The sequence below is a fragment of the Nitrospiraceae bacterium genome (genome assembly GCA_020632595.1).
Taxonomy (GTDB): Bacteria; Nitrospirota; Nitrospiria; order Nitrospirales; family UBA8639; genus Nitrospira_E.
In genome coordinates, this window is sequence record JACKFF010000016.1 from 1 (window position 1) to 57671 (window position 57671).

The window sequence follows — 57671 nt, forward strand, 5'->3', positions numbered from 1 at the left end:
AGCCGCCGAGCAGAATGCCGGTCGTTAGGCACATCCAGGCAAACATGCTCCATCGCTGCGTGACCTTGATCCATTCCTCTCCCAATCGCCCGGAAAATAATGCCGCCATGGCAAAGGAAAATGGAATGGAAAAGCCCACATAACCCATATAGAGCATGGGGGGGTGCATGACCATTGCCGGGTCTTGCAGCAATGGATTCAAATCCTTGCCATCGAGAGGGACGGGGAGGAGACGTTCAAACGGACTGGAGAGAAAGATAATTAAACATAAAAAACCGAAGATGATGGCGGATTCCACGCCAATCAAATACGGCATGATGGCGGGCTGGGTGCGCCAATGCAGCCAGACGGCCAGAGTGCTGAAGACGGAAAGAATAAAGACCCAGAGCAGGAGCGAGCCCTCATGCCCACCCCAGACCGCCGCGACAGTGTAAAAAAACGGGAGTTTCGAATTGGAATTGTTGGCGACATAGAGAACCGAGAAGTCCCGTATGATAAAGGCATAGACCAGGGAGAGCATGCCCACTCCCAGCAGAACAAAGATGAGGGTGATGGCCATGCGCCCGGAGCGGGCCCAATCGGGGTTGCGGGTTTGGAGGGCCAATACGGCGCTGGCCATGCCAAAGACTGACAGCACGAGGGCCACAATGACCGAAAAATGTCCAATTTCAATAATCATGGAGAATGGCAGACAGTCTTACGGTGAGAGGGTTTTCATAAAATCTTTTTTGGGAAGCTCCACACCCGCGCGTTTGAGTTCCATGGGCATGTAGTCCTCGGAATGCTTGGCCATGATCATCGTGGAATGAAACGTCCGGCCGTCCCGCCATTGGCCTTCCACCACTGCCCCTTGTCCCTCCTTGAACAGGTCTGGAGGAATTCCCTGAAACGCGACAGGAATAGTAGTGGCACCATCTGTGAGCTCAAACGTCAGACCCACCGGCTCGGGTTGGGTTTTGAGGCTACCTTTAACCACCATTCCACCCACACGAACTTTTTTGTTATAGGCTTCGGCCGTAAAGGCTTTCACCTCGGAGGGCGTGACGAAGTACACGATATTTTCACCGAAATTTCCAAACGCAAGATAGCCGAGTGATCCGGCAACCAGGAGGATGCTGACGATGATGGCGATCTTTTTATTCTTTGTGCCCAAGGGAGTCTGCCTCTGGTTCGTAAAGTTTAGATTCCTTGATCTCTTTAAATAAAACCATGACTCTTTGGCTCATGGCAAATACCATCCACCCCAATGCCAGGACGGAAATCAGGTAGGCGGCGGCCACAAATCCAAAATTATTAATCAATGCGGTGTCCTGCGCGCGAAAAACCTGTGCCTGGCCGTCCCAGCGCCCGATGAGAACCAGGGTTTTCAATTCGCGAATGTTTTCCAGTGGAGGACCGTGGTATTCCACAGCAAGGCTGGCATCCCCATCCACAAATTCAAATGTGGCCTGACCATGTTCCACGTCACCCTGCAAGGTACCACTTTTGACCATCCCTTGTATCCTGACCGGTTGGGTAACCGGAGGACTGCTCAGGAGCATTCCCATGGACAAGGTGGATAAGTGTTGCTGGTAGTGCTGATAGGTCAGGATGGCGAGAAGGAGGGTTGCCCCCAGAATCAACGCCCAGCGTGTATATAACCCGGTCATGAAGTCGTCTGAGAAAAATGGGTTTGACTGAGAAAGCGTCCTTTTTTGGCATGCAATAAATCAGTCAAGTACAAAATTTGAGTGCGGACCATTACCATATAGGCAAACAATAACCAACAGCCGATGCTCATTAACGTCAGGGGGACCAGAATGTCTTCTGAAATGCTGACTCCTCTGGTGGAGAACGACATGGGTTGGTGGAGTGTTCTCCACCATTCCACCGAAAATTTGATGATGGGCAGATCGATGCCTCCGACAATAGCCAGAATTGCTGCATAGCGGCCACCCTGCACCCGGTCATCCACGAGGCGCCGGAGCATGATGTACCCCCCTAAAATCAGGAGGAGCACCGTAAACGAGACGAGACGTGGGTCCCAGGTCCACCAGGTGTTCCATGTGGGCTTGGCCCAGATCGAACCGGTGACGAGGGCAAGGGAGGTAAAGAGGGCACAAATGCTTGCCGAGGCCTGGCACATGTTATCCACAAGCGGATCCCGCTTCCACAAATACCAGATACTCCCGAAAAATAATACGGAATAGGCCAACGTGCTTGTGTGAGCCAGTGGCACATGCACATACATGATCCGGACCAGTTCCCCTTGATAATAATCAGGCGGTGAGGCGAGCAAGCCGATATACAAGCCTACAAAGATGCAAAGAGCGGCTCCTCCGCCGAACCATCCTTTATAGCGTTGAATCTGACGAATAATGCGATTGATCATGTTGGGCATTGTAAAACGGATAACCCGACGGAGGGAAGGGTGAAAGGGCTAATTCTGAAAGAAGGGTAATTAGATCGTTAAAAACAAAAAGGAGCAGACCTATTGAAGCCAATTCATAGGTTAGAGGATTGGGCTCTCAAGTTTTTGGTGTAGCTCCAGTAGAATCCGTTGCACATTACGAATTGTCGTCCAAAGGTTAATGCCAGGGATTAAAGCGGCAAAAAAGAGTTAATAGGAAAGAGCTGGCGGGGTACATGGCTGTTTCTTCCAAAAGAAAGAGCCAACTGACCAGCCAATTACCCAAGTCACCCAAAACTCCACAGATCAAATTGGAATACGACCTATGACAGCCGGATTGTCCCTGGGATTCATGTTGCATTTCATTCAAAATGGAGAATCAAGGCAGAATATGCCCTTGTGAAAAAGATACCTTTTGAGTATTGACCACCTTTGCTTTTTGGGAACTTGTCTCAACTACTCTTGCAACTGAAAGAGCTTTGAGAGGACCTGGGATGGTTTGCTGGAATACCACCAACCCCAAGCCATAGCTCTACTTGGCGAATGCAGAATTTGGTATCGAGTCGTTTAGTAAAGAAGAGTGCCTTTAACATGCAAATGCTGTAGAAGAAATGAATGTCTCGTACATGTGTTCTCGCTGCCTAACAGGTCAACGCAGTTTTCGTCCAGAGAATTTCGTCCAAAGAAATCAGGATGTTTAAAAATTAATGTATTGAAATAAAAAAGGAATCCAGAATTTAAAACATCAGGCACAGATAAAATTGGCCTGGTTTTCTTGATTCTCATTAAGACGAGTAGAGCATGAAATGGGGTGCAACTATACAAGGGCTTAAGGTTTTTCGATTACATTCGACGGCCCGTTTCGCATTTTGAAAATAAAACCCGCCAATTGCCTGGCCCGCATGACCAGAAAAATGGCGATGCCCATTTCCCCATATGAGGTGAGCTAATACTGCAGGCGGAGATATCCCCTGAGGGGAAAGGGCCGAGGGGCAGGATTTTCTCAGTTGCTACCAAAATTTATGAGTCGAGAATAAATTCAAATAACCAGAATGAGACGACGGTGAAAATTATGTCAAAGATGATCAAGAGTTGGAGCCATTGCGAGTAAAAAGAAAATGGGTCTCCACTTAAGGCGCCGCGTGTGGCTTCTACGGCCGCGATCATCACCGGAACGGCCAGGGGCAGAAGGAGGACGGGGAGCATAACTTCCCGGGCTCGAATCTGCACGGTTAAGGCTGAAAAGAGCGTGCCGACGGCCGATAACCCCAAGGTGGCCAGAAAAAATATGATCAAAAGGGTTCCAACGGCTTCAATGACATCCAGATTAAAGAATAAGACGAACAGGGGAAATAAGAGGATTTCGACTGAGAGCATGAAGAGGAAATTGGCCGCGACTTTTCCGAGATAAATGGCACCCTTGGGAGCGGGGCACATTTGCAGGGACTCCAGACAATCGTTTTGCAATTCGGAGGTAAAGGATTTTCCTAAGCCGATAATGCCCGTAAAAGTAAAGGCGACCCAGATGATTCCCGCGATCAATTGGCGTGCCGCATCCTGGTCCATGGAAAAGCTGAAGCTAAATACCAGAATAACAATGAGGGCAAAGAACAGCATGGACGACATGGTTTCCCGTGTCCGCCATTCACTGATCAGGTCCTTCCAGACGACCCAGCGAATTGTTTTAAAAAATGGCATCGGTGGTGAGTTGCTCAGGGGAGAGAAGTTGAAGGTGTCCGCCTTTGAGAATTCCGCCCCGACTAGCGATTTGGGTGGCCTTGTCACGGTCATGCGTGGTCATGAACACGGTGCCGTCGCGGTCCAGCGTTTCCTGAATAAGCTGGTTGGTGATAGCCACCCCGTCATGATCCAAGGCGTTGTAAGGCTCATCGAGCAGAAGGAGTTGGGGCTGAGCCAAAATGGTTTTTGCGAAATCCAGTCGCTTTTTCATCCCGGCAGAAAATTGACGTATTTTGAGGTCGGCAAAAGCCCCGATGCCTGTTCGATCCAATGCCCGTTTGATTTGAGGTGGAGATGGGGTTTGCCCCCGCAGGCCCAGGGCAAATTGGAGGTTTTCGGTCGCACTCAGTTCATCATATAAATGGGAGCCGTGGGCGATCAGCATGATGATTTCTCGAACGGTATCCTTCTGTGCCACGCCATCCTGGCCAAAAATGGTAAACTGACCATGAGAGGGCGCTTGGAGGGTGGCTAAAATCCGGAGTAACGTCGTTTTTCCCGCCCCGTTGGGGCCAAATAAGGCAAAGCACTCTCCTGGATAAATGTCAAAAGACAGATCCTCAAAAATACGATAGAAACCGTAGGCTTTGGAAAGATTGCTGACCTGAATAGCGATCATGTCATGGTAAGAGACTTGGAAAAGTTAGCCTTGCAGTCTACGAAATGTATTGGAGGTTGTCTAGGAATGCAACAAGATGCTGGGAACAGTCGCTAGGCTCATGTCGATCATAGTAGCCCGAGCCCCGCAGGATGGGGGATTTCGTACACAGCGGGGTAAGGGCTTGTCGGAAAAATTAAAGTTAGCTTTGGCATTCCCGTTTTCGTCTAGACCTTGTAATATTTACGAACCTGTTCAAAAATATGAAATGGTTATGCCTCTGTTCACATAAGATCCAAATGAACCTGGTGGGTTGACTGGTATGAAATGAATTGCGTTGACGATGAAATTTACCGGGTCTTATGATGAGGATTGAAGGAGTTTGCCGGTTTAGGGCATTGGGTTATGATTGAATTCTTTTGTGTGGAGGCAGTGAGTTGAAAATCATACTTGGATTGAGGGCCGCATGGCATTACCTCTCGAAATCTGGACTCTTTTTGGGAGTGATGGGGATTTTTTGTCTTCTTCTAGGCTGCGATTCCGGCTATTCTGAAAGCTCTACTAGGGAAGCACCATCGTCCCATTCTGTCGCTTCCCGTCCTTCAAAGGGATCCCCCGCTCCGGATTTTCGCCTGATGGATATGAAAGGAAAGCCTGTTTCGCTTTCCGATTTTAAGGGAAAAGTGGTGTTGCTGAATTTTTGGGCGACCTGGTGTGGGCCGTGCCGGATTGAAATGCCCGCAATGGAGGCTTTGTATCGCAGTATGCGATCGAAAGGGTTGGAAATTGTGGCGGTCTCCGTTGACCAACAGGGCACTGCCGTGACAAGGCCTTTTCAGGAGGCGATGGGCTTAAGTTTTCCTATCTTGCATGATCAGGATTATGAGGTAGGGTTGACCTATGGCGCACGTACGCTCCCTATGACCTTTGCAATCGATCGTCAAGGCATCATCCGGCAGGTGGTCTTCGGTTCCCGTGATTGGAACAGCCCCGAAGCTCGCAGGGGAATTGCCGAGGTCCTTCAAGAGTCGATTCCCGAGTCTTCCCAACGGATGTAACCATATGATTGATTCGATCAGCCAGGTGTCTTTGCTTGCGGCGTTTAGTGCCGGACTATTGTCTTTTGTTTCCCCCTGCGTCCTCCCCCTCGTCCCTTCCTATCTGTCCTATATCACCGGGCTCTCGGTGGAAAATCTCGCGAAAGCTGAAGAGCGGGAGCGATTTAAGTCGGCGATTATCCTCAATGCGCTGTTGTTTGTTGCAGGGTTTTCCACGGTCTTCATCGCGTTTGGGGCATCCGCCAGCCTGATGGGACAATTGTTGTATGACTATCAAGACGTGATAAGGAAAGTCGGGGGTGTCTTGATCATTGTTTTCGGGCTATATTTGCTTGGGATTTTGAAATTAAGTTTCTTTATGACCGAACGACGCCTGATGCATTTTGAGACGCGTCCCGTCGGCTATCTGGGTTCCTTTCTGATCGGGACCGCATTTGCCGCTGGCTGGACGCCTTGCGTAGGACCGGTGTTAGGGGCCATTCTGGCCTATGCCAGTACGACGGAATCGATGTCCAGCGGGGTGATGCTCCTATCGGCCTATTCGGTAGGGTTGGGGCTTCCGTTTTTTCTCACTGCATTTGGGATGGATACGTTTTTGAGCTACTTCAAAAACCTTCGGTCCTATTTGGGCGGGGTGTCCTTTATTAGCGGCGGGCTGTTAGTGATGGTCGGCATCATGATTTATGCGGATTCTCTGACACTCATCACCAGTTTTCTTGAACGAAACGGTATTGGTTGGTACATCGGCCAATAACAAGGCCTGACCGACCTGACCTATTCCACTCTTTGTTCTTTCCTCGTCTTCCACTCGATTGTATAGTTTCCGGAATGATGGTGAGCTCAAGCAGGTTTAGGGGGATATTGGAGCAAACAATATTCACGGAGGGGCGACGGTCTTTCCTTGGTCATTGAGGGGGACACGGGAAAGAATTAATCAGAGGATTTAGGAAAGGTTCTTGTTTTTCCTGGAGACGCCGGTCTCAGGTAGATGTATGGATGGTCCTCAATTCACCGCTATTCCTTACCGATCTATTTCTTGACGCATCTTTCTTCTCAGTGTAGGGTCCCACCACATTTTTTGAGATTCTGTAGCGCGGAATCGTTGGCTTGCCATCATTGATGAATTACAGCCTCCGTTACGTGATGTGTGAAGGATGAACACGAAAAGAAACGGCAGCGGGCTATCTCAATTTCAACGGGAGCGTTCTTAATGATTTTGGTAACCGGCGGTGCCGGCTATATCGGGTCTCATACGTGCGTTGAGCTCCTTCATGCTGGCTGTGATGTGACGGTCTTTGACAACTTCTCTAATAGCCATCCTGAGTCGTTGGCGCGGGTACAGCGTATCACAGGGAAATCTCTTCGTCGGATACGCGGGGACTGCCGTGATCGCGCCGCACTGGTGGGGGCTATTCGCGAAAGCGGGGCGACCGCAGTCATCCATTTTGCCGGGCTCAAGGCGGTGGGAGAATCGGTTCAGCAACCGTTGGCCTATTATGACAACAATGTGGTCGGGTCCCTGCGCCTGTTGGAGGCCATGGGCGAGTGCGGCCTGAAACAACTAGTGTTTAGCTCTTCTGCCACGGTATATGGCGATCCGCAACGCCTTCCGCTCACTGAGGAACATCCGCTATCTGCGACCAATCCCTATGGTCGAACGAAACTGATGGTGGAGGAGATCTTGCGTGACCTACACCGCAGCGATCCCTCCTGGCGGATCGGCATCTTGCGGTACTTTAATCCTGTTGGGGCGCATAATAGTGGTCTGATTGGTGAAGATCCTCAGGGTATACCGAACAATTTGTTACCCTTTGTGGCGCAGGTTGCAGTGGGACGGCTGGAGCGCCTGAACGTATGGGGTTCAGATTATCCTACTCCCGATGGGACCGGCGTGCGGGATTATATCCATGTCGTAGATTTGGCACTGGGGCATCTTAAAGCATTAGAGGCATTGGCTCGATTGGATGTTCAGAAAGAATGCTTAACGGTAAACCTTGGCACGGGCAAAGGATACAGTGTCTTGGAGATCGTGCGGGAATTTGAAACCGCAAGCGGCAAGCCGATTCCCTACAAGATCGCACCACGCCGCCCCGGTGACATTGCCTCTTGCTATGCTGATCCGAAGCAGGCGCTCACACTTTTGGGTTGGCGAGCTGAACGCGGACTCAGTGAGATGTGCGCGGATGCCTGGCGATGGCAACGGGAGAACCCTCAGGGCTATGCTGGCTGATTTATCCCCTTAGTGATCTGCAGGCCTCTGGTAGGCGGGCCGCTGAGAGTCTAGTGGCCGGGAATTCTGGTAAAATGCCGCATTGCCCGGCAAAACCCTCGTGGTACCGTCGCGTGATCGGAATTCTCCCATGGTCACAGAGGATCTCCATGGAGGCCGCAGTAACACGCTGGCCTCCCCCACTCAATCGCATTGCATGATCAAGCTATAGAAGAGTCGGGTCTGGGAAGCCCGTAGAATTTTGCGTGGGAATGTCTTTTTGGGAACACATTCCGCAAGCGGTCAGCAGTCTACCCGATGAATATTTTGGAACGGGATGTCCTTCGTTGACATCGCAGAGGAATTGAATCTCGTGGGACAGGTACTTGCGGCGGATAACGGGAAATTGGGCCAATGAGGCTAATTGGCCTCTACGACTACTCGAGAACACGGTTCAGCTAAGTATGGAAGTCGCGGGTTAACACCATTCGCCCGTTTTACAGGATTTCGCGCTACTCGAGACCTGCATGGGTGGTGTTGTGGCTGAGGAGGATGGTGAGTCACACCACGTGCCAATTGTACAAGCTGTCTTGGAGAGCTGCGGCTCCGAAGTTGTGGGGACGCTTAGCATGGCCGGCGTTACTTTCGGGGCGGTGGCTGCGGATAACAATGGGGATTCCGGGGTATGGGATATTGTTCTTACAAGGAGTTGATTGTTAGGGCGTTGTCCTATTACCGAGGGATTGGGGGTGTTGTCCTCATTCAGCGAGGGATCGGGAGGAAGGGAAGCGAGAAGGGTAGGATTCTTTTTTTCTAGCATGGCCAAGAGTTTTTGGCCATCTGAGTGATAGGGGTTGTTGGGATGTTCGTTGACCAGGGTAAGTAACCATTCGTGGGACCATTCTTCGATGCCCAGATTTTGGTAAGTTTTTGCCAGATGGAACATGGCATCCCCAGCAGTTTCTAATTCAGGAAACTCCTTGATGATCTTTTCGAATCGATGGGCAGCAGCGAGATAAGAACCACGTTTGAGATAGAAATGCCCAACCATCAAGTGCCGTTGTGCTAATTGTTCGTGGCAAATCAGAATGGTTTGCTTCGCTTCCGTTTCATAGCGGCTTGCCGGAAAATCTTGAAGAAGTTTCTCGAAACTCTGAATCGATTGCTCCAAGGGCTCTGGGTCACGATCGACGGTCCGGTATTGTTTGAAATGGCTGATCCCAATTTTGTATTGGGCATAAGGGGCTAATATGTGGTTTCGGTGGAGGTCAAGAAAATGTTTGTATTCCACGATGGATTCCGCATAGGATTCCTTGTCAAAAAAAGATTCGGCACGTTTCATGATTACGTTCGGATCGTAACTCATTTCTACCGAATCACCTACGAAGATTTGTTCGTCTGTTGAGGACACTTCTTTTTTCGATGGGGTCTCGGTGTGCTCCGTCGGTTTGGGTGTTGAGGAGCATCCGGTGATCATGATGAGAACAGTGAGGAAGGGGAGCAAAAGAGATCGAAAATTGGCCGGAAATTTCACAGGTTAGTCACTCCAGGCAGTGTTGTGATCATATGATTGTGGTGAAAGCCGGTATAGAGGTATGAAACAGCCCATATCTATACAAGATTCGGACCAATGAAAGAAAGTCTTTAATGTTGCGACTGTGTTAATTTTTTTATTACAAAATTGTCTCCCTTTTACCACAATATTGGCTAAAGATGAATAATTTGCCACAGTCAATGTATTGTCAATTCAACGGATAGGCTATGAGTATATGAATGCCAACCTTTCTTCTCGAATCATCGGAACCGGCTCTTTTCTTCCTGGTCGTCAGGTAGATAATCAAGAGGTGGCCGATCTTTTAGGCATTGAGCCGTCGTATATTTTTCGCGTTTCTGGTATCCGGTTCAGGTTCTGGGCGGATTCGCAGGAGGAATGCTCGTTTTTGGCGGAACAGGCAACGCGAAGGGCATTGGATCAGGCTGATTTGGTCCCGGAAGATCTTGACGCTATTCTGGTTTCTTCCACCTCTCCAGAGATGATTTTTCCTTCCACGGCCTGTTTGCTTCAAGCCCGGCTGGGTATCAGGGGCATCCCGGCATTTGATCTCTCAGCCTCTTGCTCAGGGTTTCTTTATGGCCTTTCCATGGCGGATTGTTTCATTCGGGCCGGACAGTTTCGGCGATGTCTCGTCGTGGCTTCGGAAATCAAATCTCGGTCCCTGGATGTCAAAGATCTGAGTACGACTATTTTATTTGGTGATGGGGCCGGTGCGGCAATTGTCGAGAGATCGTCAAATTCCGACATGGGCATTGTCAGCATTCGACTTCACGCCGACGGGGCATATCATGATCTGGTCAAAATTGCCGGAGGTGGTTCCCGTCAGCCTTTGTCTCAAAGTGTCCTTGAATCCAATGCGCACACCTTGCGAATACGGGGTTCGCGGGTGTTTCGCATCGCAATTAAGCGTTTAGGTCAAGCGGTCAGTGACCATTTGGCGCACGAGAAATGGGATGCGTCGCAGCTCGACCAGGTCATTTTCCATCAAGCGAATGGACGCATGCTGACTAAGTTTTGTGAAAATATCGGAGTCCCTCCTGAGCGATGCCTCTCGATAATTGAGCAAGTCGGAAATACTTCTTCGGCCTCATTGTCAATGGCGTTGGATCATGCGAACCGAAGCCAGAAACTGAAGACGGGGGATCGGGTTATGTTGGGAGCCTTTGGGGGAGGGCTTACCTGGGGGACAGCTTTGGTTCGGTGGGGGTAACACCGCCTTCTTAGTGTTGTCGTTGTGTTAGGGAGAAGCCGGGTTGGGTATTGTGTTGACGATCTCTGGCAATTTGGCCTATCGTGCGCAAAAGACAGGAATGGAATAGGTTACTTAAGCTAAAAAAATATTTAGTAAGGAGGGTGTGTTGAAAATCTTCCTGGCCAATCCAAGAGGGTTCTGTGCGGGAGTGGATCGAGCGATTGAAATCGTTGATTTGTCCTTAAAGACTTACGGGGCACCAATTTATGTTCGGCATGAAATCGTCCATAGTCGTCATGTAGTCGAGTCCCTTCGTGGGAAAGGCGCTATTTTTGTGGAAGAATTGAATGAGGTTCCTGATGGCGCCATCGTCATTTTCAGTGCACATGGTGTGGCTAAAGAGGTGTGGGAAGAATCCAGGCGACGAAATTTGAAAGTGATTGATGCCACATGCCCCCTGGTCATCAAGGTCCATAACGAAGTGAACAGGGATTATTCCAACGAGTATGAGCTGATCCTGATTGGTCACGCGGGGCACCCTGAGGTCGTCGGAACTCTCGGGCAAGTGCCTGATAAATTCCATTTAGTTTCCTCTGTTGAGGACGTGCACTCGTTAGAAGTAGAAAATCCTCTTCACCTGTCGTATGTCACCCAAACTACGTTGAGCGTGGATGAGTGTCGGGATATTGTTGCTGCCTTGCATGGACGGTTCCCGGGTATTAAGGGGCCACATCAGGAAGACATCTGTTATGCCACACAAAATCGGCAAAATGCTGTCAAAGAGTTGTCCCGTTTTGTTGATGTCATTCTGGTAATCGGGTCTCCCAATAGCTCCAATTCCAACCGATTAAGAGAATTGGGCGAACGTTGTGGAATCCCTTCATACCTCATTGATTCTTATCAGGATATTCAGGCTCAATGGCTGGAAGGTGTGAACGCAATCGGCATTGCGGCAGGGGCCTCGGCTCCGGAAGTGTTGGTGGCTCAGGTCATTAAGTTTTTGAAAGAGCATGGTGCGACATCAGTAGAGGAGTTGACCGTGGTGGAAGAGAATGTTGAATTTCTTCTTCCAAAAGAATTACTGATGGCCAAAGTCCCGCGATAAATTACCATGGGTTTCCGCTTTCCCGAAGGAGCGCGACCGTATCTTTTCCGAATTTATCCTTCCTTATTATCTTTTCCAATATATTGAAGCCATCCGACCCGTTTGTTTGGGGAATTCTCCTGGGTGGAGAATGTCCCGTGAGAGGCTCCTTGGTTAGGTCCGGTTGACAGGAACCGTAGTTTTGGCAATATGTCAAGATATTGAATAGGCCGATAGTCGGACCCACAGTATTTTGTGGGAAGTTTTGATTTTTCTTTCTTCTTATGGTACTGAATTGAGCCAAATTACTGCCCTGTCATCCATTCCATACTGAGAGGGAATATGTACCTTCGTACTCTAGTCGTCAGTGGGTTTAAATCCTTTGCTGAGGCAAAAATAGATTTCCCTAACGGGATAACGGCTGTTGTCGGTCCTAACGGGACAGGGAAAAGTAATATCGTGGATGCCATATTGTGGGCAATGGGTGAGCAAAGCGTGAAGAGTTTGCGAAGCGAGCGCATGGAAGACGTAATTTTTAATGGAACGGAGCAACGCAAACCCATGGGAATGGTCGAGGCTTCGCTTATTTTTTCCGAGGTGACGCCTCGTGAGTTGGAGCCTGTCTCTGCCATCCTGGAAGGGCTCGATCAGCCAACGGATGTGATGATCACCCGTCGGCTCTACCGCGAGGGAGACAGTGAATACTATTTTAATAAGATTCCCTGCCGCCTTAAGGATATTCGAGGATTTCTCTGGAATGCCCGGGCGGGAACCAGAGGGCAGTCCGTTATTGAACAGGGCAATATTGAACAGTTACTGAGTGCCTCCCCACAGGAACGACGTGAATTTATTGAGGGCACGGCAGGTATTATTCGATATAAAAAACAAAAGGCGGAAGCGTTACGAAAATTACAAAGTACGGAAAATAATCTTTTGCGGGTTCGGGATATTCTTGGAGAAGTCCGTGGCCAGCTTCGAACGCTCAATCGTCAGGCGAAACAGGCAGAGGAGTATCAGGCCTTTCTCCGTGAAGCTCGAGAGCTTGAAGTGCAGTTGTTGACTCATGATTTTCGCCGGTTTTTTCAAGACCAGTGTCAGTTTGAAAATGAGTTACACGAATCTGAAAGCCAAGAACTCTCCTGTCTGGCTGAAGAGGCTCGACTTGTGGCCGAACACCAAACCGTGCAGTTAGAGCTGACGTCGGCTAGCGAAACTCTCAAGGAAGCGCAGGACCGCTTTCGAGAGATTGAGCAACAACTGTCCCAGGCGTTTACGGCGATTCAGATTGAACGCAACCGGCTTGATCAATATGAACAGCAACATGCACAGGTCATGGAGGAGCGAGCACGGTTGAATGGGGAGGGCCAGGAGGCCACGGGTTCGTTGGAAGCCTTGAGAGAGCGGCTGGCCCAAATCCGGTGCGAGATGGAGATTCTGTCTGTCACGTTGGAAGAAGGAGAGGGGGGTATAGCTGATCTGGCCGTTCGCCGTCGAGAAACTGCGGAGAAGGTCGACAAGGGCCGGGAAACCATTCTGGCCTTAGCTGTCGAAAACACGAATCAGGAAAACCGCTTGCGAAGTATTGCTGAAGGACAGAGTTCGATGGCCAGACGGATCGAACGTCTGACAGTGGAATATTCTCAATCGCAGAACGATCAAACCACCCTTCAAGCTGAAAGCGAAGCCCTTCGACAGGAATGCTCATCGCTCGAAAGTCAGCTTGAGGCGCTTCGGAACAATCAGGACCGCTTAGAGGTTAACCTGCAAAGTCAGCGAGAAACCAGGGAAGAGCTTGATGAAAAAATTCTCGACCTTCAAACCCAAGCCGCTGGCACTGAATCTGAATTACGTGCCATTCAAAGTGTATTTCGGGAAGAAATAGGGTATGGCCACCATGGTGAGGGTGATAAAGCCTCCATTCGCGTCGCCTGTTCATCCATTCAAGAGGCGTTGGCCGAACGGATGGAAGTGCCTGAGGATGTTGAGAAAGCCATCGAAGCCGTTCTCGGCGAGCGGTTGCAGGCGTGGATTGTCCAATCGTCCCAAGAAGCAGAAATGTCCATTGCCCAATTTAAACAACATGAATGGGGAAAAGGCAGCTTTATCCCCTTAAATATTCCGCGACAGGGTCCAAAGCGTCCAGCTGATTGGTGGGAAGTCATTCAGCACAACACGGAAGTGCGGGGATTGGCTGTAGATTTTGTTCAGGTTCCGGGCGAGTTGAAGCCTGTGATTGAGGCGTTGCTGGGGAATACGGTCATTGTTAAGTCATTGTCTGGAGCGTTAAAACTCATGACCGAACATTCCTGGTTCCAGGGGAGCGGTCCGCTTTTAGTGGCCTTGGACGGAGAACTTGTGTCTCCCGGTGGGATCATCAGTGGCGGGTCTGGTGGAGAAGCTGGTGGATTATTACGTCGCCGGCGAGAAATTCTCACATTGGAAGAAAAGTTGAACACCCTTACCGTGGGGTTGGAGGAAGCCAAAGCGAGCCGGAAGTCTCTACTACAGGAAATTGAGGACCTGTCGCGACAACTCGAAGAAGCCACTTTGTCCATTCGTGAGATGGAATTTCAGATGTTGACCATTCAAAAAGAGGCTTCTAGCAAAGAGAAGGCCCTTCCCGATCTCCTCCGTCGGTTGGATGCACTTCAGCAGGATCGATTAGCGGAAGAGGAGGAGTGGGGACAGTTGCAAGTTGAAGAAGTAGAGGTTCAGACCCGGCTTGAGCATCTCAATCGGACACGAGCCCATGAAGATGAGGCGCTTCGTCAACTGTTGGATGCTCTTAATGCCATAGACCAAGAGCGACAGGACATGTTGCAAAGCCTCAATGACACACGAATGAATTTCCAGGCTTTGAAGTCTCAATGGGATCATGAGCAGGCTAATATTGAACGAATTGAACGGGAGGAAGAGCATCGGAAAACCCGAATTCGACAAATTGATGGACAATTGGAACAACTTTTTCTGCAAAGCCGAAAAAGTCAGGAAGAACGCCTTACGAATGAGGGGTTGGTTGAAGAATTGGACATTCAGAAAGAGGCCATTGCCGGAACATTACTGGAGCTTCAGAACCGACATGCAGGATGTATGGAGGAAGTTAAACGGTTGGATGGTCTGATCGGGAAGGCTCGCGAAACATTGAGCCACATCTTTAAGTCCCGTGTTCCGATCGAGGGACGTTTGGCGGAAGTTCGGGCGAAGTTTCATGCTGTAGAAGAAACGCTCACCATGACTTACGAAATTTCGACGGATGAACTCAAAAATCATCCGGAAGCCGGACAGATCGCGGAAGGTCTGGAAGGGAGAGAACAAGCTTCTGAGGAAAAAACCGGCCAGTGGAGGGAGCAATTACAGGGTATCAGGAAAAAATTAGAGCGTATCGGTCCAATTAACTTGGCTGCTATTGAGGAGCATGCTCAATTAGAAGAACGCTATCAATTTTTATTAGCGCAAGAAGAAGATTTGGCCGGTTCAATCCAATCACTTCAGGAAATTATCCAGCGTTTGAATCAAACTACCAATAAGCTGTTTGCGGAGACCTTTAAAGAGCTTCAAGTGAAATTTAGCGAAGTCTTTTCAGCCTTGTTTGCTGGAGGACGCGCCGAATTGATTTTAGTAGAAGATACTCAGGAAGGACAGGAATCAGAAGGGCCCAACCTTGAGCCAGGTGTGGAAATTGTCGCCCAACCACCAGGGAAACGCTTAAAAAGTCTCAACATGCTTTCCGGAGGGGAAAAGACCATGACGGTCATGGCCCTTCTTTTTGCGAGCTTTCTCATTCGACCTTCTCCATTTTGTGTGTTGGATGAGGTGGATGCGCCATTGGATGAAACAAACGTGGTCAGGTTTGGTCAATTTTTGCGCCAAATGGCGGACCGGTCTCAGTTTATTGTGATCACGCACAATAAACGGACCATGGAGACTGCCAACTCCCTTTTTGGTGTGACAATGGAGGATCCTGGCGTTTCGAAATTGATTGCTGTTCGGCTCCATGAATTAGAAGAGGTAAGCTGAAAATACAGCGCGGGGACTCAGCATTAGTTGAAACCCAAAAGAAAAAGCCCCTTCCTTGAAAAGTCGGAAGGGGCTTTTTTTGCAGAGTCGTGTTTTTCCGGTGAGTTAATTTCGAACGCCGGCCCAAACTTTGGCCGGGTCGATTTCTTTGTCAGGATTCAGCTCTTTGGCCTTATTCAGGAGTGTGTCCGTTGTCTCAGGGATTTCTGGATCAGGTATGCAGCAATCGTCGACAGGACAAACAGCCGCACATTGAGGCTCATCAAAATGCCCGACACACTCTGTGCAGCGTTCATAGGTGATCACGTACACCGTGTCCCCTTCACCCTGACCTTCACCGACCTTATTGCCCTTTTCCTCCGCGGCACTGCGCGTCTCAAAAATTGCCTCATTTGGACATTCCGGAAGACAGGCACCACAATTAATGCACTCTTCTGTGATTAGCAACGACATAATTCCTCCTTAGGGGACAGATAAACCGTCATGTCAATTGTAGGAAGTCAACACCTACGATTCTTATTGAAATTTGTCTTGGCATGAGGGCGGTACAGTATCAACTCTTTGGCGATTTTAACGGTGTAAATTTCTTTGCGTCAACCGGACAGAAGACCTATCCGATAAGCCATTCGGACCCGCGGTTAATTGAGGGTTACTCAGAAGCTTTTCTAAGAAATTGCTGAAGCCCATAAGCATCCAAATCAAGAGTATATTATATATTTCTATATATTTTCCGGAAGACTGTAATTTGGTCTGATCTTGACGAACCTATGGACGATTGTTATAGGAGCGATGCCTCCTCATAACTTGGAGAGGGCACTTGCATTTGTAGGAGTTATCTTTGAATCATGTAGAGCGAAAGATTTTGTATGTGTGGTTGTACTCCTGGTAGGCTCGTCCCAGAGTACGTTCGATAGAGGGGTTGTCTTGCCTGACAATGGGATTGGGATTTCCGCCCCTTCCGTATTTTTCTTACTTGCCTCCCCATGAAAAATGTTAGCCAGGGATCCTCAGCGTTTTTCGCCTACGCGGCCCTCACGACTGCTGCGGTGGTCTGGGGAGGGTCGGTAGTTGCACAAAAAGTCGCTTTAGGCCCATTCTCGCCTGTAGAGGCGTCTGTTTTTAGGGGATTAGGAGCCTTGCTGATCCTTATTCCTCTATGGCTCTGGAAGGAAGGGGCGGTTTCTTTTTCACGAAGAGATTGGCGAAATTTTTTTTTCCTAGGAATCGGGGTCCTTGGCAATCACTTGTTCGTGCTCTTTGGTCTGCAATTTATTGGGGCAGGGGCAGCTGGCATCATTATAGGTTCAAGCCCGGCTATTACCGCATTCTTGTCCTCGCTCATCCTTAAGGATATTCCCCTGCGTGTGATTTGGCTTGGTTGTCTCGTCTCGTTTTTGGGAGTATTGAGTATTTCCGGGCGCGGGGCGGTGGATGGATTGGGTTCCAATCCTTTATTGGGAGGGAGTCTGGTGGTCTGTGCCTTAGTCAGTTGGGCCTTATATACGATTGGCTGCCGAAAAACGATGGAACGTTTTTCCCCGCTGACTGTGACGTGGACGACTCTTCTACTCTCGTTGATGTTTGAAATCCCTTTGTTGAGCCTGAACCACAAAGTTCTGGTTGCAGGGGTAGAGTCGGTTCCGGTATCTGGCTGGCTGGCACTTTTGTACGTTATGGTGTTTGCCACGGCATTGGGTCAACAGGCCTGGCTGCTCGGCGTCAAAGGAGTCGGTCCTTCCAGAGCGGGAATTTTTGGGAATCTTATTCCGGTTTCTGCGTTGTGTTTTTCGGTGATGATTTTGGGTGAACCGGTTGGCATGAGAGAAATAAGTGGGATAGGATTGATTCTGATTGGGGTCTGGTTGGTTGATCGACAATCCTGTGCCATGTTAGTGAAGGTCACATGATCAGGAAATTGGCGAAAATGAAGAAAGAGAGCGCAGAATGCTGAAGGAACGGATTGAGGAAGTTACACAGATGAATGAATTGTTTTACCGAGGGTTTGAACAGCTGGATGTTGCGCTGATGGACTCTATTTGGGCTCATCAAGAGTATGTGACCTGCATTCATCCAGGGTGGAGCATCCGGGTCGGGTGGCCGGCGGTTCGGGATTCCTGGGTGGTCATTTTCAATAATACGTTTTCAATGAAATTTGAACTGACGGAAGTACAGGTTCAGGTTGCCGCCGATGTTGCCTGGGTTATTTGTACCGAAAACATCACCAGTCGGGTGGGAGAGAACGAACAGAATAGCCAGGTGGTATCGACCAATTTATTCGAGCGGATCGGAGACGAGTGGAAGATCATTCATCACCACGGTTCACCGCTTATGGAATAAGATTTAATCGTCCATTGGGTATCTGGCGACGCGCGGGTATTGCTTCGGTGGCGTAGGTAGGAGGAGAGCTCTCCTCACTATGGGTATCAAAGGAGCCAGGAGATCGGGGTCATGATTCAACGCGTGTGAAGGGCAAAGAGGACTGATCAAGAGGCAGAGGTACTGAATGTCGTTTTAGCCCATTCTTCAACAATCACGTCCCGTTCTTCCATATTCAACGCGCAATATTTTTTAAACATACCCAGCCCCCCTTTTTTTCTGCGCCACGTGACGAATTGTAAAAAGTGTTCCTTGCATAACGATTGAGTCCCGGCAGGGGCGTAGAGGGGTTCGGTGCATCCCCCAATTAGACACGTATCGGCATCCATAAACTGGTTCTCCTTAAAGGTTCCTCTGGCCACATTTTCCATTCGAAGTATGCCCAACTGCGAGCTGAGAAGGCAATCAATTCACGCCATGATAAAAAATAATTATAGGTGGATGCCACTAATAGAGGGGTTTGGCTCTCTTGCTTTCTCTGTCAAATGGCGGGTATCGTAGGCACCCTGTTTAGGCAAACCAATTCGACATAATGTCATAGTGTCGTGGAAGAAAGGAGCATATTCTGTGTTGACTGCTACAGATGTATTTGAACAAACGAGAGAAATGGCTTTGCGCGCAACGAGCCAGGAAGAGCGGGCTCTTCAAATCGATTATCCGGCTCTGAGCACGAAGATTGAACAGGCATTGAAAGGTCGGAAGGTTAACCTTCTGTATGTCAACGAATTTTTGCCGGAAGGGTATGAAGATCAAGGGCGTTTTAACGTGATGGTTATGACATCTGGCAACGTTCTTTTCGATATGGTTATCGGGGACTCGTACTTTCGGTATGATGTTTTTTCTTGCTGTGATTTGGATAAAATTCAATTGATTGACGGGACTTGGGATAATAAGGAAAAACGCACGGAAGAATCATTTCTTAGTCTCCGGCTGATGCATGGCGATGAGGCGCATATTCTTCTCGCGCTTAACGACGCACATCGTCCAGCGGTATTGTCTTTTGCGGAAAAAATCTCTCATGGCCGACATCCCGAAAAAGCCTGATCAATTTCAGATTTCGGAAGAATTCTTTTGGAATCCCGAGGCTGATTAAGAGGCTGTAAACGGCAAGGCGCAGACAGACGCTGGAAAGCGCTGGTTTCTGATCTCGATTTCCAGTTTTGTCTGCGGTTGGGTAAAATCTCGTAATGGAAATCCAAGAGCAATCGGTTTTTTCACAAGAGGGGAGTGGGTGGAACTGGACACCCACCCCACTTCCCGGGTCCCACTAAAAAGTTTCGCCCCAGGTTCGGGTAGCTGTGGGACTTCCGCTTCAAGAACTAATCCGACCATTCGCCGCTTCACCGATCCGTACGTATCCATTCTGGCGACGACTTCCTGCCCCGGATAACATCCCTTCGATAAACTAAAGGCAATTCCCTCAAGATTGGCTTCTGGCGGAACGATTTTTTCATTTAAGTCCGGCCCAAGGCGAGCCAATCCACCTTCAATCCTGGATGTCTCTAGTGCCTCCCTTCCGACCTGGAGCAGGCCTAGCTCTTTTCCCGTGTTCAAGAGATGAGACCAGAGCGAAGGAAGGGCTTCGATCGGTATAAACAATTCGTAATCTTGTCCACCCGTTTCTTCCGTGCGAGCAAGAAATCCTTGTGCATCAGCTAATGTGAAGGTGATGGTGTCTAAGACCTGGAGTGATCCCACTTCCAAATTTAAGGCATTCTTAAGAACCTCCGGACCCTTCGGCCCCGTCACAAGGAGAAGGCCCCAGCTTTCCAGGCTATTGTGAAGTTTGGCTTTTGTCCCATAGAGCAGAAATTTTCGAAGGGCTTGATAGGTAAGATCCCCTACCTCTCCAACATCCTCAATGATCAGGGATTCGGTTTGCCGAAACACCCGGAAATAGGAAAGCATTTTCCCCTTATGGTTCATAAATGCAGAGTACCGGCCCTGCCCGGATTTGAGAGGAAGGATATCATTGCTGATGAGGCTTTGGAGCCAGGTGACCCGGTCATCTCCCGTGACCATGATTTTTCCGCGTAAGGAGAGGTCGGCGAGCCCAGCCCGCCGATGAATAGATTCATACTCTAAGAGAGTATTCCCATAATGGAATGGGACTTCCCATTCGCCACATGGTTGAAACGTGGCTCCTAGGGCTTCATGCTGCTTATGAAGAGGTAGCGTTTTCATGATGTCGTTGCCGCCGTGATTTCCTCAAACAGCGCGAGTGTCCGCGCAGAAAACTCATTGCGCGAGACAATTTTTTGAATTCCAAGGTCTTTGGCCAGTTTCCAGGTTTGCACCTCTTCATGATTGGCAAAGGCCAGAATGGGCAAGGAGTGTGTTTGAGGAAGGGTTCGGAGAGATTTCACAATTTCGGAGGCATTAAGACGGTCATCGTTCATGTTAATAATGATGCCCATTGGTTGGCTGGCAAGAGCTTTGGTTTGCCAGTCATCTCCGGTGCGGAGGCGTTCCAGTTTGTAGCCTTGTGGTAAAAAGGCATCGCGTATTTTGGTGTAGAAGAAGATATCACTCACGGCCACAAGAATTGTTTTGGTGTCTGGCATTTGGTAAGGCCTTTTTGTTGTGCTAGTTCATGAGAGTCAGAATGCGCATGAGCGCTTGCTTAGCTGTCTTGTATTCGGGGTTAAGGGCCAGAGACTTTTTGTAGGAATCGACGGCTTGGTCCCATGCCCCTTGTCGTTCGTACACCCGTCCGAGATTCATATGAGGAAAGGAGGGGTTTTCATATCGTTTGGCTTTCATCGCCTTTTCAAGCCAAGGAATGGCCTCTTCCAGCTGGTTGAGCTCAATGAGGTAGGCCCCGATATCGTTATAGGGATTTCCGAATTCAGGGTCCTGCCGAATAGCCTGATGGCATTCCTCAATGGCTTCTTGCAATTGTCCCATGAAACTATAGGCCCATCCTAGAAATGTGTGGGCTTCGGCTGTCGGAAAGAGGTCGATGGATTGTTTGTAGAGATCAACTGCTTCTTCCAGCTGTCCCTTCATTTGGAGCTCATAGGCCTGTTGAAAAAGGTTCCAGGCTGCCACCTTATCCTCTTCGTTGCCCTCACCCTGGTCGAGAAAATCTTGAATATCCATGGGAAATTGTGTTCCGCACAGTCCTTTTTGTGTTTATCAGGAATAGTAGCGGTTACTCGCCTTTGAGCTTGTGTTGGACTAATTCAGCTGCACGTCGGCCGGAAAGCAACATCGAACCAAATGCCGGTCCCATGCGTGGACTGCCATCAACTGCAGCAACGGCCAAGCCGGTCACAAAGCAATTGGGATAGATTTCACGGGTATTTTCTACCACTAATGCTTCAGAACGCGCTACCCACATAGCTCCGTTTCCCGGAACCTTCTGATATAAATTACGTTGGTTGAGGAGATTAACCACAACGGCATCATGACCGGTAGCATCAACCACAATTTGACTTTCAAGGGCAATGGGATCTACGTGAATGGTATCATGACCGGCCATTTCCACAGTGGAATTATTGACAACGACACCTTCGATACGATGATCCTGCCGAAGAATAAGATCGACCACTTTTGTGAGATTCATAATCTTCACGCCGGCTTCGTAAGCGGCGGAAATGAGCCGGCTGGTCACATGAGGAGGATCAACCATGGTCATGCCCGGGCAGTCTTTAATCGGTTTAAAGGGTATGCCCAATTCTTCAAGAATCCGATCCGCCGGTTCGCAAATCGTGGCCTTATTCATGAGAAATCCCCCGGACCAAAAGCCACCACCAAGAGCCAGTGATTGTTCGATGAGCAGAGTCCGGAAGCCGATTGCGGCGAGATCGCGGGCACAAAGGAGTCCGGATGGACCTCCGCCCACTATAATGATATCGCTTTCAATCAGTGCATCGAATTCTTTGTAATACTCCCGGGCAATGTGACGGGTGATGTCCCGTTCTCGTAACGGAGCGATGTTTATAGGATTCATAGGGGAGCTCCAGGTAATATTTTTTCGTTTTTAACCAACATAAAGGCCAATGACGTTTTGGACTTTGTCTCTGTACAAATTCCTCCGGTTTCCTGCAGATTCCGTCATTGACCCATCCCGCTTTATCGATATAAGTCTCCACCGGTTTTTCGGAACTCTTCTGACTTTTCCTGCATGCCCTGCTTCAGGGCGGCATCATCCGCCAATTGTTTTTCCGCAGCATACTCTCGCACGTCCTGGGTAATTTTCATAGAACAAAAATGCGGGCCACACATGGAGCAAAAATGGGCCAGTTTAGCCCCCTGAGCGGGGAGCGTGGCATCATGGAAATCCTTCGCCGTTTCCGGGTCAAGCGATAAATTGAATTGATCCTGCCAGCGAAATTCAAACCGTGCCTGTGAGAGGGCATTGTCCCGGTGTTGAGCCCCCGGGTGGCCTTTAGCCAAATCTGCGGCATGTGCCGCTATTTTGTACGCCATAACTCCGGCTTTCACGTCCTCCTTGTCAGGAAGCCCTAGATGTTCTTTGGGGGTGACGTAACACAGCATCGCGCAGCCGTACCAGCCGATCATGGCTGCGCCGATTGCGGATGTGATGTGGTCGTAGCCTGGCGCAATATCAGTGGTAAGGGGGCCCAGAGTATAGAATGGGGCTTCGTCACAAGCCGCCAATTGTTTGTCCATGTTTTCTTTGATGAGTTGCATGGGGACGTGTCCCGGCCCCTCAATCATGACTTGGACGTCATGCTTCCAGGCGATTTTCGTGAGTTCTCCCAGTGTTTCCAGTTCGGCAAATTGGGCCACATCGTTGGCGTCCGCCAGGGAACCCGGTCGCAATCCGTCTCCTAAGCTAAATGACACATCATAACTTTTCATGATTTCGCAAATTTCTTCGAAATGCGTATAGGCAAAGTTTTCCTGATGGTGAGCCAGGCACCATTTGGCATGGATGGACCCGCCGCGGGAGACGATACCGGTCATCCGAGAGGCTGTCAGCGGGACATAGGCCAGGCGAACACCGGCATGAATGGTGAAATAATCCACGCCCTGTTCGGCCTGTTCCACGAGAGTATCTCGAAAGATTTCCCAGGTCAGTTCCTCTGGTTTCCCACCCACTTTTTCTAAGGCTTGGTATATGGGAACGGTCCCTATGGGCACGGGGGAATTTCGTATGATCCATTCACGGGTCTCGTGGATGTTTTTCCCTGTGGAGAGGTCCATGACGGTGTCTCCTCCCCATCGGATAGACCAAATTAATTTTTCAACCTCTTCTTCAATAGAGGACGTAACGGCAGAATTTCCAATGTTGGCGTTGATTTTTACCAAAAAATTGCGCCCGATAATCATAGGCTCAATTTCTGGATGATTGATATTGGCGGGAATAATGGCCCGTCCCCGAGCCACTTCATCACGGACAAACTCCGGTGTGATGTAGGAGGGCGTGGACGCGCCCCAATTTTGTCCAGGATGTTGAACCACTCCGAAGGCCTGTCCTGTCCCCTGTTGGGCGGATAGGCGCTCCTCACGTGCCTGGTTCTCCCGGATAGCAATAAATTCCATTTCCGGTGTGACGATTCCCTTCCGGGCATAGTGCAATTGCGTGACGTTACGGCCTGCTTTCGCCCGGAGTGGCGGGCGTTGCAAATGGAACCGGATGGCCTGCAAAGCGGGATCGTTTGCACGAATTCGTCCATATCGTGAGCTGACCTCTTTCAAGGCTTCGACGTCTTGACGTTCGGCGATCCAGTCCTTTCTGATGGGATGAAGGCCCTTGCGCACATCAATCTGAATCCCAGGATCTGTGTAGGGTCCTGAGGTATCATAGACAATGACAGGCGGGTTCTGAATTTCGGTGTCATCGTGCATGCTCCGACTGCTTGTTTGATGAATTTCCCGCATAGGGACCCGTACATCCGGTCTCGAGCCGGTTCGATATATTTTTTGTGAGCCGGGAAACGGTTGAATCGATAGGGAAGAAAGAGGAATGCGGGGCTCCTCCGAAATGACGTGTAATGATGGTGTCGAAGGACTGGATGTGGTGGTTTGGGCTGGTGTCATGCAAACCCTCTCTTTCTGGGATTAGGGAATTAGTCCAGGAAGCTTACTCCATAAACAAAAAGCCGCCCCTTTTTCGCTAAAGAGTGCGGCTGCTTGTGCGGGCTTTCGTGGCTCCTGCTTCCCTACGCTGGTATTATCCAGGTCAGGTCGTGAGGGTCGTCCCCTTGTGGGACTCTCAGCGTGTCGCACCCCTAGCGAAAAGTATCGTACCGCTGGGTCTTTTCCCTTGTCAAACCCTTACGCCATGCGAGAGGGTTGATCAATCGCTAAAAAAGGTTCATGGAAAGAAAGTGCTATCATTTTCATTGCAAGGTGCGTCACCGAAAGGTTTAACGCTTCTGTTGTTGTGTGCGGAGATTTTATCGGTCATCCGACAAGTACGCGATGGGAATTTCGCTCTCAGGCGTTCAGGCTTTTTCAGGAGGGAATGATTTGCTACAATGGAAAGCTGGCATCCCATACAAAAGAGACATGATCAAGATGATCAATGCGAAGCCGGGGGCTGATTTGAAAAATTTTTTCATTAACATAAGGAATGTGGCGTGACCTTATCGACTATCACAGAGCGGCCTATTGCGGACTACCAATCTCTCCAAGAGACGGAATTGTTCGAACGAATTACGGAGGCTAAACGGAGACTTGGCAGGGACGTGCTCCTGCTCGGGCACAATTATCAGCGGGACGACGTGATTGTGCATGCCGACTTCCGAGGTGATTCTCTTCTTCTTGCCAAATACGCGGCTGAGCACCCTGAGCATCCTTATGTGGTGTTTTGCGGGGTGCATTTTATGGCTGAAACAGCCGACATTTTGAGTCGGTCCAATCAGACCGTCATTCTGCCTGACATGGCTGCAGGCTGTTCTATGGCGGATATGGCATCCATGGAACAGGTAGATGATTGCTGGGATCGGCTCGGACGGTTTCTGCCGGTAGAAGACACCGTAACCCCCATCGTCTATGTGAATTCAGCTGCTGCGCTCAAAGCCTTTTGCGGGGAGCATGGCGGTGTGACATGTACCTCCTCCAATGCCAGAGCGATTATGAATTGGGCCTGGAAACGGAGAGAAAAGATTCTCTTTTTCCCCGATGAGCATTTAGGGCGGAACACTGCGAATGCTATGGGGTTTCCACGCGAAGAGATGATTGTGTGGGATCCCTTCCAACCCAACGGTGGACATAACCGGGAAACCATACAGAAGGCCCGTCTGATCCTCTGGAAGGGACACTGTAGTGTGCATCAAATGTTCCAACCGGCACACGTGACCTATTTCCGGAAGCAGTATCCAGATGTTCAGGTTATTGTGCACCCTGAATGTCATGAAGATGTGGTTAATCAGGCAGACCTGGTGGGGTCGACGGAATTTATTATTCGGACGGTGACTCAGGCCGATCCTGGAACAACCTGGGCCGTGGGAACTGAGCTGAATCTGGTGAACCGGTTGAAACATGATCAAGCCGAAAAGCAAATCTATTTTCTTTCCCCAATGGTGTGTCGGTGCTCGACGATGTTTAGAATTGATGGGCCTCATTTATGCTGGGCCGTGGAAAATCTCGTACAGGGTAATGTGGTCAATCACATTCAAGTTCCCGACGAGGAGAAAGTGTTTGCCAAGCTGGCTTTGGACCGCATGATGGATTTGAGTTGATTACCTTCCTTTTGTGATTTCCTCTTCCCTTGTTTGTGGCGCTTTCAACTCAAGGATACGGTTCTTCCGTGTGCCTATGTGGTGGCGAAAGGCCTGAAGCGCGTTGTTTGACGGGTTTACGGGGCATGGCTAGAATGGCCTTGAGTTGTCCCATTATTCTTAAGAATTTGCCCATGGATTACAAATCGACATTAAACCTTCCCCGGACTGATTTTCCGATGAAGGCCAACCTGCCACAAAAAGAACCTGAGCGATTGGGATGGTGGGAGCAGAAGCGGGTCTACGACCGCATTCTGGAGGCCAGAAATGGCAGCCCACGGTATATCCTTCACGATGGGCCTCCCTATGCCAATGGGCATATTCATATCGGGCATGGTCTGAATAAAATCCTCAAAGACATCATCATTAAATCGAAAACCATGGCAGGTTTCCAGGCCCCCTATGTTCCTGGATGGGATTGTCACGGGTTGCCGATTGAACATCAGGTGACTAAGCAACTTGGACCCAAGAAAAAAGACCTGAGTGCGGTAGAACTCCGGAAGCTTTGTCGGGAATACGCCCAGAAATTTGTTGAGATTCAAGGAGACGAATTTCGCCGGTTAGGGGTCTTTGGGGATTGGGAGCATCCGTATCTGACCATGGATCATGCTTATGAGGCGGCGATTGTCCGAGAGTTCGGAAAGTTTGTGGAAAAGGGTCGAGTCTATAAAGGGCTGAAGCCGGTCTTGTGGTGTCCTGTGGATCAAACTGCGCTGGCTGAGGCCGAAGTGGAATACGAGGATCATCTCTCACCGTCGGTGTATGTGAAATTTCCCTTTACCGTTTCGCCAACCGAGATGGGTTCCGACCAACGATTGGGTCTGCCAACTGTCAAAACTTTGAAAGCCGTTTCGGTTGTTATTTGGACGACGACCCCTTGGACCCTTCCCGCGAATCAAGCCGTTTGTCTACATCCGGATTTTGACTATGCCATTCTTCAAGCCGGTGAAGAGGCTTTTATCGTGGCTCTGGGATTGGAAGACGCATTTGCCAAGGCCTGTAACATTGAGAAGTTTGAGGTATTAGGCAAAAGGAAAGGAAAAGATTTTGAGGGGTGGACGTGTCATCCACCATTTGCCAAGAAAGAGGTCCCCATCCTCAATGGAAATTTTGTCACATTGGAGCAAGGGACCGGGTGTGTTCACATTGCTCCCGGACATGGGATGGACGACTATCTTGTAGTTCTAAAATATAACAAATCCCCTTATGTCGAAATACTTCCAGATCGGACGCCTTTAGAGATCCTGGTGCCGGTCAATGATGCCGGGCGGTTTACGGATGAATTCCCTGAGTTTGCCGGTCAACCCGTTTTGGAAGCGAATCCCGGGATCGTAGAAGTCTTAAAAACCAAGGGCTTGTTGGTTGGCGAAAAAAAGCTTGAGCATTCTTATCCGCATTGTTGGCGCTGTAAGCAACCGGTCATCTTCCGGGCTACCCGCCAATGGTTCGTATCCATGGAGGTAGCCGATCTTCGTCAGAAAGCCTTGAAAGAAATTGATAAAGTTCAATGGATCCCGGAGCGGGGGCGAGATCGTATTTATGGCATGATTGTGAACCGTCCGGATTGGTGCTTATCTCGGCAACGCATGTGGGGGACGCCCATTCCCGTCTTTTCGTGCGAAAGTTGTTCGACCCCGCTTGCTGATCATCATGTGATCGAGCATATCAGTGTTCAAATGGAGGAAAGTGGGGCGGACATTTGGTTTAGTCGATCCGCCGAGGAATTACTTCCCCATGGAACCACATGTGTGCAATGCGGCCGCGGGTCGTTTAAAAAAGAACATGATATTTTAGATGTCTGGTTTGAATCGGGCGTGAGTCATGCTGCCGTGTTGAGGCCTCGGGGTGAAACCTGGTATCCCGCGGACTTATATCTTGAAGGGTCCGATCAACACCGGGGGTGGTTCCACAGTTCGCTCTTGACGTCCGTGACGACGGAGGAACAAGCGCCCTATCAGGCCGTGCTCACGCATGGGTTTGTTTTGGATGGGGAAGGCAAGAAAATGTCGAAATCGGCAGGCAATGTCGTGACCCCACAAGAAATCATCAAAGAATCTGGTGCCGAAATTCTGCGACTATGGGTGGCCTCGCAGGATTATCAGGAAGATCTGCGTATCTCAAAAGAGATTTTAAAACAATTGACGGATGCGTATCGTAAGGTGCGAAATACCTGCCGGTTCCTCCTGAGTAACTTGTATGATTTTGAGCCGGGCGTACATTCCGTGCCCCATGCCGATTTGCCGGAACTGGATCAATGGGCGCTCTGGCGGCTCGGGCAATTGATCGACAACGTGAAAAAGGGATATGCACAATTTCAATTTCGACAGGTTGTGCATGAATGGGATTATTTTTGTTCCACCGATATGAGTGCGACCTACCTGGATATCTTGAAGGACCGGTTATATACCTTTCCGGCGAACTCGCCTCTTCGGCGTGGATCTCAAGCGGTCTTGTATGAAATTGTGTCAGCCTTAGCCAGGCTCATGGCGCCTATCCTGAGCTTTACGGCTGAAGAAATCTGGCAGGTTCTTCCGGAATCCACGAAAGAAGGATCTAAGCCGGTTAGTGTGCATTTGGCTGATTTTCCGGAATCCCCCACCGTCTTTCAAGACCCTCAGCTCCACTCGACATGGGCCTACTTGTTCCAGGTTCGGGGTAAGGTGCAATTCGCCTTAGAGAAGTCGAGACGGGACAAGGTGATTGGTTCTTCACTGGATGCCACCGTGATCTTGCATGCAACTGAACCCAATTCTTCGTTACTCAAAGGGTATCTCAACGATTTGCCGGCACTGTTTATCGTCTCGTGCGTGAAGGTGGAAAAGGTTGCGACCCTGCCTGGGGCCGGATTGGTAGAGGCCAGCCTTGGTTTGGCGATTGAGGTTGTCAAAGCCGAAGGCACCAAATGTGATCGGTGTTGGAATATTCGCCAGGATGTGGGTTCACAGGCTCAACATCCAACCCTCTGCGGGCGATGCGTGGAGGCGTTGGGGTGAGCGGGGGCATTCATCGGTTTGTGTTGTTAGGCCTTGTCGTCGCGTCCATCATAAGCCTTGACCAGGTCACCAAGTATTATATTGCCAGTTCGATGTATCTTCATGAATCCATCCCCATTATTCCGGGATATTTTTCTTTGACCTACATCAGAAATCCCGGCGCCGCATTTGGGATCATGGGCACGACCAGCAGCGGGTTTAGGCTCATTTTCTTTTTCCTGACTTCCCTCTTTGCTATGGGATTATTAATCACCATCTTCTTACGGCTGGAACCCCACGATTGGTGGGGGCAAATGACCATTGCGTCTATTTTTGGGGGTGCGATCGGAAATTTTATCGATCGCCTGCAATATGGAGAAGTCATCGATTTTTTAGATTTCTATATCAATGGCTACCATTGGCCCGCTTTCAATGTGGCCGATTCGGCGATTAGCGTGGGGGTGTGCTCTCTTCTCCTGCTGTTTGCTTTTGAAAAGCGGAAACCCAACTTGACCCCTCAAGAAAATCCCCCTCTCTAATCTTCCGTAGTATCTTCACTTGGGAGTCACGTGAGTACCCCTTTATTTTGCTCTCATCATATGATGTGCCTGTGCGAGTATGGAGGGTGAAGATGTGTTCGAGCACTGCCTGTTTCCGGCCGAACGGGGTTGGCCTGTATATTTTTTGTATAGTGTTGTTGCTCGGTGTTTCAGCAAGTTTCGGTGAAGGATTGCAGCGACCGGTTAATACCTGCCCCTCTGAGGGGAAGCCCATTCACATTCATGTGCATGGAATCAAAAATGCTTCAGGATCCATTAAAGCAGTCCTGTATGGACCTGACCCCAAGAGTTTTTTAGTCAAGGGAGCCAGGGCAGATAAAGAACGGGAACCTGCCCAGAAAGGTTCTATGACTCTGTGTTTGGCGGCACCGATGGAAGGCAAATATGCCGTGGTTGTCTATCACGATGAAAACGACAATCATAAATTTGACCGGAATGTGATTGGCTTGCCTACCGAGGGGTTTGGCGTGTCGAAAAATCCCTCATTATTTTTAGCCGCCCCGAATTTTGAAGAATCCTCGTTCGAGGTGAATGGGGAGGTGACCCATGTGGATGTTGACATGAAATATTAGTGAAATGCCAAAATTCTGAGTGGGAGCGGGCTGTAACGTCGAGGTCGGTATTTCTCGGAACACACTTCTTTGCACCTCGTGAAGTTCATCCAAGATAAGGAAGTCAGAGAAAGAATGGCTCACTTATCAAAAGAATCGTTGCATTTTTCTCTGTAGGGCAGTTTGCTTTACTCGTCCCAGCTAAAAGTTGGTTTCATAGTCTATCATGAGGCATTTGGCGGTTTAGTCGGCAATCTGATCCTTTCCACTGGCCAGTTTTGTGCAACCTGCAAATTGCTCAAACCGTATTCGGGCGCATGGTTTGAGTCTCCAACGATTTTTCACATGACCCAACAAGCCACTCCTATGAATTTCTTCTTGAAATTTAAACCGTTAATGTTCATGACGAGTGTATATTCGCCAACATTTTTCAGACGGGAGTGTGCTGGAATCGAAGCTTCGGTGATGCTATTTGCTCATCAATAAAATGGCCTTTGTTGTGTTTGCCAGTTTTCCTGAAAAAGTGGCATAGGTTTTCGTGGATAGCCTGTTTTTTTCTTTTTGATGGGCGAGGAGGGCCGAATGCGTGATTTGGCGAGATGTTCCATGAAGGAATGGTACATGGACCAAGGTCGGGAGGGTGGATGGAAGTGATGAAAAAATGGAGAAGTTTTTTTAAGTTAATCATGATGAATGTTTTGGTTCTTTTGATTGTCGTCCTCTCTGTGAATCTCCTTGCTTCCATCTATTTGGATGGGCGCGCTCTATGGAAAAAAATCTTTGTCCCCATAAAGGAGAAGGCCTATACCAAAAGCCTCCCTGACCAAGACTATGCCTATCTTATTTATCGAGAGAAAGAACAACTCGAAACTCAATATGTGCCCTATGTGGCCTGGGCCCGGAAACCGTTTTCTGGAAGAACTATTACGATCAATAGTGAGGGGGACCGTACGCATCTTTCCGCAATAGATCAACCCATCAAGCATGTTCGTTTTTTTGGCGGATCGACAATGTGGGGAACCGGTGTCGATGATCAGAATACCATCCCCGCGCATTTTAATGAATTTCATCAAAACTATCGGGTGTACAATCATGGTCAATCAGGTTTTGTGAGCAGGCAGGAGTTGGCCCGCTTGATAAATTTGGTCAACCAAAAAGTTCCGATGGATGTGGTGGTCTTTTATGATGGCTGCAATGATTCACATAGTGTCTGTGAAGGGATAGGTCCTATCAATAGCCATCGTGAAGCCGCCAAGATGGCACAAAAGTTAGAGCATCATTGGCAGGTCCCAGATGCTTTAACCGGGTCCATTCGAACGGTAATCCAGAAGGTCCTAAAAGGGGGAAAAGAGCCGGTCTATAAATGTCTCGAAGATCCGGCTTATGCGAAGCTGGTGGCATCTACCATGGTAAATAATTGGAAAATTGCTAAATTGATTGCTGAGTTAGGAGGTGCCGAATTCCATGCCATTCTGCAGCCCGTTGCTCCCCTCGGCCATCCCAATATTGAGTATCTGCCTGCTAGGGGGAACAAAACTCCTTTTCATGTTATCTATCCCCTTATCCAGGAAATTAAAGAGAAAGAACACCTTGATTGGATTCATGATTTCACCGATGCGTTTGATGTGAAAGAGTATATCTATATCGATAGTTGCCATGTGAATAGTCGGGGGAACCAGATTGTTGCAGAAAGGCTGAGTGAAGTGCTGCAGCAGCATGAATATTCGAAGACACTGAATTCCAGTCCTCGCAGCATTCCTCCTTTATTCACCAGATAGAAGTCTGTTATAAAGCCACAACTCCCTGAATTTACCTTGAAAGTGATCAGAATACACAGGGGAAAAATATCCTTTCCTAGCGTTTTCGCAAAACCATAATAGTTTTCTCACAAAGTAATGAAGGAATCATTGAATTTATTTGCATCCGCGCTTAGTTCTTGATGATGGCCTTTATTATAATAGTTTGACCTGTTTCCTATCCCTTGAAAGACGACTGCACGCTTTCGATGTATGCGACGCGAGAGGAGTAGTTTGAGTAGGAGCGGAAAGGGAAGCGGGTAGGAATGCCATGATGAATCCAACAAGTTTTTCTTTAATTATCTTTGGAGTATTGCTGAACGCCGCCGCCCAGCTTCTTTTGAAAGCGGGAGTGGGTAGCGTTGGAGTCATTGCGTTGGATTTTGGCAGCATTTTCTCGGCGGGTTCACGCCTGGGAATGCATCCCTTCATTCTCGGCGGCCTCACATGTTATGTCGTCAGTGTCATGATTTGGATCCTTGCTCTGTCCCGGGTGGAGGTGAGTGTGGCCTACCCGATGTTGTCATTGGGCTACATCGTCAATGCTCTCGCAGCTTCGGCCCTGTTTGGTGAGCAGTTGACGCCGACAAAGCTCGTCGGCATCGGGATCATTTGTTTCGGTGTGTTCGTGCTCGCCAGGAATTGAATCTGACCCGACACTGCCGTTCTCCGTCCCTCCCTCGATAAGAAAATCGTCTAGACGGTCAATGAGGAACTTTTTCCGATTGGGCCTCCTTGGTCTGCAGGTGCTTGCCTTTGTGAAGGTGCGCAATAGCTCCCTCAGGGGTAACAGCATGGTCGACAGGTGCACAACCCTGGTGGCTCGCTGCAAGGCATGCTTGAAATTCCTCATAAGGAATATCGGTCAACAAGCTCACGAAAAATAGCGTCTTTGACCGAAAGGAGTTCCAGGAAAAGTCTGGGAGCCTGAGGTGGTTTTTGGGTTCCAGGATCCGATTCTTCGAATCTGCATGGTGCCTGTGCAGTCGCCAGAATTTGACCGGGGAGCGAAGAAATGGTCACAAAAAGTCCCCTGAATATTTTCCATAATTCTACCTGTGCCTGAGGCCATCCGGCTTCTTTTGCCTCAGCCGTCACTCCCGGTCGCAACAGGCGCAATCCTGGCAACGGGCCTACCGCCACCCTGGAGGCAGAGCGAAGACTTCAGAGTGGGACAGGATGGGCTTGGCGGAAAAACCGGGTGTCGACTCGGATGAACTTGATGGAATGCCGAAGGGGCAGTGGTCCCACCGTCTTGTTGAAAAGTAAGCAACCCACCCACCCACCGATATCCTCCTATGGCTTGGTCGCAACCAGGCGTGCGACATCAGACGCAGATCGGCTAATGCAATATGCTGGTTGATTCCGGGATTTTCGAATGAAAATTTTGGCCAAATTGAGGTATGCTTTCCATATATTGTGCCAAGATGGATATCCGGGGTAGCCGAAATCAGGCAAGGTGTTCAGCCATAAGGGGTCTGTTGAAAAAAGCCGCCAGCGGCGTTCTCGCCATTTTTCCGTGCTCACGTACTCAGCGTAGGCTCCGCGCGTAAAAACGGCTGCGGCCTTGCTGGACGGACCCTTCGGGAAGACTCAGGGCATGCTTTTTTGAACCGACCCGGAGCCTTTGATGAGTAATCTAATCCTGGGCAAATTTGTCTTTGTTAATCTTAATTATTCAACACTCCCATAAGACATATCAGGTGACATGAAAATTCTCGTAATTGAAGACGACCAAGAAACAGCCTTATACATCGCCAACGGTCTCACCGAAGAGGGGTATGTTGTCGACATTAGAGCCGACGGCCAAGAGGGATTAATGCAAGCCATGGATGAGACCTATGAGGTGTTGATCGTTGACCGGATGGTACCCGGCCTCGACGGGCTCAGTCTTGTGAGAAAACTTCGTACCGCGAAGGTGAAGACTCCTGTGCTCTTTCTCAGTGCTCTCGGTGAGATTGGACAGCGGGTTGAAGGTCTCGAAGCCGGAGGAGACGACTATTTGTCTAAACCTTTTGCCTTTTTGGAATTGAAGGCTCGGATTGAGGCTCTCCGTCGACGTTCTCCCCTTCAAACGGTTGATGCACGGTTGCGCATCGGTGATCTTGAAATGGACCTCATTACACGGAAGGTGAGACGGGGGGAGGTGCCGATTGATCTTCAGCCTCGTGAATTCCGTCTCCTCGAAGTTCTGATGCGGAATGCAGGTCGTGTCGTCACCCGGACGATGCTTCTTGAGCAGGTCTGGGAATTTTATTTTGATCCTCGCACCAGCGTGGTCGAGACCCATATCAGCCGCTTGAGAACGAAGATCAACAAGGGCTTCAGGCATCATTTGATTCATACCGTGCGTGGCGTGGGGTACCGTTTGGATCCGGATGCGTAACCTTTTTCGTACCGCAAGTTTCCGATTGACCATTCTCACGGCGGCCCTCTTCCTGGTCTTCGTGATCGTGACATTCGCGATTTATTATTGGATAGCGGTGAGCTACGTCTACCAGCGTATAGACGAGGAGATGGTCTGGAAGATCCAGACGTTAACCCAGGAGTATCAGTCGGGATCCTTCGATCCTTCTGATCCTGATCTGGTGGAGCCGGGTACCTACCTTCTGTGGCAAGACGCGAGTGGCCGATTCATTGCGAAGAATCTTCCGAAAGAGCCGGATGTCCAACGGTGGTTATTCCAACTCCCGCCAGAGTCCATCCCAATGAACAATGCCAGCAAGTCCTTCCGCGCGAAAGCCGTTTCATTACCGGATGGTTCACGCATGGTCGTGGCTTCCGATTTACATGACATTCATGTGGTCAATGAGTTCTTTGGTGAGGTCTTTGTTTGGATATTCGTGTCGGTTGTTATATTGAGCAGTGGATGTGGAGTTTTAGTCAGCACCCTGACTCTTCGCCGTGTGGGAGAAATCAATCTTTTAGCGAAAGACATCATGAACGGGCACCTGGATCGTCGGATTCCCCTCAGGGGGACGAACGATGAATTTGATCGATTGAGCACGAACCTGAATCTTATGTTGGATCAGATTGAGAAACTGATGGAGCAGGTCCGTCAGGTCTCGATAGATATGGCTCACGACTTGAGAACGCCACTGACACGCCTGCGACAAAGATTGGAAGGAGCTCGCAGGCAGGCGAGGTGTATGGAGGATTATGAAAATGCCATCGACAAAGCCCTCATCCAAAATGACGAAATTTTAGAGACCTTTAGCGCTCTATTGAGAATTGCGTATGTGGGATCGGGGGTTGATCGACGGAGGTTCGAGGACGTCTCCCTGACCGACATCCTCGAAACGATAAAGGAGACCTATGAGCCGATTGTCGACGAGCGCAAGCAATCCCTGTTCAGTACCATCGAGTCCGGACTGGTAGTCCGAGCCGATAAAAAATTGCTCACCCAAATGATCGTTAACCTGCTGGAAAATGCTATCCGCCATTCCCCGGCGGAAACCCACATTTCAATTATTGCGTCTCACGCAAAGGGGGGCCTGATGGTGGCAATCGCAGACACGGGTCCGGGAGTCCCCGAATCGGAACAGCGCAGGATTTTTGAACCCTTTTATCGAATGGAAGCAAGCCGAAGCACATCGGGTAGCGGACTCGGTCTTAGCGTCGTTGCTGCGATTGCGGACCTTCATGGTATCACCATTAATCTTTCCGATAACCACCCGGGCCTGCGCGTGACTCTGATCTTCCCCAATATCCCTATTCGTACGCTATAATTCTTACCGTTTGGTAATAAACTGAATTAGATGCGGTAACAATGCTCAGCTTTTGGCTATACTCTTTTCTGTCCGCATGGATAGGGGTACGCCATTTTGGCGTATGGCTAAATGCTGCAGTCCAGCTCCTTTGAACCTGGGAGTTGGTCGCGTCGGATGAATTACGTTGAAGTTTGGCAGCATTTTGTGGGGGCACGCCTGGGAGTGGATCCCCTCATCGTAGGCGGCTTTATATGATATACGAACATTATGGTGAGAAGCTGACGCTGGTCAAATTCGTCGGCATCGGGATCATTGGTTTGGGTGTGTTCGTTCTCGCAAGGAATTGAAATGGAATCGACATTACCGTTCACCCGTCCTTCCCTTGATGAGGAAACCGTCCAGGCGGTCAGTGAGGTGCTTCACTCAGGCTGGATCACCAGTGGTCCGAAGGTGCTGGCTTTTGAGGAGGCGCTTAGTACGTACCTCGGTGGAAACCGGATGGTACGGGCATTGAATTCCGGCACCAGCGCGCTGGAACTGGCGCTTTCCCTCTGTCATATTGGTCCCGGTGATGAGGTGATCGTGCCCGCGATAAGTTTTGCCTGTAGCGCGAATGTCATTCTGCGTGCCGGCGCACGGCCGGTGTTTGTAGATGTCGATTTGACCAGTCGAAATCTCAAGCTCGATCAGGTTGCGACGGTGATCACAAAATGCACTAAAGCCATCATGCCAGTGCATTTTGCGGGGTTGCCGGTTGATATGGATGCTCTCTATCGTTTGGCCGGTCAGCATCACCTGCGTGTCATCGAGGATGCGGCTCATGCTATTGGGAGCGGGTGGGGAGGTCGCAAGATTGGCGGGTTTGGTGACCTTGTGTGTTTTAGTTTCCATCCCAACAAAAACATCACCACGATAGAGGGTGGTGCACTCTCTGTCGGTGATCCTGAACTTGTCCCGGAGCTTGAAAGACTTCGATTCCACGGTATCGCACGCGATGCTCAAGGCTCCATTGATGTGGTCGTCGCCGGTGGAAAATACAATTTATCAGACGTATCTGCTTGCATCGGCTTACACCAACTCCGGCATCTGGATGAATTTGTGGCCAGGCGGGCGGAGCTGGTCGGCCGTTATTTCACCTTGCTCGGCGATCGCTCCGGGCTCGTACTCCCGGCACGAGGGGATCAAGGTCATAGCTGGAACATGTTCACCGTATTGATCCCGTTTGCAGAACTTGGCATAGAGCGGAGTGCTTTTCAGCAAGCGATGGCAGCTCGTGGTATCAGCATAGGTATTCACTACCCCGCCATTCCAGGATTCAGTCTGTATCAAAGTTTTGGGTACCGGGTCACCGAATTCCCTAATGCCCAGCGCATCGGGCGCGAGACCGTGACCCTTCCACTGTTCCCTGCCATGACTCAGGCAGATGTGGAAAGAGTGTGTTCTGCGCTTATTGAAGTGTTGGATTCAAGATCATAAAGAAGGCTGTCAAATCGCTCGTATAAGCATGCATCACGCTTCCCCTATGGAGCATTCTCACCTCATTTCCCTATATTTTCTGTCATGGGGAACGCCGGTCTTATGAGGTGAGAGAGCAGTTTTGGGTGAGCAGCGCGTTGCGTTCCTCACAAAATCCGATGCTGCAACTATCCACTGTACTGTGAGTAAATCAACCCTGCCGAATTTTTGGAAACATCCTGGAGAAAATGTGGGAGGCATGGTTTATGCTGTGGATGATGGAATTACGTCAACAGGAAAAAGAATGAGCCCGGCAGTGTATTGTAAAGAGCATTAGCAAGAGAAGTGTGCGACTTCGCTATGAGCGGCCTGTTCAATTTTTATCATTAATGAGCCTCGTTGCCTTGTCGGCTGTCACAGGTGAATTGGTAGGAATTCGATGACAGGGGTCCCTAGATTACCACTTCGCAAGGTTTGGGCATTTTGTATAAGTGAGGATATCCCGCCGTTTATGTTGCAATCTATTTTTTCCTGCTGCCGCCGACATGGTTGAACCTGAACTCACCGTGATCATTCCGGTGTATAACGAAGAGGCCATTTTGCCGGCCTTGTTTTCCAGTCTGTATACCGCATTGGATACGTTGGGACGAAGTTATGAATGTCTATTCATCGACGATGGCAGCACGGATCGCTCTGCGGCCTTGTTGCGTGAGCAATTCAGCAAACGTCCGGCCCATACGCGTATCATTTTGTTCAACGGCAACTTCGGTCAACATGCGGCGATTCTAGCGGGGTTTGATTATATGCATGGTCTGCGGGCGGTCACGATCGACGCCGATCTGCAAAATCCGCCGGAAGAGATTGCCAAGCTTGTTCGTAAGATGGATGAAGGCTACGATTATGTCGGATCCATTCGCATCAAGCGCCAGGATAGTTGGTGGCGTCGAATCGCATCACGTTGCATCAATAAGCTGCGCGAAGGAACGACCAAGATTCGGATGACAGATCAAGGCTGCATGCTACGAGCCTATGATCGTTCCATCGTTCAAGCCATTAAACGGTCTCAGGAGATCAACACGTTTATTCCTGCCCTTGCCTACCTGTATGCCAGGAACCCCACGGAAATCGAAGTCGCCCATCGCGAACGTCAAGCGGGCGAGTCGAAGTATTCGTTGTATAAGCTCATGCGTATCAACTTCGACCTGTTAACAGGATTTTCGCTGGCTCCGTTGCAAGTATTTTCAACCGTCGGGATGGTGATCGCCATGTTGTCCGGTTTGCTTGTGGCGATCCTCCTGCTGCGGCGGCTGTTCGTTGGACCGGAAGTTGAAGGGGTATTTACCCTCTTTGGGATTCTGTTCTTTCTTATCGGGGTCGTGCTGTTCGGGATCGGGATGCTAGGTGAATACGTCGGGCGTATCTACCAACAGGTGCAGAACCGTCCTCGCTATATTGTGCATGCCACACTGGAGAATCCTGCTCCAGGTGAAGCGATGAGAAAATGACCAGAGCGGTTGTCTTTGCCTATCATAATGTGGGTGTGCGCTGCTTGTCCGTTCTCCTGGCGGGTCACGTCGAGGTCCCGTTGGTGGTCACCCATGACGATTCCGCCGATGAAAACATCTGGTTTGATAGCGTAGCGGCACTGGCTGAAGAGCATTCAATTCCGTTCGTGACCCCGGATGATCCTAACCGGCCGGATGTGATCGAACGGATACGCAACCTTGCTCCCGAATTCATCTTTTCCTTTTATTACCGCCGGATGCTGGGGGCCGAGTTGCTGGCATGTGCGTCACGTGGTGCCTTGAATATGCACGGGTCGTTGCTGCCAAAATATCGTGGACGCGCGCCGGTGAACTGGGCGGTGCTCAAAGGCGAAACGCAAACGGGCGCGAGTCTCCATTATATGGAAATCAAGCCGGATGCCGGCGCGCTGGTTGATCAGCAAGCCGTTCCCATTCTGCCGGACGACATTGCGTTGGACGTCTTCAACAAGGTGACCTGGGCCGCTGAGCTTGTTCTGTACCGCAGCTTACCGTTGTTGATCACGGGGCAAGCGCCGGGTCAGCCGCTGAACCTTAAGGAGGGATCCTATTTTGGTGGACGTCGGCCGGAGGATGGGGTTATCGATTGGCGGGAAAATGCAGAGACGATTCATAACTTGATCAGATCGGTTGCCCCTCCCTACCCAGGAGCCTTCAGTCGACTGGATTCTTTACCCATGCGGATCCTGAGAAGTCATCTTGATCGGGAACCGGCCCGGCATCCTGACCGTGCGCCCTGCTTCTACTGGGAGAGAGGGCGTTGCTACGCTGATTGCAGCGATGGACGTCGTCTTCATATCGGCAAGTTTGAGGTGGAGGGTCAAAGTATGACCCCTGAGGCGTTCCATACCCGTTACGGGGAACAGATAAAGGATTTAGGTCAACCAAGATGAAAAAAGTTTTAATTCTCGGCGTCAATGGCTTTATCGGGCATCATCTGAGTAAGCGTATCCTGGAGACCACCGATTGGGAACTCTATGGAATGGATATGCAAGCCGATCGCCTGGCTGATTTGCTGCCAAATTCAAAATTTCATTTTTTTGAGGGGGATATCACGATCAACAAGGAATGGGTGGAATACCATATACGCAAATGCGACGTGGTGCTTCCGTTGGTCGCCATTGCGACTCCGGCCACGTATGTGAAGGAACCGCTCAGGGTCTTTTCGCTGGATTTCGAAGCCAACCTCGCGATTATTCGCCAGTGTGTCCAACACAAAAAGCGGATTATTTTCCCCTCAACCTCTGAAGTCTATGGAATGTGTGAGGATAAGGAATTTGATCCCGAGACTTCAAATCTGGTGCTCGGTCCGATCCACAAACAACGCTGGATCTACTCGTGCTCGAAACAAATGCTGGACCGGGTCATCTGGGCCTACGGAGTAGAATGTGCGCTGGATTTCACGCTGATCCGTCCCTTCAACTGGATTGGTCCAGGACTTGATAGTTTATATACAGCCAAGGAGGGCAGTTCCCGGGTGATGACGCAATTCTTGGGACACATTGTGCGGGGGGAGAATATTTCGCTCGTGGATGGGGGCAGGCAAAGGAGGACCTTCACCTATGTGGACGATGGCGTCGATGCGCTGATGGCAATTATCGAAAATCCGAATCAGATCGCTAGCGGTCAAATCTATAATATCGGAAATCCGGCCAATCAATACTCCGTACGTGAGCTCGGAGAGATGATGGTGGCCCTAGCCTTGGAGTATCCTGAGTATGCGGAAACGGCTTCAAAGGTACAGTTCATGGATGTCAGTTCAAGTACCTACTACGGCGAGGGCTACCAGGACGTTCAACACCGCGTGCCTGCCATTGTTAATACATGCCGTGACCTGAATTGGTCCCCCAGGACGACGATGGATCAGATGTTGCGGCTCATCTTTAATTCCTATCGCAGCGAAATTGCACAGGCCAGGGCGTTGTTGGAATAACGCCCCATGCGCCTCGCCCTCAAAGTCGATGTTGACACCCTTCGAGGCACGGTAGAAGGTGTGCCTGACCTGCTGCGTATGTTGGGCCGTCATGGCGTCAATGCGACTTTTCTGTTCAGCCTTGGGCCTGATCATACAGGCCGTGCCCTGCGCCGGATCTTTCGGCCCGGATTTCTCAAAAAAGTGATGCGCACCTCAGTCGGGGCCAATTACGGGCTTAAGACGTTGTGTTATGGCACGCTGCTTCCTGGGCCGGACATTGGGCGAAAGACGGCCCCTATCATGCGTGAGGTGCGCGACGCAGGCTTTGACGTCGGGATTCATTGCTATGATCACATTCGCTGGCAGGACTACGTTGCAACCAGGGGAGAAAGGTGGACCCGGCATGAGATGACCATGGCGGCCGAACGGTTCATAGAGATTTTTGGCGTCTCTGCGCGCACGCACGGTGCGGCCGGCTGGCAGATGAACGAACATGCTTTTCGCATGGAGGAAGAGTTGAAATTTGCCTATTGCAGCGATACCAGAGGTACGCACCCGTTTCTTCCTCTTGTAGCCGGTAAACCCCTCGCGTGCCCACAGTTACCGACGACATTGCCCACACTCGATGAGCTGATCGGAGTCGATGGAATTACCGAAGAGAATGTGGTGGGTGAAATCCTGAGACGGAGTGAACAATCAGGTCCTTGCGGACATGTATACACGCTGCATGCAGAGCTGGAGGGCATGCGATTTATGCCGGTGTTCGAAGCGCTGCTTTCTGGGTGGAAAGAACGTGGGTATAAGATCAATTCCATGGAAGAGCTTTCTCGTTCCCTCGATGTCTCCTCGTTACCTGTGCATCGCGTCATCTCTCACGAGATAGAAGGACGCACCGGGATGTTAGCGCTTCAAGGAGAGGAAGCCAGCTTCCCACGGTTGAGGGCTGTGGGACCACAGAACCCACAGAACCCACAGAACCCACAGGGCATTTAAAAAGTCCTTCCCCCTGTACCCTTAAATACCTTACTGCGGCTTGGCAGCTCTAATGAGTTAGTGCGGTTCCGGCAAAAAATCGTAGAGCACGTAGCGACCCTCCGCCATCTCCCAAACCTTAATCTCTCTAAGCGTGGCAGCAAGATCATCGGAAAGGGGCGAGGGGGGGTACTTGCCGAGTAGTAAGAGTCCCATCGGATTCTCCTGCACATAACGACTCACGTCTTCCGGTGATTGCAGGTTTTGCGCAATAAGACCGGTGTAAAATGGCAGAGCTCCCCGCATCTCTTCATGTAGCTTGTAGCCCGCCAGTCGTGGGGGTAGGGCATCCATGGCTGTGAGATCGACGGTAATAGGACGCAAGAACCGTCCACTTCCCAGAGCCGGCCAAGCAAGCAGATTGATCATGAGCATGATCGTAAACATCAATCCGGCAAAGGCCGGGATGGCCCGAGCCTTTGTGCGCCATGAATTGGCGAAAGAGAATACGACAGTCGACCAGTGTTGCAAAGTTTCAGGGAGACTGGCCAAGGCAAACTTGCGGTTAGTACGGGGACTAAGGAAGCCAAGAGGGGCCAGGAGAAGAGCAAACACGCGAATGATGAGTGCTGTCAGAGCAGGAAGGATGGCTGACACTGTCCCGAGGAGGTTGGTCGTCACCCGTGAGATCCGTGAAGGTGTATCATGCATAGCCATCGAGGCAGCCCAGGCCCCAATAAAGACGGCAAGAGGTGCAAGCAGCGGCATCAGGTATACCTCCCGTTTGGTACCGGGAAGGCTCAGCAACAAGAGTCCTAGAGGGAAAACGATGGAAATGAAGCGCAGACCTGAATAGTTCAGATCCTGCTGGGGCATTTTGTCCCGAAATGCCCAGTAATAGGCTGCAGGAAGCGTAAGGAGCCATGGTCCTATTTGATTGAACAGCTTGGGAAAGTAGTACCAGAAAGGTTTCACGTGGCCGCCTGTATACTGTTCAGGATCGGGGAAAATGCGATACAAGATGTTGTGCACAACAAATTCTTTAAACAGGACTTCCCCTTCGTAGAGGTAAAGCAGGATGGGCCAAATGAGACATCCTGTGATCAGAATGAGAATGCCGGGAAGGTGTGCCCAGGAACGTAAAAAGTCCCAGCGACCCCAAAATATGATTGCCAGAGCCAATGGGCTTCCGAGCAGGATGACGCCCACAGGTCCTTTGGTCAGGAATGCCAGGGCCCCTGCAAGATAAATGATGAAAACCAGGGCCGAGAAGGGTAAATGGGTAGGATGGCCATTCCGTGATTTTTCCCCGAACATGGCAAGCACAAACGCCCAATATCCAAGCAGGACAAACAACGAGAGCAGCGGGTCCACCATGGAACGATGCGCATGCCGAAAGAATCCCCACATGGTGCTCAAGACCAGGACTGTCATCACGCCGCTACCCGGGCCCGCAAGTCGCCGGCCAAGGTCGAAGGCAAGTAAGAGGGTTAAAAACCCCGCGATGGCACTGGGAAATCGTGCGACGCCGTCGGATACGCCAAAACCACGGAATGCGACCGAAATCAACCAGTAATATAAAGGGGGGTGCTCCATAAAAGCCTCCCCGCCTAAGGTGGGAACAAGGACGTTGCCACTCATGAGTATTTCCCGCCCGATCTCGCCGACTCGAATCTCGTCGGAGGCAATCAGCTCATGATCGAAAATACCTGTAAAGGAGATCATCAGGCTCAGCCCAATCGCGACAATGACACTCAGACGCTGTTTTGCGGCGCCATCGAAGAGAGATATGCGGGTTGAGAAGGGAGATGTGGTCACAGGATTTTCAACGTCATTTGATTCTCTGTCAGCTGGCTATTTTGCCTATTGGCTGGAAGCTTTACGGGGATATACTTCCTGGCCATGATGATGCTGTCTCACCAAATAGAAGCTTCGTGCGATAGGTTTCCGGTAACCATAGTGATTTGCTATGAGGAGCGGGCGCGATATGACGAGAAGCTTTCTTCCGCATAACCCGGAATTTATAAAGGGAGAAATACAAGACTTCGCGAGTGTGGTCCCTATTGAAAACCGGTTCTCATGTGGTTCTATCAATATCACGCCTCTTTTAACAGAGTCATGTGAAGAGAAATTAGGTTGCCGACATAAGCTGGAGGTACTTTTCCGCGATCCTGCCCACCTCGAATTCCGTAGCGCGGGCACGCAGCTGCTCCTGGCCAAGTGGACGGTCAAGGACTCCGAGAATAGCTTCGGCCAGCGCTTTGTCATCACCGACCGGTACCAATGGTCCAAAGGCTCCCTTTTGGAGAATCTCAGTAGGCCCGCTCGGGCAGTCTGTGCTGACAATCGGACATCCACATGCTAACGCTTCGATCAGGACGTTCGGACAACCTTCCCATGCTGACGAGAGCACAAATACCGAAGCTTTGGCCATAAAGGCGAAGGGATTGTCGACAAATCCGGGCATGGAAATATCTTGGGTGAGGGCCAAGGTTTCAGCCAGCTTTTCAAGCTCATCACGCATCCTTCCCTCCCCGAGGATCACCAGCCGGGCTGGGCGCACAGAACGCACTCGTCCAAAGGCCTTTATGAGACACGCGAAGTCCTTTTGTGGCACATGTCTCCCGACACCCAGGATGACCGGCAGAGTATCTGCCGGAAACCACGGATGGTCAACCGGGATGCGGGCTTTTTCCTGTACCTGGGTGAGGGCCACCGGATTGTAAATCGTCGTAATGCGATCACGTTGGATTCCCGTTAACGAGGACACATCTTCGGCGACGCCATCCGCCACGGTCGCGATTTCATCTGCCCATGGGTACACGCGTTGTAAGAGAGGAGCAAGGAAACGCCAACGCCACTTTTTGGATGTCTTGATGATGGGAGATAAGCTGGTTTGTTCGTTGATCACCACGCGAGTTCTGCCACCTGCAAGGCGCGCGGCTAACAAGGCGATGAGATTCGCAGGGGTTTTCGCCGTGAGCATCGTATCTGGTTTCTCACGCCGTAAATATTCAACCAGATCAGGAAGATATCCGATAGTTTTGGGAGGATGAGACGAGAGCAGGATTGGGAGGAGCATTGACCAGAAAGCTCCAACATCAGCTGACACGGCATGGAAGCATCCCCGCCATTTTGTGCCCCCCTTGAGCCCGATGACCTTAACCTTCGGGGAAATCCTGTCCAGGTAGGGCCCCGAGACCTGACATAAGATCAGGTCCACTCTGTGGTTGCGATCGGCAAAGGCCTCTGAGAGATAGACCATAGCCCTTGCCACGCCGCCCCCGGCAAGAGATGGTAGAAATATCGCAAGATGCTTACGGTCTGGTGGCTCATCTTCTCTCTTGATCGATGGACTCGGGAGTGGGGCGAAATCCGGGGAATTCGGCGTCATCATATGATTAAAAGTTGATTTGAGACCTAATTGAATAGATGCTGGGCTGATCGGGTGAGGACATGTTCTCGTATGGTATTGCCGAGGCTTTTGCGCAGAGGGGAGTGCACATAATATTTCAGAGCCTTCCACCCCATGCCGTTCCAGGCCGCCCAACAGGTCCGTATCCACTTTTCGCTGACTGCTTGTGCCATTGCAGGCTGCGAATACCGGTGTGTTTGCCGATTGGCTTCTTGAAGTTTCCGTAACCAATTTTCCGCCCATTGAAGGTAATCATCGTCCGGCGTGAATTGGGCTTTTCGCATGCGGGACAAGGTCAAATGCGGACCGAGATCCTCCTCGGTGAAAGGGACCCCCAAGACGTTGAGTTGATGGCGGATGATGGCCCGCTTTTTTTCATCACCCAGCTCTACTGTCTGACTGGTAATTTGATCGGCGTGTATACGGCCGTAGACCAGGCACTCAGGGAGGTTGGCGAGTTTATACTTTTGGGCCAGTCTCACGTGGAGGTCATAATCCTGACAGCGTGGGTAGTCATTTCGATATCCATATTCCTGCAAAATTTTAGTCCGGGCCATTATCGATCGGTTACTCAGGGAACATCGAAACAAAAGTTGAATGTCGACGTCCTCAGGTAAAATGGGCTGACGCTTGATCCGTTTTAATGGCCGGCCTTGTTCGTCCATCATGCGACACCAGCTTCCTACTTGTGCATAATCATGATGGGCATCCAGAAAGCTGACCTGTTTCTCCAGACGCGTTGGAAACGCCCGATCGTCGCTATCTAACATGGCGATAAATTCACCACGAGCCTGTTCAATGCCTTTATTGCGGGTCTTGGGAATCCCGAGATTGTGTTCATTCCTGATGATGCGCACACGAGGATCTTGATATGAACGCATGATTTCAATGGTGCGGTCTTTCGAGCCATCGTCTATGAGGAGTATTTCGAAATTGGTAAACGTTTGTGCCAAAATGCTTTCAATGGCGTCTCCAATATATTTTTCGCGGTTATACGCCGGGATAAATACGGTAACTTTTGGATTGTCAATCATCGTCGTCTGACCGGAAGGTTTCAGTGTTACCAGATGAGTTCGTAATTCATGCGCTATTGGAGCTAAAATCGGATAAGATGTTGACTCTTTTTTAAAAAAAGTTCATAACACATCTCCTGAAAGTTCACGTGCCGATGCGGGAATCGGAGCTTCTCAGGCAGGTGGTAGTCACGCATTCTTCTCTAGGGGTCTCAAATCATATCCGATGTATCCCCTGTTTTCCAAATTTTTGGTTTTTTGACACCACGAGTTGCACCCAAACACTCTTCAACACGATGTCTTTTCAATTACAGGTCAAACAACGATCGCCCTTTTTCTGGAAGCGAGCCCGATATTTTTTATCAAGGCTTTTCGGCGTCCGCTTGCAAAAGGATAAAAGCCTACATTTTGTGACAATCAATGGGCAGCAATTTAAGCGATTGGTTTTTTGTGATTCTTCCCTGGCTCTTGAAATTGAGCGGAATCTCGAGTGCTTCCGGGGGGAGGGGATCTTCCCGAATATGGTGATTCGTTATGAGCGGGAAATCTGGGTGGAGTTTGTTCAAGGGCGTCTCATCAAAGAGGTTGATGACTCACTCGTTGAAAAAGTGGCCATGTTTTATAGCCGTTTATATTCTGAAGCTTCCCGGTTGGTGGAAACGAATACGACCTTGTTCCCCGATCGCCTGGACCGGGATCTGTATTTTCTCAATCAGATTGGGATTCTTTCGAATGGATTGTTGGGGGAGCTGAGAAAATCCGTGGATGCCCTGCAGCCTACACACTGTTGGATCGGGTTCGATTATACCGACCCCGTCAAGAAAAACTTTGTGCTCAATCCCAAGACCCATTTGCTGTGTGCTGTCGATGTGGAAGGCCTCGTCAGTGAGTATCTCATAGGCATGGGTGCTGCCAAAGCCCTGGTGCGATGGCTGAATCCATTCAAAAACGAGTTTTTCCGATTGTTGGCGACCAAGGGCGCGCCCGATATTCAAGCCTATTATGGATTTATCGAATTGTGTTTTCTCGCTCAGTGGACGAAACGGGCATTTTTTGAAAGGGATTGGAAAGCCATAAAGCCAGACTATTTCGAAGGGTATCGGGGACTGTAGGAGTATCGGCAATGAGCGTTGGAACGTATGGAGAAAATTAGTAACCCTTAGGGCTTTTTCCAAAGACCCGCTGGATCCGGTCAGCCAGCGAGAGCCGATTGATGACGACAATGAACACCTTTCGCATGTGCCCTTCCGGGCATTGAACGGGGCGGACCCCATGCCAGGATTTATCCAATCGTTGAAATATCAGACTGAAATTCCCAATGGCGGTTGAAGCCAACGATTGCGGGAAATCTTCAAAGCTGGGAGCGCTTTTTCGGCTAAACCGCCCTTGATCGTCGAGAATAACGGTCTCGCCGCCCCAGGCAGGGTCCCAATCCTCTTTCGTGTTAAAGTAGAAAATGTGAGAACCAAGTTTATGTTTGGCATCACAATGTGGAGAAACAGAACATCCATTGGGGGTATAGTGCCAATGAAAATTCAATGCAAGGGACTTGACCCCAAATAATCGTTTTAAAAAATTCGAATAGGGCTTTCCCTGAAGTTCAGCTAGAAATTGATTCCAATGAGGAGAGAGAGGTAAGCCCGGGCCATACTCTAATGTGTAGCGATCATGGCTTTGCTGCCCGTGAGCCCGCTTGACCCCAAAACGCTTTTGAAACATGGAGACATTCGGGAGAGTCTCAACCAGGCCTTGATAGCCTGCCTCCGTCAGGAGATCCGGGGGATTCATCCACGGATAGGGCTTGGCTTCCTGAAAGAATTGGGCAGGAATAGCTTCCAGGGCGGGAAAGTTTAGGTACGTCATAACCACAAATAATCAATCAATAATGAACTTTAGGGGAGGCAATATTTTAACAACTTTTGAGTGCAATCCTTCAATCTCGGCTTCCACCGCATATAGGAGTAGCTGATAAGATTCCCGTTGGCGTCAAATTTACAAACCAAGGGTTCTCCGGTTCTCATCGTGATTTGCTTGATGCTGGCTTCATCGAGATGAAGGAGAAATTGTAGCAAACTTCGGATACTGTTGTTGTGTGCAACCAGCAGAATCGTTTTTCCCTCTTTCAGCAGGGGAGCAATGTCTTCCTCCCAGCAAGGAATAAGCCGGTGTTGGGTGTCCTGAAGGCTTTCTGCCAAAGGAAGGTCCTGAGAATTCAAATCTGCATATAAGGGATCCAGGCCTGGAAATCGAGGATCCTGAGGAGAAAGGGAAGGTGGAACCGCGGAAAAGTGGCGCTGCCATATCAGGACTTGTTTCGCACCGAACTGTGTTGATGCTTCCCACCAGGTCATTCCTTGGAGAGCGCCGTAATGACGTTCATTCAGCCGCCAACTCCTCCGCACCGGAACAGAGGGTAAATCCATGTTCTGCAGTATAATGGTTGCCGTTTCATGCGCTCGGCTTAATACCGATGAGAAACACAGGTCAAACATTATTCTTTTCCCCTTGAGGATTTGGGCTGCCCGCTGCGCTTCAATGACACCTTTTGGGCTTAATCCTATATCGGTCCAGCCTGTAAACCGTTTTTCGCGGTTCCATAGGCTTTCTCCGTGGCGTAAAAGAACGAGTGTTCCCATTTTGTTAAAAGGAAAGTTTGCGCCTTGATGTTTCGATTGACAGGTACTCGCTTCACAGAATTACAGGCAAAAGGCATTTAATATCCAATTGTCAGACACGATCTACAGAATACCATAGGTTTTCTCGAGAATGAATAAGGATTTTCAAATTGGGGCATGCTGTGGCACGGGGGCTCACGGGAATGATTGACAGAACCCGTATTTTCAGGAATCATGAAACGCTTTGCCAAGATGTCCATTTGCATGGATCGTTCATGGCATCCACATGGAAGACCAATGAAGATTAGGCTGAACGGGCAATTTTTCCAATTTTCCGCATGGGATCGTACCGATGCCTCTATCCTCTGAAACCTCGGAAATGGTCAAGCAGCCCATTCGTCAGAATCGGCTGCATAAGGTACTGCATAAAAATCTGAGAATTCCCCCGTGGGTGATTCGGCCATTTTATCGCGCCCTGAAAATCACCGGTAGCCCCATGCAATACCGTTTGCGAAAGCGATTGGCCGGAGAAATTATTGCGGTCCCGAAGCCCCGGATCACCATTTCAGACAGAGCCGGATACCGGCTGTTTGGGCCTGACGATATTGAAGGAACCGATCGCATTGTCAGGTATTGTGAAGCAGTGTATCAGCAATCACGAGCGGATTTTCCCCCGGAATATTTTCAAAAACATCCTCATAAGAAATTTCTGTTCCCGATTCTTGAAGGTGCCGAATTCTGCCGCCATCCGGAATTGCTCAGGTTTATGGTGTCCCGCCCTATTCTTGATGCCGCAGCCGCGTATCTGGGAACGGTACCGAAGTTAACCGGAGCCCGGCTTTGTTGGTCACCTGAAAATGAAACGGCTCGCTCCAGCCAGCTCTTCCACTTCGATTATGAAGATCTCAGACAGGTCAAAATATTTATGAATATCTTTGAAACGAAGGAGGACCAGGGGCCGCTGACCTTTCTTCCCGCCGATATATCCCATCAGGTGCAGAGAGCGATCGGGCGTGTGCTTGGTCGTGTGCAGGACGAACGAATTTATGAGGGAGGGGGAAGAAATCATGAGGTGAAGTTGATCGGACCGCCAGGCTCAGGGGCGTTCCTGGACACGTCCCGCTGTCTTCACTATGGGAGCCGGTGTAATCGACGAGATCGCGTGGTCCTGATCATCCAATTTCTTAATTGCTTTTCCGCGTTCCGACCCACGGCCCCATTCACTGTACCTTCCGACCTTCCTGGATTTAAGCCGGACCTTGTTCAGAGGCTGGCCTTAGGGATCCATTAATCCAATCAGTTTCCGTATGGCATATGGGCTTACATAAATGACAAGAGCACATCGGAATCTGAATTTTGATGATCAACCGTCGACGATGGGAAAATTGTTGAGATAATGGATTAGCTAACCACCTATGGGCCGACCCAGTTCATGCCAAGCACCTAGGGCAAACCTCCTCATTGTGGGGAGAATGAAATGGCCACGCGGACAAAGGATCCTGTTAGGAGACAATGGAGAATTTGGATACGTATGGAGTGGCCATCCCGGATAGTCTAAAATTTAGGCATATTGTATGACAAAGACTGCTCCCAACATTCTTACTTTAATTAGTCTTTTTCTCGGCAGCCTCCAGTATTGCGACTACTTCGCTATGTCCTCGTCGTTTAGCCACTGAAAATGCTGTATCTCCAACCTCTAGTCCTCCTTTTGCTAAATCTCCCCATGGATCCGAATTCATTTTGACCGAACTGTTTGCTCCGTGATTTAACAAAATTCTTACTATTTCAGAATTACCTCTAGCAGAAGCATCAATCAATGCAGTTATTCCATCATTGGCTTGATGATTTACATCTGCCCCAGCAGTTACCAACACCTGGACTGTTTGGACATTCCCACCCGCGACCGCGAACATAAGCGGACTAAATCCGTACTTTTCTTCAATTTCCTTAAGATCTGCACCAGCCCTTAGTAAATGCTTTACTAACTTAGGATCACATCCATTAGAGCCAGCAATCATTAGAGGATTTACCCAAATCTTTCCACTCTTATACTTCATTGAAAATGATGCCCGTTTATCTAGCAGGGAAGCTACAACTCTTTCATGACAATAATAGGTAGCAACGTGTAAAGGAGTTTCTCCCCGATTTCCTCGAGCATTAAGGTCTGCCCCTTTATCAAGGAGTAATTCAACCATGGCTTCTTGTCCACCTTTGGCAGCATAATGTAATGCAGTCCAGCCCCTATAATCGGTCTTAGCAATCTTTTCTCCATTATCGAGAATTTCTTTCACCGATAGTACATTTCCTCGATAAGCTTCAACGTGCAATTTAGAAGAACATCCAACTAGAAATAGCAAAGTTAAAAATATACCTGAAAACCAAATACTAAAATTTGTCCAAACTTTTGATCTCATTTTTGAAGTATGTTTTGGAAAACCGACCTCAATTAGTTTCATTATTGGGCCAATAATTAGGGTTGTCCAAGCCCGCAGCCGGATTCACCTTCAAATTCAATTGAACAATTTCCACCTTTGTTTCCAATCTTTTGCAGAGCTAAGCCTGTTAATCTTCCATTACTTAACACATCAAAACTCGATGCCCCTGAAACCGCTAAACTAGACACCCAAGGTGTTCTGGACAAAGACTGTACTGTTGATGGGGAAACTGTACCAGTTAAGGCATCAAGATTAATTGCTTGGCTTTCAGGAGATTGCCCAGGAAGGCCTTTTACTTCCCCAATGCCTAATTCGATACCCCCCAAATAATCTATAGTAGTAAAAGCCCCAGCCACCGCTGCACCGACAATTGCTCCATGAAAAGCACCATGCATAATATCATTTACACTTCCGGCACCTCCTGCGTATCCCACTGTAGAGCCTCCTGCTGCTCCGGCAATAGCGCCAGCGCCTATTCTGAGAGCAAAGACTTTACCAATTTTAACTCCTGGGAACCAATCGTATGAAAAGTTAAATTCCGCTGTGGTGCCCCCGTTTAATGCTCCCGCCGCTCCTCCCATGGCGGCACCAAATAACAAGCCCTTACTAATATCTCCCCCATTTTGAGCCGCACTATACGCGCCAAATCCTCCTGTAATCGCGGTACCAAAAGCCGCTCCATTTATAACGGCTGCTTGAGCACATGGTGCACAGGCTATACTTGCTGCGGCCGTGCCAATAATAATTTCTCCCGCCAAAACATACCGTCCGCTTTTCGACTGCGTTAATAATCCGGTCCCAAGAATGCCGGACTGAATAGGTGAGAGGAAAGGGACAGGAACTATACCAACCTGAATACCAAAGCTGAGTACAGTGAATCCCGGACTGCCTAGTGTGTTTTTCAATTTTCGGGTAGCCTTTTTAAAGGCGTTTGTGATGGATTTGATCCCGAATCGTCCCGTGGGATCATTAAAAAGAATGGGGTTGTTATTCCCATAGGTATATCGATTAAAATCTTGGTGGTTTCCTGGATTGGGTACCAGGGTGTCGGCTGAGATAAACCGGCCGAGAGTCGCGTCGTAGTACCGAGCTTCATAGAAGTAGAGGCCCGTGCTGTCATCCAATTCCTTGCCCGTATATTTGTAGGCCACGCTGGCCGTGCCCGTGTTCGTGAAGGGTTCGATAGCAATATCGTAAGAATGATAGATCTCATTTTAGAATAAAAAAGAGGCGACGGCTTATGGCTCAATCTTTACCATTGAATGTTCGTGTGTCACGTGAGGAAATTTACTCCGCGTTTGAACCATTCGTTCATCAACGTTTTCGCAGTAGCGATATTCGTTGGAAGCGTAGAGTGTTTCGATCTTGGCGGAAAAAATTTCTTGAATTTTGGCAACAGAAAATTTTCAAGCGTTTGAACACCTCTTTTGGGGGGCGGCAGTATAAAGTTAAAAACACATACGAGAACTTTTGGGGTTCTACCGAGACTGGCGCGCACCTGAGCACGATAGGCAAGGCTACTCCGTGTTTGTGGGGAGAGGATAGAATGTTAGCCAGAGGAATCGGGACAAAACGTGTACACCTTCTCTTGTTGAAACGGGCTCTTGAGGCCGTGCAACCCGAAAGCGTTCTTGAGGTTGGAAGTGGCTATGGCATTAATCTGTTTGTTCTATCCGGGTACTTCCCTGCAATACAATTCTCCGGTTTGGAATTGACCAGGCAGGGAGCCTTGGCAGCAAAAAAGATCGGAACGATGTCTTGTCTTTCTCAGGATATCGTCAATTTTGCCCCCGATAAAATTATAGACGTGAATGCAAATAGGCGCGTCAATTTTTATCAGGGAAGTGCCAAGAATCTGCCTTTTGCGGATAACAGTTTTGATGTGGTCTATACCGTGCTGGCCTTAGAAGCCATGGAAGAAATTCGCCATCAGGCTCTTCAGGAATTGGCCAGGGTTGCAAGGAAATATGTCATCATGATCGAACCTTTTTCTGATTTCAATGATAAAGGCATCCGGTACTTCTATCATACCAGCCACCAATATTTTCGTGGGAGAGTTGACGAATTGCGCCAGGATGGTCTCGAGCCCCATCTTGTGTATTCTGACATTCCCCACAAAATTCGCCTATGGCCGGCAATGGTCATTGCCAGTCCAATATCGTAATTCTAGGATCTTAAAGCCGATCGACTTCCGTATCGCATCTGTGCCTACATTATTGCCTAGGAGTACATCGGAACCTTAATTGTGATGGCACAATCTTCGTAGATAGAAAATTGTTTTGATAGCGGCTTAGCCTAACCTCTATGGGCCGAACTTCGGCACTGCCAAGCAAGGGCAAATCGCAGCATGATGGGGAGAATAAAAAGATCAGGCGCTTAAAAGAATCCATTAAGAAAGGGATTGCGAATTTGAATCGCCAGGACGGGCCATTCATCTTTGATCGCCTAAATTTTAAACATGTTGCATAACAAGATCTGGTCCCAAGCCTTTTACTTTGATTGGTCTTTTTCTCGGCTGCCTCCAGTATTCCGACCATTTTGTTATGTCCTCGTTGCGTAGCCTCTGATAACGCTGTATCTATTGGCCCAAGCCCCTTATTCAATGATCCGCCCAATTGGCCTATTTGTATTGTTGGGTCCGCACCAGATGCCAATAAAAGCTGGACGACATCTTTTTTCATTCCATGCGGCGACGATTAAAGCCGTCGTCCCATCATTGGCTTGATGGTTAACCTCTACCAGACAGAGCGGAACACTTTACTTGCTTGAGGATCCTAATATTTGCGGAAAACATAAGAGGACTATAGCTGCATCCTGTTTCGGTTTCATTGGGATCAGCACCGACATTGAGTAAGTATTTCAAAATTGTAGAATCACAACCATTTCCACTAGCATTAAATATGGAGGCCAACCAAAGCCCATTGTTGGTTTTAAACTTATTGGCCACATTTGCCCCTTTTCCCAATATCCAAACCTTCCCATATCACCAACGCCTATGAATGTCCCAGCTACAGTTTACCTCCACAATCGCTCCGTTTTCTCTTACCCTGCATCTTCTTGCTGTAAAATTCCGGGAAAAATGTATGGATCTGCAAGTCAGAAGTTGAGATGAATAGTTACACATTCATATGATGCCAAGATGACTTACACACGCAGAGTAAAAATACCCATAGGGTTATGGTTGGTTCTGCTGTTCGGGCTTTATGGATGCGGGGGAGGGAACGCCAAAGTCCTACTATCTCTTGAAGACGTCGCTGAACTGAAAAACGCATCTCACGTTTATATTGTGGATTATCCATCCCCGGAATTTGCGTGGTGGATCATGCCTTATTCGCTGCCATTCACGGGAGTAGTTAATCTAAATCTAGAAAAAGTTGAAAAATGGCTGGAACTCCCATCTCCCTTAGAACTTATTGACCCGACACACACGCTTAGGAATCAAATCATGGCGACGTTAGAAGATAAATATCACTTCACCAATCTTGCTCTGCCCCAAGGGGTTTCCCTGAATGAAAATCTGATGGACCTTAGGAAAAACTTGAGAGAAGGAAAAGTCATCGATATACAAACGTATTTTTGGGATCTTGTTCCTACCGGATCTGAAAACGGTGATTTTCTTCCTCCCAAAAAAATGCCGTATCAATTTCAATATTCAGGGATAATCCGGTTTATTGACCTTGACGGCCCGTCTGTTATCCACCAGCATTTATGTCATTACCCATCGGAAATGACAAATATGGGGGGATGGTTACGACCGAAAGAGTACGGCTCATTTTCTTTGGATAGGCCAACTTGGGTAAATTCCATGCATGTCCCTGAATTAATCGAAAATCGTGGCGAAAAATTACAAACCCAAATTCATAAAGCTGTGACCCATTGTCTGCAAGAATTCCAGAAATTATTCCCCTAGCCAACTCTCAACTTCGTCCCTACCTGCGTATTTCTGAAATACCTACAATAAGCCCAGCTTCTCCAACTGAATTCGTCAAGCCACGAGGCAGTGTTATTCCATAAGGAACAACGTCACCCAAACCCTTCCCATCAGGAGCACTAAATGAAAATGAAAAATCCTTATACGGAGTGGTGCTTTCCCCTCCCCCGAAAGGCAGACCAAGGGCAGTGAAAAAAGCGGTTGTGAAAGGAGATGTTATTGCCCCTTCAATGCCTGCTTTTGATGCCCCACCAATAATTGATTTGAAATTTCCTCTCCCTCCTGCATAGGCCTCCGTCGCACCTTTGCCTGCCCCCAATAAGGCTCCAGAGACAGCCGTGCCCGCAACAAATGGGCCTGAAGTGCCAAAGGATGGAAGAATAACGCTACCTGCAGAATTGAGTAATCCGAATTTATCTTGTGTTTTCTGACATTCCCCACAAAATTCGCCTATGGCCTGCAATGGTCATTGCCAGTCCCATATCATAATTCCACGATCTTGAACCCGATCGACTTTCTAGCTAAAAGATCGGGGCTTTCCTCATTTTGGCATTATGTTAACAAGACTCTGCATGTTAGGTGGATGCAATCCGTCGACGGATTCGGCGTAGAAATTTATGGGTTTTGCGTTTTCCTGAGAAAGAGAGCTGTCGAAGTGTCCATGTCTGCTTGAGCCACCATAATCGCCATCTGATTCTTTCTAGGGATGAATCATGCTGAATGGTCTGAGATGGTACTCTGGAAAGGTTTTGAGCCTCAGGCTTTTGTGCTACCGCCCGGATATGCTGAAAATCGCTCGTCCGGCCGTTGTCAATCGCGCATTCAATTACTACAAAGCCGGCTGCTTCAAGATATCTGGCTGTGGTCTGTGCAGTGAGATGATATTGATGCACCGGACCTGACTGAAATACCGATCCGGTTTTGTACCGAGCCGGCTTCAGCACATCTTTCTCGTCAAGAAAAAGATAGCCCCCTGGCGCGAGCATGCTGAAAATTTTTTCCAGAAGCAGGCGGGGGGACAAGACGTGGGCCAGGACATGATGTGTCAGCACATTGACCGCATCGAAGGGTCCCTGAAACGGAATCGGTAACTGGGAAAACCGGGAAAATGGCAATGGAAAGATTTCGGATAATCCGCGTCGCTCGCTAGCGTACCATCTATTTTTTTCGAACGGCTCTACGCAGAATACGTTCGCTCCTCCAGCCCGGAGCCGTGCCGAGAGTGCACCGGTTTGGCATCTCAGGTCGAGAATCCGTTTGTCTTTAACCTGAATGAAACGGTTGATGATGTTCAACCCCCACTCTGCGACAGCATCCTGTTTTTGAATGTCATCTTCATCTTCGATTCCTTCCCCGGGCCTACTGCGGCTACCGGGGTCGTTGGCAAAGCGACTTTCATAGAATTTGTCCAAATCCTCCTGTTCAATTTGTGGAAACGCGTACATCAATTGACAGTGGATGCATATGACAATGCGGCAATTCAGTTCCGATGGTTCTGCGATAACACAGGCTTCTGTCGAACGGCAGAGGTCACAGTTTCCCTTTTCTACGCGATCTCGATCCATTGCCTGAAAGGGTTGGCCTAGGAAATTACTCAAGACACCATTCCTTTCCTTGTGAGAACAAGTGGAATGTTGAGGAAATGCTTCGGTTGGTCTGTTCGGGGATGCATATAGGGGATATGCATGGCAATGGAGCAATTCGACCTGCGAGATGACCCCTGATTCACAGATGGTTCATCCACATCCTGATTTAAACGCAGACCTTATGCCTGATTTTTGGCATAAATGTATTCGGCAAGCTCCAAATCCCACATGGTATCGATACTGACCAGATACTCATCGAGGATAAGCGCTCCAGTCCGTTTACCCATGATGCTCTTTCCTTCCAGAAGACAGTTTCGCGTCATGACATAGGCTACCCCGTTTCGGTGATAAACCGGGGTGAGTTGTTGCCGGGCAATGATTCGGCTCCCGTTGGGATCATAATAGCCAATCCTGCCTGAGTCCAGGGTCAGTTGTTTGAGAGGGTGTGACTTAGAATCAGTTTCGGACAAGGTCCATACGGCGTCCCACTGTTCATTCACCAGCATCTCAACGGCGTGTATGACATGCGTTGGTCGACGAAGAGGAGAAGTCGGCTGGAGCATGATCACAATGTCATACCGCACAGCATCCAGTCGCTCCATTTCTTCTAACGCATGGATCAAGACCGGCGCGTCCGATATTCGATCACCTGAGAGGTCCGGAGGCCGGAAAAAAGGGGCATCCAGGCCTGATTGTTTGGCACACTCGGCAATTTCAGGATGATCGGTCGAGACCACCGCTCGATCGATCATGGGGATTTCTTTCACCAACTGCCCAACTCTGGCAACTAACGGGATTCCGTGGAATGGAGTCAGATTCTTGAGCGGAATTCCTTTGCTGCCGCCCCTGGCAGGACACACGGTCAGTATGCGTCGACTACCTATCATAGGGTCTTTTTAGGGATACACGCCGTTGATGATGTATTCATCGGTTTTGTGCAAATCATAACTTCCTGGTACAAAAGTGTAAAGAATCTTCACTGAAAGGCGGTGTTGAGATGCTCAATGGTTTGGGCAAAGGTCATTTCGTTTCTCCTGTAGATTTTCCACGATGGTTCTGAGTGCAGCCAGGCTTGTCATATGGAGTGGTGGTATCTGTGTGAATCGGCTGTTACCACCAAGAATGACTCCGGCAAAGTGGCAGCCAAATTCAGCTGCAGCCTTCCAGTCATCTTCACTATCTCCGACAAAGAGTATTTCCTCCGGTCTTGCCTGAATGAGCCCTTGGATGTGCAGCAAATTTTCGAGTTTACTGGCCGGGGCTCCATATATTCCCGAAAAATAGTG

The 57671-nt window shown here is 49.4% G+C and carries 51 protein-coding genes and 1 riboswitch (1 of these 52 running past the window's edge); of the genes, 26 read left to right on the top strand and 25 right to left on the bottom strand.

The window, feature by feature from the left end; all coding sequences use genetic code 11:
- The 6 genes from ccsA (H6750_18860) to ccmA all read right to left on the bottom strand — a co-directional run.
- Positions 1 to 679, bottom strand: a 679-nt coding sequence (ccsA, locus tag H6750_18860; GenBank protein ID MCB9776368.1) for a cytochrome c biogenesis protein CcsA, incomplete at its 3' end; no start/stop codon positions are given.
- A gap of 18 nt (positions 680 to 697) precedes the next feature.
- Positions 698 to 1153, bottom strand: coding sequence for a cytochrome c maturation protein CcmE (gene ccmE / locus H6750_18865; GenBank protein MCB9776369.1), 456 nt, complete (start codon positions 1151 to 1153; stop codon positions 698 to 700).
- Positions 1137 to 1649 carry a cytochrome c maturation protein CcmE gene (locus H6750_18870; GenBank protein MCB9776370.1) on the bottom strand — a complete coding sequence of 171 codons (513 nt, stop codon included), beginning with the start codon at positions 1647 to 1649 and terminating at the stop codon, positions 1137 to 1139. Before H6750_18870 ends, ccmE begins: the two co-directional genes overlap by 17 nt.
- A complete protein-coding gene (ccsA, locus tag H6750_18875) occupies positions 1646 to 2371 on the bottom strand; it encodes a cytochrome c biogenesis protein CcsA (GenBank protein MCB9776371.1) in 726 nt (241 codons plus the stop codon). The genes H6750_18870 and ccsA (H6750_18875) overlap by 4 nt, the downstream gene beginning before the upstream one ends.
- 1038 nt (positions 2372 to 3409) lie before the next feature.
- Positions 3410 to 4087: a heme exporter protein CcmB gene (locus H6750_18880; GenBank protein MCB9776372.1), complete on the bottom strand. Its 678-nt coding sequence runs from the start codon at positions 4085 to 4087 to the stop codon at positions 3410 to 3412.
- Positions 4074 to 4748, bottom strand: coding sequence for a heme ABC exporter ATP-binding protein CcmA (gene ccmA, locus H6750_18885; GenBank protein MCB9776373.1), 675 nt, complete (start codon positions 4746 to 4748; stop codon positions 4074 to 4076). Before ccmA ends, H6750_18880 begins: the two co-directional genes overlap by 14 nt.
- A gap of 485 nt (positions 4749 to 5233) precedes the next feature.
- Here ccmA and H6750_18890 point away from each other — a divergent pair, with 485 nt between their 5' ends.
- The 3 genes from H6750_18890 to galE all read left to right on the top strand — a co-directional run bounded on the left by H6750_18890 (position 5234) and on the right by galE (position 8015).
- Positions 5234 to 5785, top strand: coding sequence for a TlpA family protein disulfide reductase (locus tag H6750_18890; protein ID MCB9776374.1), 552 nt, complete (start codon positions 5234 to 5236; stop codon positions 5783 to 5785).
- 4 nt (positions 5786 to 5789) lie between these two features.
- On the top strand, positions 5790 to 6539 hold the full coding sequence (locus H6750_18895; protein ID MCB9776375.1) for a cytochrome c biogenesis protein CcdA: 750 nt from the start codon (positions 5790 to 5792) through the stop codon (positions 6537 to 6539).
- Positions 6540 to 6995: 456 nt separating this feature from the next.
- A complete protein-coding gene (galE, locus tag H6750_18900; GenBank protein MCB9776376.1) occupies positions 6996 to 8015 on the top strand; it encodes a UDP-glucose 4-epimerase GalE in 1020 nt (339 codons plus the stop codon).
- Positions 8016 to 8472: 457 nt separating this feature from the next.
- Here the strand turns inward: galE and bamD are convergent, their stop codons facing one another.
- Complete coding sequence (gene bamD, locus H6750_18905) at positions 8473 to 9528, bottom strand: outer membrane protein assembly factor BamD (GenBank protein ID MCB9776377.1); 1056 nt, start codon at positions 9526 to 9528, stop codon at positions 8473 to 8475.
- Positions 9529 to 9763: 235 nt separating this feature from the next.
- Between bamD and H6750_18910 the strand changes: the two genes are divergently transcribed.
- The 3 genes from H6750_18910 (at position 9764) to smc (ending at position 15842) form a co-directional block, all read left to right on the top strand.
- Positions 9764 to 10759, top strand: a complete 996-nt coding sequence (locus tag H6750_18910) for a ketoacyl-ACP synthase III (protein MCB9776378.1) — start codon at positions 9764 to 9766, stop codon at positions 10757 to 10759.
- Between the two features lie 148 nt (positions 10760 to 10907).
- Positions 10908 to 11846: a 4-hydroxy-3-methylbut-2-enyl diphosphate reductase gene (gene ispH / locus H6750_18915; GenBank protein MCB9776379.1), complete on the top strand. Its 939-nt coding sequence runs from the start codon at positions 10908 to 10910 to the stop codon at positions 11844 to 11846.
- 321 nt (positions 11847 to 12167) lie between these two features.
- Positions 12168 to 15842: a chromosome segregation protein SMC gene (gene smc, locus H6750_18920; GenBank protein MCB9776380.1), complete on the top strand. Its 3675-nt coding sequence runs from the start codon at positions 12168 to 12170 to the stop codon at positions 15840 to 15842.
- A gap of 105 nt (positions 15843 to 15947) precedes the next feature.
- On the opposite strand, the gene H6750_18925 is transcribed toward smc, so the two are convergent.
- Positions 15948 to 16295: a 4Fe-4S dicluster domain-containing protein gene (locus tag H6750_18925; protein MCB9776381.1), complete on the bottom strand. Its 348-nt coding sequence runs from the start codon at positions 16293 to 16295 to the stop codon at positions 15948 to 15950.
- 530 nt (positions 16296 to 16825) lie between these two features.
- Here H6750_18925 and H6750_18930 point away from each other — a divergent pair.
- Both H6750_18930 and H6750_18935 read left to right on the top strand, forming a co-directional pair.
- Positions 16826 to 17749 (top strand): DMT family transporter, encoded by a 924-nt coding sequence (locus tag H6750_18930; protein MCB9776382.1) that lies wholly within the window; start codon positions 16826 to 16828, stop codon positions 17747 to 17749.
- Between the two features lie 37 nt (positions 17750 to 17786).
- Complete coding sequence (locus tag H6750_18935) at positions 17787 to 18179, top strand: nuclear transport factor 2 family protein (protein ID MCB9776383.1); 393 nt, start codon at positions 17787 to 17789, stop codon at positions 18177 to 18179.
- Between the two features lie 146 nt (positions 18180 to 18325).
- Here the strand turns inward: H6750_18935 and H6750_18940 are convergent, their stop codons facing one another.
- Positions 18326 to 18547, bottom strand: a complete 222-nt coding sequence (locus H6750_18940) for a hypothetical protein (protein ID MCB9776384.1) — start codon at positions 18545 to 18547, stop codon at positions 18326 to 18328.
- 277 nt (positions 18548 to 18824) lie between these two features.
- Between H6750_18940 and H6750_18945 the strand changes: the two genes are divergently transcribed.
- Positions 18825 to 19262 (top strand): hypothetical protein, encoded by a 438-nt coding sequence (locus tag H6750_18945; protein MCB9776385.1) that lies wholly within the window; start codon positions 18825 to 18827, stop codon positions 19260 to 19262.
- A 45-nt stretch (positions 19263 to 19307) separates the two neighbouring features.
- Here the strand turns inward: H6750_18945 and H6750_18950 are convergent, their stop codons facing one another.
- From H6750_18950 to thiC, 5 genes are all read right to left on the bottom strand, one after another.
- Positions 19308 to 20402 carry an aminomethyl transferase family protein gene (locus H6750_18950; protein MCB9776386.1) on the bottom strand — a complete coding sequence of 365 codons (1095 nt, stop codon included), beginning with the start codon at positions 20400 to 20402 and terminating at the stop codon, positions 19308 to 19310.
- Complete coding sequence (locus tag H6750_18955; protein ID MCB9776387.1) at positions 20399 to 20782, bottom strand: histidine kinase; 384 nt, start codon at positions 20780 to 20782, stop codon at positions 20399 to 20401. The genes H6750_18950 and H6750_18955 overlap by 4 nt, the downstream gene beginning before the upstream one ends.
- A gap of 22 nt (positions 20783 to 20804) precedes the next feature.
- The gene (locus H6750_18960) at positions 20805 to 21320 is read right to left on the bottom strand and encodes a tetratricopeptide repeat protein (protein MCB9776388.1); all 516 of its coding nucleotides are present in this window, start codon (positions 21318 to 21320) and stop codon (positions 20805 to 20807) included.
- 52 nt (positions 21321 to 21372) lie between these two features.
- The gene (locus H6750_18965) at positions 21373 to 22173 is read right to left on the bottom strand and encodes a thiazole biosynthesis protein (protein MCB9776389.1); all 801 of its coding nucleotides are present in this window, start codon (positions 22171 to 22173) and stop codon (positions 21373 to 21375) included.
- A 122-nt stretch (positions 22174 to 22295) separates the two neighbouring features.
- Positions 22296 to 24230, bottom strand: a complete 1935-nt coding sequence (thiC, locus tag H6750_18970; protein ID MCB9776390.1) for a phosphomethylpyrimidine synthase ThiC — start codon at positions 24228 to 24230, stop codon at positions 22296 to 22298.
- Positions 24231 to 24332: 102 nt separating this feature from the next.
- Positions 24333 to 24433, bottom strand: a riboswitch (TPP riboswitch).
- Between the two features lie 354 nt (positions 24434 to 24787).
- Here thiC and nadA point away from each other — a divergent pair.
- The 13 genes from nadA to H6750_19035 all read left to right on the top strand — a co-directional run bounded on the left by nadA (position 24788) and on the right by H6750_19035 (position 41411).
- On the top strand, positions 24788 to 25876 hold the full coding sequence (gene nadA / locus H6750_18975; GenBank protein ID MCB9776391.1) for a quinolinate synthase NadA: 1089 nt from the start codon (positions 24788 to 24790) through the stop codon (positions 25874 to 25876).
- Positions 25877 to 26049: 173 nt separating this feature from the next.
- Positions 26050 to 28908: an isoleucine--tRNA ligase gene (gene ileS, locus H6750_18980; GenBank protein ID MCB9776392.1), complete on the top strand. Its 2859-nt coding sequence runs from the start codon at positions 26050 to 26052 to the stop codon at positions 28906 to 28908.
- Positions 28887 to 29426 (top strand): signal peptidase II, encoded by a 540-nt coding sequence (lspA, locus tag H6750_18985; GenBank protein MCB9776393.1) that lies wholly within the window; start codon positions 28887 to 28889, stop codon positions 29424 to 29426. The genes ileS and lspA overlap by 22 nt, the downstream gene beginning before the upstream one ends.
- A 92-nt stretch (positions 29427 to 29518) precedes the next feature.
- Entirely contained in the window at positions 29519 to 30019 is a 501-nt protein-coding gene (locus tag H6750_18990; GenBank protein ID MCB9776394.1) for a DUF2141 domain-containing protein, read from the top strand.
- Positions 30020 to 30651: 632 nt separating this feature from the next.
- Positions 30652 to 31776 carry a hypothetical protein gene (locus H6750_18995; GenBank protein ID MCB9776395.1) on the top strand — a complete coding sequence of 375 codons (1125 nt, stop codon included), beginning with the start codon at positions 30652 to 30654 and terminating at the stop codon, positions 31774 to 31776.
- A 292-nt stretch (positions 31777 to 32068) separates the two neighbouring features.
- Complete coding sequence (locus H6750_19000) at positions 32069 to 32440, top strand: EamA family transporter (GenBank protein ID MCB9776396.1); 372 nt, start codon at positions 32069 to 32071, stop codon at positions 32438 to 32440.
- A 1062-nt stretch (positions 32441 to 33502) separates the two neighbouring features.
- Positions 33503 to 34180 carry a response regulator transcription factor gene (locus H6750_19005; GenBank protein ID MCB9776397.1) on the top strand — a complete coding sequence of 226 codons (678 nt, stop codon included), beginning with the start codon at positions 33503 to 33505 and terminating at the stop codon, positions 34178 to 34180.
- A complete protein-coding gene (locus H6750_19010) occupies positions 34173 to 35522 on the top strand; it encodes a HAMP domain-containing protein (protein MCB9776398.1) in 1350 nt (449 codons plus the stop codon). Before H6750_19005 ends, H6750_19010 begins: the two co-directional genes overlap by 8 nt.
- Before the next feature lie 330 nt (positions 35523 to 35852).
- The gene (locus H6750_19015; GenBank protein ID MCB9776399.1) at positions 35853 to 36980 is read left to right on the top strand and encodes a DegT/DnrJ/EryC1/StrS aminotransferase family protein; all 1128 of its coding nucleotides are present in this window, start codon (positions 35853 to 35855) and stop codon (positions 36978 to 36980) included.
- Positions 36981 to 37504: 524 nt separating this feature from the next.
- Positions 37505 to 38464: a glycosyltransferase gene (locus H6750_19020; GenBank protein MCB9776400.1), complete on the top strand. Its 960-nt coding sequence runs from the start codon at positions 37505 to 37507 to the stop codon at positions 38462 to 38464.
- Positions 38461 to 39396: a formyltransferase gene (locus H6750_19025; protein MCB9776401.1), complete on the top strand. Its 936-nt coding sequence runs from the start codon at positions 38461 to 38463 to the stop codon at positions 39394 to 39396. Before H6750_19020 ends, H6750_19025 begins: the two co-directional genes overlap by 4 nt.
- Positions 39393 to 40436, top strand: coding sequence for a bifunctional UDP-4-keto-pentose/UDP-xylose synthase (locus H6750_19030; protein MCB9776402.1), 1044 nt, complete (start codon positions 39393 to 39395; stop codon positions 40434 to 40436). Before H6750_19025 ends, H6750_19030 begins: the two co-directional genes overlap by 4 nt.
- Positions 40437 to 40442: 6 nt before the next feature.
- The gene (locus H6750_19035) at positions 40443 to 41411 is read left to right on the top strand and encodes a 4-deoxy-4-formamido-L-arabinose-phosphoundecaprenol deformylase (GenBank protein ID MCB9776403.1); all 969 of its coding nucleotides are present in this window, start codon (positions 40443 to 40445) and stop codon (positions 41409 to 41411) included.
- A gap of 57 nt (positions 41412 to 41468) precedes the next feature.
- On the opposite strand, the gene H6750_19040 is transcribed toward H6750_19035, so the two are convergent.
- The 3 genes from H6750_19040 to H6750_19050 form a co-directional block, all read right to left on the bottom strand.
- A complete protein-coding gene (locus H6750_19040; GenBank protein ID MCB9776404.1) occupies positions 41469 to 43208 on the bottom strand; it encodes a glycosyltransferase family 39 protein in 1740 nt (579 codons plus the stop codon).
- A gap of 313 nt (positions 43209 to 43521) precedes the next feature.
- Entirely contained in the window at positions 43522 to 44787 is a 1266-nt protein-coding gene (locus tag H6750_19045; protein MCB9776405.1) for a glycosyltransferase, read from the bottom strand.
- Between the two features lie 23 nt (positions 44788 to 44810).
- Positions 44811 to 45839, bottom strand: coding sequence for a glycosyltransferase family 2 protein (locus H6750_19050; protein ID MCB9776406.1), 1029 nt, complete (start codon positions 45837 to 45839; stop codon positions 44811 to 44813).
- 500 nt (positions 45840 to 46339) lie between these two features.
- On the opposite strand from H6750_19050, the gene H6750_19055 reads away from it, so the two are divergent.
- Complete coding sequence (locus tag H6750_19055) at positions 46340 to 46930, top strand: hypothetical protein (protein ID MCB9776407.1); 591 nt, start codon at positions 46340 to 46342, stop codon at positions 46928 to 46930.
- A 37-nt stretch (positions 46931 to 46967) separates the two neighbouring features.
- Here H6750_19055 and H6750_19060 read toward each other — a convergent pair whose 3' ends face one another.
- On the bottom strand, positions 46968 to 47681 hold the full coding sequence (locus H6750_19060; GenBank protein ID MCB9776408.1) for a 2OG-Fe(II) oxygenase: 714 nt from the start codon (positions 47679 to 47681) through the stop codon (positions 46968 to 46970).
- A 29-nt stretch (positions 47682 to 47710) separates the two neighbouring features.
- Entirely contained in the window at positions 47711 to 48454 is a 744-nt protein-coding gene (locus H6750_19065) for a 2,3-bisphosphoglycerate-dependent phosphoglycerate mutase (protein MCB9776409.1), read from the bottom strand.
- A gap of 331 nt (positions 48455 to 48785) precedes the next feature.
- Between H6750_19065 and H6750_19070 the strand changes: the two genes are divergently transcribed.
- Complete coding sequence (locus H6750_19070; GenBank protein ID MCB9776410.1) at positions 48786 to 49724, top strand: hypothetical protein; 939 nt, start codon at positions 48786 to 48788, stop codon at positions 49722 to 49724.
- A 313-nt stretch (positions 49725 to 50037) separates the two neighbouring features.
- Here H6750_19070 and H6750_19075 read toward each other — a convergent pair whose 3' ends face one another.
- Both H6750_19075 and H6750_19080 read right to left on the bottom strand, forming a co-directional pair.
- On the bottom strand, positions 50038 to 50889 hold the full coding sequence (locus H6750_19075) for an ankyrin repeat domain-containing protein (protein ID MCB9776411.1): 852 nt from the start codon (positions 50887 to 50889) through the stop codon (positions 50038 to 50040).
- Positions 50890 to 50903: 14 nt separating this feature from the next.
- Positions 50904 to 52076 (bottom strand): RHS repeat-associated core domain-containing protein, encoded by a 1173-nt coding sequence (locus tag H6750_19080; protein ID MCB9776412.1) that lies wholly within the window; start codon positions 52074 to 52076, stop codon positions 50904 to 50906.
- 338 nt (positions 52077 to 52414) lie between these two features.
- Between H6750_19080 and H6750_19085 the strand changes: the two genes are divergently transcribed.
- Both H6750_19085 and H6750_19090 read left to right on the top strand, forming a co-directional pair.
- Positions 52415 to 53032: a class I SAM-dependent methyltransferase gene (locus tag H6750_19085; GenBank protein ID MCB9776413.1), complete on the top strand. Its 618-nt coding sequence runs from the start codon at positions 52415 to 52417 to the stop codon at positions 53030 to 53032.
- 975 nt (positions 53033 to 54007) lie between these two features.
- Positions 54008 to 54778: a hypothetical protein gene (locus H6750_19090; GenBank protein MCB9776414.1), complete on the top strand. Its 771-nt coding sequence runs from the start codon at positions 54008 to 54010 to the stop codon at positions 54776 to 54778.
- A 19-nt stretch (positions 54779 to 54797) separates the two neighbouring features.
- On the opposite strand, the gene H6750_19095 is transcribed toward H6750_19090, so the two are convergent.
- From H6750_19095 to H6750_19110, 4 genes are all read right to left on the bottom strand, one after another.
- Complete coding sequence (locus tag H6750_19095) at positions 54798 to 55118, bottom strand: hypothetical protein (protein ID MCB9776415.1); 321 nt, start codon at positions 55116 to 55118, stop codon at positions 54798 to 54800.
- A 256-nt stretch (positions 55119 to 55374) separates the two neighbouring features.
- Positions 55375 to 56397: a class I SAM-dependent methyltransferase gene (locus H6750_19100; GenBank protein ID MCB9776416.1), complete on the bottom strand. Its 1023-nt coding sequence runs from the start codon at positions 56395 to 56397 to the stop codon at positions 55375 to 55377.
- Between the two features lie 167 nt (positions 56398 to 56564).
- A complete protein-coding gene (locus tag H6750_19105; GenBank protein MCB9776417.1) occupies positions 56565 to 57272 on the bottom strand; it encodes an acylneuraminate cytidylyltransferase family protein in 708 nt (235 codons plus the stop codon).
- 114 nt (positions 57273 to 57386) lie between these two features.
- A protein-coding gene (locus H6750_19110) for an HAD family hydrolase (protein MCB9776418.1) crosses the window boundary here: on the bottom strand, positions 57387 to 57671 show its end. 354 nt of this gene lie beyond the right edge of the window; 285 of the gene's 639 nt are visible here — the last part of the coding sequence; the start codon falls outside the window, past its right edge; it ends in the stop codon at positions 57387 to 57389.

Bases quoted from the DNA above. Each gene is read 5' to 3' on its own strand.
- H6750_18890 (MCB9776374.1), top strand. From the start codon at position 5,234: ATGGGGATTTTTTGTCTTCTTCTAGGCTGCGATTCCGGCTATTCTGAA.
- H6750_18930 (MCB9776382.1), top strand. From the start codon at position 16,826: ATGAAAAATGTTAGCCAGGGATCCTCAGCGTTTTTCGCCTACGCGGCC.
- H6750_19105 (MCB9776417.1), bottom strand. From the start codon at position 57,272: ATGATAGGTAGTCGACGCATACTGACCGTGTGTCCTGCCAGGGGCGGC.
- smc (MCB9776380.1), top strand. From the start codon at position 12,168: ATGTACCTTCGTACTCTAGTCGTCAGTGGGTTTAAATCCTTTGCTGAG.
- H6750_19000 (MCB9776396.1), top strand. From the start codon at position 32,069: ATGAATCCAACAAGTTTTTCTTTAATTATCTTTGGAGTATTGCTGAAC.
- H6750_19015 (MCB9776399.1), top strand. From the start codon at position 35,853: ATGGAATCGACATTACCGTTCACCCGTCCTTCCCTTGATGAGGAAACC.
- H6750_19075 (MCB9776411.1), bottom strand. From the start codon at position 50,889: ATGAAACTAATTGAGGTCGGTTTTCCAAAACATACTTCAAAAATGAGA.
- lspA (MCB9776393.1), top strand. From the start codon at position 28,887: ATGCGTGGAGGCGTTGGGGTGAGCGGGGGCATTCATCGGTTTGTGTTG.
- H6750_18940 (MCB9776384.1), bottom strand. From the start codon at position 18,547: ATGGATGCCGATACGTGTCTAATTGGGGGATGCACCGAACCCCTCTAC.
- ccmA (MCB9776373.1), bottom strand. From the start codon at position 4,748: ATGATCGCTATTCAGGTCAGCAATCTTTCCAAAGCCTACGGTTTCTAT.
- ccsA (MCB9776371.1), bottom strand. From the start codon at position 2,371: ATGATCAATCGCATTATTCGTCAGATTCAACGCTATAAAGGATGGTTC.
- H6750_18950 (MCB9776386.1), bottom strand. From the start codon at position 20,402: ATGAAAACGCTACCTCTTCATAAGCAGCATGAAGCCCTAGGAGCCACG.
- H6750_19070 (MCB9776410.1), top strand. From the start codon at position 48,786: ATGCCTCTATCCTCTGAAACCTCGGAAATGGTCAAGCAGCCCATTCGT.
- H6750_18955 (MCB9776387.1), bottom strand. From the start codon at position 20,782: ATGCCAGACACCAAAACAATTCTTGTGGCCGTGAGTGATATCTTCTTC.
- H6750_18995 (MCB9776395.1), top strand. From the start codon at position 30,652: ATGAAAAAATGGAGAAGTTTTTTTAAGTTAATCATGATGAATGTTTTG.
- H6750_19045 (MCB9776405.1), bottom strand. From the start codon at position 44,787: ATGATGACGCCGAATTCCCCGGATTTCGCCCCACTCCCGAGTCCATCG.
- H6750_18880 (MCB9776372.1), bottom strand. From the start codon at position 4,087: ATGCCATTTTTTAAAACAATTCGCTGGGTCGTCTGGAAGGACCTGATC.
- H6750_18870 (MCB9776370.1), bottom strand. From the start codon at position 1,649: ATGACCGGGTTATATACACGCTGGGCGTTGATTCTGGGGGCAACCCTC.
- ileS (MCB9776392.1), top strand. From the start codon at position 26,050: ATGGATTACAAATCGACATTAAACCTTCCCCGGACTGATTTTCCGATG.
- H6750_18965 (MCB9776389.1), bottom strand. From the start codon at position 22,173: ATGAATCCTATAAACATCGCTCCGTTACGAGAACGGGACATCACCCGT.
- H6750_19090 (MCB9776414.1), top strand. From the start codon at position 54,008: ATGACTTACACACGCAGAGTAAAAATACCCATAGGGTTATGGTTGGTT.
- H6750_19035 (MCB9776403.1), top strand. From the start codon at position 40,443: ATGCGCCTCGCCCTCAAAGTCGATGTTGACACCCTTCGAGGCACGGTA.
- H6750_18895 (MCB9776375.1), top strand. From the start codon at position 5,790: ATGATTGATTCGATCAGCCAGGTGTCTTTGCTTGCGGCGTTTAGTGCC.
- H6750_19010 (MCB9776398.1), top strand. From the start codon at position 34,173: ATGCGTAACCTTTTTCGTACCGCAAGTTTCCGATTGACCATTCTCACG.
- H6750_18910 (MCB9776378.1), top strand. From the start codon at position 9,764: ATGAATGCCAACCTTTCTTCTCGAATCATCGGAACCGGCTCTTTTCTT.
- H6750_19030 (MCB9776402.1), top strand. From the start codon at position 39,393: ATGAAAAAAGTTTTAATTCTCGGCGTCAATGGCTTTATCGGGCATCAT.
- H6750_18925 (MCB9776381.1), bottom strand. From the start codon at position 16,295: ATGTCGTTGCTAATCACAGAAGAGTGCATTAATTGTGGTGCCTGTCTT.
- H6750_19025 (MCB9776401.1), top strand. From the start codon at position 38,461: ATGACCAGAGCGGTTGTCTTTGCCTATCATAATGTGGGTGTGCGCTGC.
- H6750_19055 (MCB9776407.1), top strand. From the start codon at position 46,340: ATGGTGATTCGTTATGAGCGGGAAATCTGGGTGGAGTTTGTTCAAGGG.
- H6750_18935 (MCB9776383.1), top strand. From the start codon at position 17,787: ATGCTGAAGGAACGGATTGAGGAAGTTACACAGATGAATGAATTGTTT.
- H6750_19065 (MCB9776409.1), bottom strand. From the start codon at position 48,454: ATGGGAACACTCGTTCTTTTACGCCACGGAGAAAGCCTATGGAACCGC.
- H6750_19020 (MCB9776400.1), top strand. From the start codon at position 37,505: ATGGTTGAACCTGAACTCACCGTGATCATTCCGGTGTATAACGAAGAG.
- H6750_18960 (MCB9776388.1), bottom strand. From the start codon at position 21,320: ATGGATATTCAAGATTTTCTCGACCAGGGTGAGGGCAACGAAGAGGAT.
- H6750_18990 (MCB9776394.1), top strand. From the start codon at position 29,519: ATGTGTTCGAGCACTGCCTGTTTCCGGCCGAACGGGGTTGGCCTGTAT.
- thiC (MCB9776390.1), bottom strand. From the start codon at position 24,230: ATGACACCAGCCCAAACCACCACATCCAGTCCTTCGACACCATCATTA.
- galE (MCB9776376.1), top strand. From the start codon at position 6,996: ATGATTTTGGTAACCGGCGGTGCCGGCTATATCGGGTCTCATACGTGC.
- H6750_19050 (MCB9776406.1), bottom strand. From the start codon at position 45,839: ATGATTGACAATCCAAAAGTTACCGTATTTATCCCGGCGTATAACCGC.
- H6750_18945 (MCB9776385.1), top strand. From the start codon at position 18,825: ATGGCTTTGCGCGCAACGAGCCAGGAAGAGCGGGCTCTTCAAATCGAT.
- H6750_19060 (MCB9776408.1), bottom strand. From the start codon at position 47,681: ATGACGTACCTAAACTTTCCCGCCCTGGAAGCTATTCCTGCCCAATTC.
- H6750_19005 (MCB9776397.1), top strand. From the start codon at position 33,503: ATGAAAATTCTCGTAATTGAAGACGACCAAGAAACAGCCTTATACATC.
- H6750_19085 (MCB9776413.1), top strand. From the start codon at position 52,415: ATGTTAGCCAGAGGAATCGGGACAAAACGTGTACACCTTCTCTTGTTG.